Genomic DNA, 48,208 nt, shown 5'->3' on the forward strand with positions numbered 1-48,208 from the left:
CATTTAAAACAGAGCCTTATATTTAAATCTATACACTGATATATTATTTATATAACATAGACTTAGCTAGTTCTTCTACCTTATCATATCCCAATTTTTCTATTAACTTATAAGCAAATTCTATAGCTGTTGCTGGACCTCTACTCGTTATTATATTACCATCAACAACAACATTATCTTCTTTGTAGTTGCAATTTATAAGTTCATCTTGAAATCCAGGATATGAAGTTATATTTCTTTCATTTGTTAATCCTGCTTTTCCAAGTACTATAGGAGCTGCACAGATAGCACCTATTATTTTACCTTGTTTATCATGCTTGTTAACAAACTCTATAACTCTTTCATCATCTCTTAAGTTCTTTGCTCCAGGCATCCCACCTGGAAGTGCTACTAGATCATATTCCATATCAGACTTAAAGATCTTATCTGCTTTTATTGTAACTCCATGAGAAGAAGTTACACATTCTTTATTCATCGAAACTAAATCACAAACCATATCCGCTCTTCTTATAATATCAGATATAGTTAATGCCTCAACCTCTTCGAAACCTTCTGCTAATAATACACATGCCTTTTTCATAAAATTCTCCTCCTACTATTATACAATCATAACATCTTTCAATTCATCATCAATCATTAACATAACATTAGTTCCTCTTCCAGCACGATTTTGAAGCTTTATATCTTCAACAGTTATATTTAATTTCTCATTTGCCTTTGAAGCAAGCGAAATTTCTTGTGATCTAGGTGATATTATAACCATATTTCCATTAACCTCTAAGTATTTAGAAACATATGCTCCAAATATAACCTCATCTTCTTCTCTTAAACTAATACCAGTAACTCCAGATGCAACTTTTCCCATAGAATTAACATTCTCAACTGGGAATCTTATTGCCATACCCTTCTTAGTTATCATTATTAAATTTCCTAAAGTTATATTATTTATATCTACAGATATAACCTCATCATCTTCTGTCTTAAGTTTATAGAAAAATTGCTTTTGAGTATTTACTTTAAACTCATTTAATAAAGTTTTCTTTACCAATCCCTTTTTGCTAAAAGAATAAAGTGCTAAATTATCATCGTAAGAAGAAATTGAACTTATTCTTATTATCTTTTCTTTCTTTTCTAATTCTCCTGTAAATACTTCTAATTTAATATCTTCATTCATTATATTTTTCAATAAGAATCCAGGTATTTTATACATATACCCCTTATTACTAAATAGCAATAAGGTTTTTAATGAATTAATTTTTGCTCTATTCGAATCTACTTTTGATGTCTTATAAGACTTAAGTATATTTTTATCATTAATCCCTATGTTAAATTCAAAATACTCTTCTTCTTTACTTTCATTTACCTCAATAATTTCATCATCTATAGATAAATTAAATAATTGAATAGGTAAAATGTTTCTTGGCACATTTTCAAGTTCTGGTACTTCTATTGTAAACTCTAAATCTAATTTAGTTTTTATATTTAAATAATCATTATTTTCTTCTCTATCTCTTAATTTAACATTCAGTAATGCATCCTGATCTCTTAATTTTAATGCTTGAAGCTTTCCATAAGATGTTTCAAATTTATCTAGTGAACTTTCTTTTACTCCACCACTCTTAGTTATAAATCTAAAAATTTTATTTGGATTAAAGTTATCTACTGATATAACTTCAACTATTTTTTCATCTTCTAAATTTAGTGATTTTATTATAGTATCAAGTCTTTCACCTTTTTCTTTCCATTTTAATTCTGGAATATTTATTCCTTTAGCTTGATACATAAACCCCTTATCCGTAAAGATAAGAAGACTATCTCTAGTATTTGAACTTATTAGATATTCTAACTTATCCCCTTCTCTATATTCTATATCCTCAGGATTAGAATTGGATCTAATATAATTTTTAACTGGTATTCTTTTTATAAATCCATCTTTAGATAAAGTTATCATAACCTCTTCAACTATTATAAGTTCTTCAATATCTATTTTACTCTTGGCATCATCTTCTATAATTTGAGTTTTTCTTTCGTCCCCATATTTATCACTTATTTCTTTTAATTCAAATTTTATAACTTTTAATAATTCTTTTTCATTTGATAATATCTTTTCAAGTCTTTTTATTATTCTTTCAAGTTCTTTGTATTCTTTTTCAAAAACTTTTATTTCAAGACCTGTTAATCTATATAGCATTAATTCTAATATAGCTTGAGCTTGTTCTGCTGTAAAAGCAAATTTTTCAATTAAATTATTAGATGCATCTTTTTTAGATTTTGAGCTTCTTATAGTTGCAATAACTTCATCTAGCACATCTATAGCTTTAATAAAACCTTCCACTATATGGAATCTCTTTTGTGCTACCTCAAGCTCTTTTTCACTTCTTCTTGTTACTATTTCTTTTTGATGATTTACATAATGCCTTATCATATCTTTAAGGCTCATGGTTTCAGGCTTTCCGTCAGCTAAAGCAACCATATTAAAACTTATATTACATTGAAGTTCTGTCTTTTTAAATAAGTATTTTAATATCTTATTTGCACTATCCTCATCAGCAGATTTCTTTAATTCTATTACTGCTCGTATACCATTTCTATCAGACTCATCTCTAATGTCAGATATAAGCTCTAATGCCTTTGAGTGTCTTCTATCTCCTGTCATCTCAGAAATAGTTTGAAGTAATTTTGCTTTATTCCTTCTATAAGGGAACTCTGTAATAGCTATTCCAATTCTACCACTGTCTAGCTTTTCGATATTAGTTTTCGCTCTATAAGCCACTTTACCAACACCACTTTCATATGCTGATCTAAGTGAATTTTTTCCTATTAATATTCCACCTGTTGGCAAATCTGGTCCTTTAATATGTTCCATTAATTCTTTAATATCTATTTCATTATTATCTATATATGCTAATACTCCATCTGTTACTTCTTTTAAGTTATGTGGAGGAATATTAGTTGCAAGACCTACTGCAATTCCAAATGATCCATTAACTAAAAGGTTAGGATATCTACTTGGTAATACCTTAGGTTCAAATTCACTATCTGAATAGTTTGGAACCATGTCAACAGTATCCTTATCTATATCTCTCAACATTTCCATGGAAATAGGTGCAAGTCTAGCTTCTGTATAACGCATGGCTGCCGCACTATCTCCATCAATTGATCCCCAGTTTCCATGACCATCTATTAGTGGAGCTCTTGTTGAAAAATTCTGTGCCAAAATAGTCATAGCATCATACACTGATGAATCTCCATGTGGATGAAATTTACCTAATATATCTCCTACTATTCTTGCCGACTTATAATAGGGTCTATCTGGAAAAGCCTTTAGAAGATATGCTCCATAAAGTATTCTTCTGTGCACTGGTTTTAGTCCATCTCTTACATCTGGAAGTGCTCTTTCTTTGGCTACTTCAATAGCATAAGGCAAATAATTTTCAGGCATAGCTTCCTCTAATGGTACTTTAATTATATTATTATCTCTTGGTATACTTTGAACTTTTTTTGCCATAATATTTCTCCATTCTTAACTTAATTGAATTCTCCGTATTTATACATATAATTTTTTCTCGGCTCTACTACATCGCCCATAAGTAGAGATATCATTTTTTCTGCTTTTGCTGCATCATCTATTGTAACTTGTATAAGAGTTCTTGTTTCTGGATTTAAAGTAGTTTCCCATAATTGTTCTGGATTCATTTCTCCAAGTCCTTTATATCTTTGAATCAATGCGCCTTTCCCAATTTCCTTTTTAGCCTTTTCTAGCTCTTCATCACTATATGCATACTTTACAGTCTCAGAACCTTTATTAACCTTGTATACTTTGTATAAAGGTGGTTGTGCTAAATATAGATGCCCATTTGCAATTAACGATCTCATATATCTATAAATATAAGTCATCCATAATGTTCTTATGTGATATCCGTCTACATCAGCATCACTCATTATTATAACTTTATCATATTTCATATCATCTTGTTTATAATTTTCTAATGTCCCTGTTCCAATTGCCGCATTAAATATTCTTAACTCTTCTGAAGCTAAAACATTCTCAAGCTTTTGTTTTTCAGTGTTCATTATTTTACCTTTAGATGGCATTATAGTTTGGAATCTTCTATCTCTTGCTTGTTTTGCAGAACCTCCTGCTGAGTCTCCCTCAACAACTATAAATTCATTAACACTTTTATCTTTTAATGTACACACTGCAATTTTACCTGCTAAAGGTGCTGTTCCAACTCCAACCTTTTTCTTTTCAGCATCATTTATCTTTTTAATTTTTTCTCTTCTCTTTGCAGATTCTAATGCATTACTAATTAAAGTTGTTGCTAACTCCTTATTATCTTCTATCCATTCTAATAATTTAGTATATACTAAATCATTCATCATAGTATACGCTTCATTATTTCCTAGTTTAGTTTTGGTTTGTCCTTCAAAAATCGGATTGGTAATTTTAATTCTAAGTATTGCAGTCATACCTTCTCTTAAATCATTACCTTCAAACTCTTTATCCTTTTCTTTTATTAAGTTAAGCCTCTTAGCACCCTCTTTAAAAGCTCTCGTCATACCAGTCTTAAATCCAGTTTCATGAGTTCCAGCTTCAGTAGTTGGTATATTATTCACATAACTTGCTATATACTCTGTTGATGAATCTGTGAATTGTATACAGATTTCACCTTGCACTTGAAGATTATTTACTGTTCTTTCTCCCTCAAAAATAATAGGATTGTCATGAATAACTGTTTTGCTTTCATTTAAGTAATTAATAAAATCTAAAAGACCATTTTCTGAGTAATATTCTTTTTGAATCTCCTCATCTTTTCTTCTATCTATAAGTTCTAATCTTATTCCTTTGTTTTGGAATGCTAGCTCTTGCAATCTACTATCTATAACATCAAATTTAAAATCTGTAGAAGAAAATACCTCTGAATCAGGTTTAAAAGTGACTTTCGTTCCTGTTTTATCAGTCTTTCCAATTACCTGTAACTTACTCACAGGTGTACCTGGCATAGATCTTTTTAACTCCTTATCAAAAGCATATTCAAATCTTTGTCTATAAATATTACTGTTTTGATACACTTCTACTTCAACCCATTTTGATAAAGCATTCACTACAGCTGCTCCAACTCCATGAAGTCCTCCAGAAGTTTTATAATTTTTATTATCAAACTTACCTCCAGTATGAAGTTCTGTAAATACCATTTCAACACCTGATTTTTTCTTTAAAGGATGTATTCCTGTTGGTATTCCTCTACCATTATCATAAATTGTAGCACTTTTATCTTCATTTAAAATAATAGTTACCTTATCTCCATATCCATTTGTAATCTCATCTATAGCATTGTCTAATATTTCCCATATACAATGATGTAATCCCTTAGTTCCTGTAGACCCTATATACATACCAGGTCTAATTCTTACTGGTTCCAACTTCTCTAAAGATGTTAAATCAGTAACATCATAATTATTATTTTTTAATTCCATAAGGCCCTCCTAAAACTATACTTAAATCTATTATCTTTTTTAAGTAAGTACTAATATTTTAACTCTCACTATTCTATATTATATTTTCCCTGTTTACTATAGCTATTATTTATAGTAAATTTACTTTTAGTACAGACATGCGAACTTATGTACTATTATACTATAAAAATATACTTTATTTTACATCTCATGTCAAAAAATAAAATATTTAATTTTAATTTACCATATTCCATATATCCCATACGCGAAAGAAGAGTGCTTTATTTAGTTATGTAATAAAAATTTTAAGCTTTATTACACCTTTTAAGCACTCTTTAAATCTAATTCTATATAACAAATTTAAACATCACATATTTCAATATTTCTAATGTGTTTAGTATGATTCCACTCTTTATTATTTTTATTCCATATTCCTTGAATAGTAATAGGAACCCAAGTTATAGTATATAATCCATATAATAAGAATCTGAAAAATAATACTAAATTACTCTTTCCTAATAATAAGAAGACTGCTAATAAGAATAATACATTAAATCCTAAAGTAATTCCTAATGCTACACCATAATTTTTTGTTGCATCTAATCCATAATTTTTTACTATATCTAAAATGTAAGGAATAAAAAATATGTTAGTTGAATACAACGCTGTCATTACAAAGAAACCCTTAGATATCTTTCTTTCAACTGCTAATATTAATGGAGTAATTATAAATTGTATTAAAGCAAATACCTTAATTCCTATACCAACCCAAACATTTCCTTGGAATACTTGACTCAAAACAAATATATCATGTCCTGATGTATCTAATTGTATTATTGTTAAAATTGCTGATGCAGCTAACATCAAAGTAATGAATGGTTGTAATACATATAATGCACAATCAAATATATACCATTTTCTTTCTTTAATTGACTTTTTAGTTAATTTCCAAAAATATCTTGATGCTACATCTGTAAATCCTTGCATCCATCTTTTTCTTTGAGTCCATGATTGAGATAATTTTAGTGGTTTCTCATCATAAATTATAGCATCATGAGCCCATCCTACTCTTTCTCCATTTAGCACAAGCTTACATGTAAATTCTAAGTCCTCAGTCAAGCAAGTTGCTCCCCAACCTAATTCTTTTAAAGTTTCAGTTTCTATTGCAAAACCTGTTCCACCTATTTGATTAGAAAATCCTACATTTTCTCTAGCTAATTGGAACATTCTATTTTGAGTCCAAAAAGCTATTGAATATGAAGTTGCTATCCATGAATCTTCAGGATTTTTACTATCAATATAGCCTTGTACAACTTTATATCCATCATTCATTTTAGAATTGATTTCTTGTAAAAAATCCTTATGAACTAGATTGTCAGCATCAAATATAGCTACTGCATCATATTGTTTTTTCATTTTAGATAAGTTATCAAACATCCATTCTAAAGCATAACCTTTGCCACGTTTATCTTTATTAAATCTTTCACACACATTAACACCATATTTTTTTGATATTTTAGCAGTATTGTCAGTACAATTATCTGCTATAACAAAAACATCATACATATCTTTGGGATAATTAAGATTTAACATACTTTCAATTAATTTACCAATAACTACTTCTTCATTATGTGCTGCAATTAATAACGCAAATTTCTTATTAGGAGTATAATTTTTCTTTTCCTTTTTCCTAATAAGACCAAAAAAACCTAACACCATATAATATAAAGTTAATATAATTACAAATATTTGAAATATCGTTGTTGTTATGGTAAAAATATTTTTTCCCATTACATTCACTCCTAATGTTAAATGAAGCTAATTCTTCACTTATTATTTTATCTACACATTTTAATTACACCTTTATTTAATATATTTCAATATAAATAAAAAATCAAGTATGTTTTTCTTAAGATAAAATTAAGATTGTTTTATTTGCGTTTTTTGTAATCATTTACCATGAGTTTTCTTAGTTTCTTTATCATTTATTTAATAATGCATATTTCTTTTTGGTAAATTAATAAATATTATAAATCATACTTTAATTCTATATCTTTATAATTTGCATATATTCGAATATTTATTAATGTAATTTTTGTAATTAAAAAATCCTTTTTATCTTAATTTTACTTTTTCAAAAATCTAAAATTAAGATAAATTTTTTCTATAAAAATAACAAGTCCATTTACCAGTCTATTTTTCATCATGCTACGTAGTCAGATTGACCTAATAGGAACGCTATGAGTTCAATTCATCTTCTTGCCTGATGAAAAATATCCATTGCAACTTTGGACTTGTTATTTATTTTCATTTACCTAAAGTTAATTTTTATAAATTTATAAATGCTTTATTGATATAAAAGTAAAAAAATTATATAATTCCCTGACTTATCATAGCTTCTGCTACTTTCATAAATCCAGCTATGTTAGCTCCAGCTACAATATTTCCTGAATTACCATATTCTCCTGCTGCATTTTTAGAGTTGTTATATATATTTTTCATTATATCTTTAAGTTTTTCATCTACTTCTTCAAATGTCCATGATAATCTCAAACTATTTTGTGACATTTCAAGAGCCGAACAAGCAACGCCTCCAGCATTAGCCGCTTTTGCTGGTCCAAATAACACATTATTATTTTGGAATATATCTATTGCATCTAAAGTTGATGGCATATTAGCACCCTCTGCTACTGCTTGAACTCCATTATTCACTAATATTTTTGCACTTTCCGAGTCAATTTCTCCTTGAGTTGCACAAGGTAATGCTATATCACATTTAATTTTCCAAATACCATTGCATCCATCTTCATACTTAGCACTTGGTACATAAATTAAATAATCCTTTATTCTGCCTCTCTTTACTTCTTTAATTTCTTTTATAACTTTTAAATCTATTCCATTTTCATCATATATATATCCATTAGAATCACTTAAAGCTACAACTGTTGCACCTAATTCTTGTGCCTTTTGAGTAGCATAAATAGCTACATTTCCGGATCCAGAAATAACTACTCTTTTACCTTCAAATGTCATATTATTATCTTTTAACATTTCATTTGTAAAGTATACTAAACCATATCCAGTAGCTTCTGTTCTAGCTAAGCTACCTCCAAAAGTTAATCCTTTTCCAGTTAAAACCCCTTGTTCACTAGCATTTCTTAATTTTTTATAGTAACCATAAAGATATCCAATTTCTCTTCCACCTACACCAATGTCTCCTGCTGGAACATCTATATTAGGTCCAATGTGTTTGTATAATTCAGCCATAAAACTTTGACAGAACCTCATTATTTCATTATTTGATTTTCCTTTTGGATCAAAATCTGAACCACCTTTTCCCCCACCAATTGGTAATCCAGTTAAAGAATTTTTAAATATTTGTTCAAAACCCAAGAATTTTATTATACTTAAATTTACTGATGGATGAAATCTTAATCCACCCTTGTATGGTCCTATGGCATTATTAAATTGTACCCTAAATCCTCTATTTACCTTTACTTCCCCATTATCATTTACCCAAGGTACTCTAAAGATGATTTGTCTATCTGGCTCAACTATTCTCTCAAGTAAAGCCGCATCTATAAATTCTGGATGCTTTGCAAATACTGGTACTAAAGAATTTAATACTTCAGTAACCGCATCTATAAATTCTGTTTCTTCCTTATTAACCTCTTTAACCCTTTTTAATACCCCATCAACATATTCCATTGCTTTTGCTTCCATTAAACTCATCTCCTTAAAATTTTACAATCAATTATTTTAGTTTAAATGATTTTGTTTATATAATACACCTTGAGGTATTATTTTGCTATAATATTATTAAAATAATATAAAAATTCACATTATATCATATAAAGTTACTATTTATTATTAATTTACCAATTGTAATTTTAGGGTTATTTTATAATTTCACTAATTAATCTTTTAAAAAATCGTATATTTTTGCCTTTAATACAACTATATTCCATAGGTAATATTGTTAAAGATCCCAATGTTCCTATTATTATATCTAGCATAGTATCAATCAAACTATTATTTTGAGAATTTAAACCAAATAATCTATCAGTAGAGAACTCCCATATCTCCCAAACGCCAGCCATTGCTATTGAAAAACTTAATATAAAAATTAGTGAAAATAGTGGATTTAATTTATCACTAACTTTATGTGTATAATTCACATATATAGAAAATCCTATAACACTAATTATGATTCCAGATACAAAATGAAGTATTTTATCATAACAATATATATATGTATATATATCAAATACATTGCCTACATACATAGCCATAATTATGAAAGTTAAAATTAACAAGTAAATCATTTTACAATGTTTAATAAAAGTAACAGAAAAAACAAACTTTGCAATAAAAATAGTAATAATAAGTAATACAATTCTAAAGACATTATCACCTGACTGAAATAATATATTAAATAGTAAGTGAATTACTAATATTGCACTCACTATTATTGTTATTATTTCATCATATGTTAATTTTCTTCTCAAAATTTATTCCTCCTCAATTTATATATCTTCTTAAACTATATTTTTTTAAACAATATTAACTGTAATTTGTTTTAAAATTAAAGCCTCTATATTTTTCTAATCATTAAAATGCGAGTAATAATTGCACCACCAATAAAACCTCCTATATGCCCTAAATTATCTATACCTTTAATGGTAAATCCAGACATTAAAGTTAAAATTATTATTCCTACTAAATTTAATATATACCCCTTTTTTAATCTATGTCTTTCTTTTATACTAAATACTAGTATTGCTCCAAGTAAGCCAAATATAGCTCCAGATGCTCCTACCGATACTGAATTTTCATTCAATAATATGCTTAATAAACTTGAAGTTATAGCTGATGTAAAATATATACATAAATATTTGTTAATACCAAAAATTCTTTCTACTTGTGGTCCTAAAATATATAATGCATACATATTAGATAACAGATGAGTTATACCTCCATGTAAAAATGCACAAGTTATTAATCTCCAAATCTCACCTTGATATATTAAATAATTATATTTAGCTCCAAAATCTATTAATACATTTATATCTATGTATAATATGCTTTTAGATGCAAATACTGTTAATAAGAATATAATCAGATTTATTGCAATTAAAATTAAAGTGCTCTTCTTATTTCTTGAAAATTTATTCAACTTAAATTCAGAGCTTTTATTTATATTAATAATTATATTTTTCAAAGGTTCACATGATTTATCACATAAAACTATGTTATTGTTTTTTTTATTTATAACTAATTTATTTATATTTTCCTGTTTACTTCCTAAATATTCTCCATTTGAAAATACCACTATATTTAAAGCAAAATTTTTTCCTAATGTTTTTAAATATGTTACAACTTCATCTACGTTTATGTCTTCATGTTCTTCACTTGTAACTAGTACACAATAGCTACCATATGGTAATTCCTTTATTGCAATATAATTTAATTTATCATAAAACTTACTATAATATTCTTTAATATAAAAATTATCATTTTTTATTAAGAAATTAAATAATTTTTGTTCTAAATATTTCATTCTTAAGTCCATCCCTTTTATTATCTATTTATATTTTTCAGGCTATATTTTAAAACATATATTCCTATGATTTTTTATCACATAAGTAATACAAATGCTGCCTTAAAAATTAAGACAGCATTATATAATATATTTTTATTAGCTATGTTTTAGATATATCAACACATTGCTTAAACATATCCTTATTCTTTAAAAATCAATCATATCTAATAATTCATTAAATCTTTTTATCGTTGCTTCTAAAGGTTCATCAGTAGTCATATCAACACCTGCATTTCTTAGTATATCTATTGGATAATCACTTCCTCCAGATTTTAAGAAGCCTTTATATTTTTCAACCGCATTTTCCTTTTTCTCTAAAATAGCTTTAGAAAATGCTGAAGCTGCTGCATAACCTGTAGCATATTGATAAACATAAAAATCTGAATAGAAATGAGGTATTCTTGACCATTCAACATCTATTTCTTTATCTACAACCATATCTGGTCCAAAATATTTTACATTTAATTCATGCCATTTAGTATTGTAATCTTCAGAAGTTAAAGGTATTCCTTTTTCTAAAGTCTCATGGGTATATAATTCAAATTCTGCAAACATTAACTGTCTAAATACAGTAGTTCTTATTTGCTCTAATTCTTGATTTATCAAATAAAGCTTTTTATTTTCATCTTTTTCTTTATCTATTAAATAATGAATAAGTATTGATTCATTTGTAGTAGATGCAACTTCTGCACAGAATAAAGTATATCCTGCATAATAGTATGGTTGTTCTTTTCTTGAATAATATGAATGAATTGAATGGCCCATTTCATGTGCTAATGTAGATACATCACCAAGTTCATTATTATAATTTAATAATACATAAGGCATTGTATCATATCCACCCCATGAATATGCTCCACCTTTTTTACCTTTATTTTCATATATATCTATCCAACCATCCTCTATACCACTCTTAAATATACTTAAATATTCATCACCTAATGGCTTTAGTGCATCCAATACTATATCTACACCATCATTAAACTCTATCTTTTCTTTTGGAGTTTCAATAACTGGAACATATAAGTCATACATATGAATTTCATCTAAACCTAAAAGTTTCTTTTTCACTTTTACATATCTGTGAAGAGAATCTAAATTATCATTTATAACTTTTACAGCATTTTTATATACTTCTAAAGGTATATTGTTAGGTTTAAGTGACGCTTCTAAGGCACAATTATATTTTCTTATTTTGCTGCTAAAATTAAAGTTTTTAATTGAGCAAGTTAAAGAAGTGGCTAATGTATTTTGAAGTTTCTCATATTCACCAAATAACTGTTCAAATGCTCTTTTTCTAAGTTCCCTATTTTTACTTCTTATAAAAGAAGAATAATTGCCCTCTGTTAATTCTATATCTTTTCCATCTTCATTTTTTATTTTTCCGAATGTCATATCTGCATTAGTTAAAATATTATGGATAGCTGATGGTGCATCTAAACAATCAGAAGCTTGAGCTAAAAGCTCCTCCATTTCTTTTGACAATACATGTGGTTTTTCTTTTAATATGTCTTCAAATAAAAATTTATATAGTTTTAATTCATCTAATCTTTCTATTTCTTTTTCTATAAAACCATCTTCTAAACTCAATATTTCTGGAACAAAATAAGCTGTATAACTTGCAAACTCAGCCATATATATATCAATTTTGCTCATTAAACTTTGATATGTTGCATTTGAAGTATCTTCATCAGACTTTAAATGAGCATATATATATAACTTTTCTGCTTTTCTTGATATTTCTTCACTTAACTTTAAATACTCTAATATACTTTCTCCACAATTTAATTTACCTGAAAAATCTTTTAAGCTATGAGCTTCATTTTTTAAATCATTAAATTCTTTTTCCCACTCATCAATATTTTCATATATTTTTTCTACTTTCCATTTAAATTTGGATTCAATTTCTTCTCTCTTTTTCAATTCTTCCATTAATTTACCTCCTATTTAAATTACAATAGTACATACTTTAAGATTTTAAATATATTCTTCCTTCTTATCTTTGATATTTTCCCATACATTATTCATTTCTTCTTGTATTAATGTTGTACATTCGCGTATTTTTTCTTTAATAAAATCAAAATCATCTTCATATTTAAATTTTATAACATATGTTGGATCATATTCATCTAAGTCTTCCTCTATTTCATATCCTTTTTCAGTGAATCTTTCTGTATTAAATAAATCATATATAGCTGAATATTCCCATTCTTCTACATTTTTATTAGTATCAAAATACATATGTACGATTCCATCTAATACATAAAACTTTTTAACAAATAATCCACCTTCACTTACTTCAAAACTTCCTAACTCTTTCTTTATAAATCCTGTTTCACTATCTTTCTCTATTAAAACTAAACTTGAAAATTCCATAATTCAGCACCATCCTTTTAAATATTTGTTCATTTATAATAAGGCACATGAAAATAAATAATAAGTTCAAAGTTGCAATGAATATTTTTCATCAAGCAAGAAGATGAATTGACCTCCTAGCGTGCCTATTAGGTCAATTTGACGACGCAGCATGATGAAAAATAGGCTGGCAAATGGACTTGTTATTTTTTTGATTGTGCCTAAATACATTATAAGTATATTTTATCTTAATAAGCAATAGAATTGCTTTTATTTATTATATTTTTCCATTTTATGTATAAAAAACATTTAAATATTTGTAAATATATGGTAATATTTTCTTACAACATTTTATATTATGTTAACCTTTAGTTTTGTATTATTAGAATTTTTTTTAATTTCCAAAACATATTAAAAACATTACAGGAGGTGTTTATGGAGAGGCAGGAGTTTTATAGTAGAAATATAAAAAAAAATAATACAATTGATTTAAATCGATATAAGAAACAAAAGGTAAAGAAAAAACAAAAAAGAACTATTTTAAAACGTTATATCTGCACATTTTTAATTTTAATTACTTTAGTTCTTTCTTCTTTTATTATTACAAAAGAAATATATATTCAAAAAAGATGTGCTGATTTAGCTTATTCTGTTGAACATTATTTTACTAACGGCTTTGATAAAAAGGATAAGCTTCTTAGAGTTCAAGAAATGTCATTAATTTATTCTGATGGAGAAAATGCTCTTGTAGAAGCTTCCGGATTATCAAAAGAAGAACCTCATAAAAAAACAATTTTAAAAGGAAATTTTAAAAAAGATAAAAGTAATTTTTGGGTACTAGATGAAGTATATAATTAGTAATAGTTGCAAACAATTTGCAACTAAGTATATAATATATTTAGGTGTTATATAATATAATGCCTAAATATATTATTTTTAAGGAGTTGATTACTTTTTGATAAAAATAAAAGATTTATCATTTTCATATACAAACAAATCTGAACTTTTATTAGAGAATATTACACTTGATATACCTGGTGGTGTTTACTTATCAATACTAGGTGAAAATGGTAGTTGTAAAAGTACATTTATAAAATTGGTACTTGGATTATTAAAACCAACATCAGGTTCAATAACTTTAGATTTCAATAAAATTTCTTATGTACCTCAAAGATTAGATAATTTTAATTCTCAATTTCCTATAACAGTAAAAGAACTGTTAACAATGCATGCAAAAACCATGGGAATTAAAAAAACTACTGAAATAGATGACGTATTAAATAAAGTTAATATGAAAAACTTCAAAAATTCATTAATTGGAAATTTATCTGGAGGGCAACAACAAAGAATATTTATTGCAAAAGCCCTTATAGGAAATCCTGATTTAATAATATTAGATGAACCATCAACTGGAGTTGATGAAAAAAGTCAGAATGAAATCTATCCTTTATTAAAAAGTTTAAATGAAGATTTAAACAAAACAATTATATCTGTTGAACATAATACAGATGTTGCACTTAAGTATTCTACTCATATTTTAAAAGTTAATAGTGGCATTCTTACTTTATATACTAAAAAAGAATTTATTAATTATCTTGAATGTGAACATCATAAGTCTTGCGCAATGTAACTATTTTATTAATTTTAGAAAGGTAATTATATATGTTTGAATTAAGTTTTATGCAAAATGCCTTTATGGCTGGAATTATAGTAGCAATACTTTGTCCATTTATTGGTCTATTTATTGTTCTTAGAAGAAATTCTATGATCGGAGATACATTATCACACTCATCCTTTGCTGGAGTAGCTATTGGCCTCGTAATAGGAACAAATCCAATAATTACTGCTTTTTTATTTACATCACTTTGTGCAATAATAATAGAATTTCTAAGAGATTATTATAAAAAATATTCTGAATTAGTTATGTCTATTGTATTGACCTTAAGTTTAGGTATTGCAATTATATTAGTAAGTAGCGGTAAAGCTGTTGCTAAAGTAGATTCTTTTTTATTTGGTAGTATATTAACTGTAACAAGAGCAGATATTTTACTAATTGCATTGATTGGTGCTGTTTGTATAATACTTTTACTTATAATTTATAATAAATTAATATATGTAACATTTGATGAAAGTGGTGCTAAAACTGTTGGAATAAATGTTAAACTTATAAATTACATATTTACATTATTAGTTGGTGCAACCATATCTCTTTCTATTCAAATAATGGGAATTTTAGTTGTTTCATCAATAATGGTAGTTCCTGTAGCAACTGCTATGCAATTAAAAAAGGGGTTTAATAAAACACTAATTTTTTCTATAATCTTTGGGTTAATAGATGTTATATTAGGTCTAGTTTTATCATATTATCTTAATAGCGCTCCTGGAGGAACAATTGCTTTAACTTCAGTAATAATGCTAATATTAACTTTAATTTTTACTTCTAACAAAAATCATTAAAACATAGGTAATAAAAAATGCTACATAAACATTTATTTTAAAAATAAATTCTTATGTAGCATTTTTTATTTAGTTCTGTTTTATTAGTATTATCAATAATTTAATATTCTTAAAGCAAAATCCTATCCTTTATCCTACATAGATATCATCTATAATTTTAATAATGGCAAAACGCTTTTAAAATAACGATTTTTTTAATTCTCAATACTTTATAAACTCAATTTGAAGTTAAGAACTCTATCTATACTTTACTTATTTTTTTTGCACTCTTGACATACACCTTTAAGAATAAGGTTATGTTCTGTTAATGTAAAACCAGTTTTGTTTTCTACAAGTTCTTGTATTTGAATCATAGGACATGGAATCTCAACTTCTTTATGACAAATATCACATTTTAAAAAATGCATATGAGTCTTTTTCTTTAATTTATAAGAAAATACTCCATCTTCAAGAACAATTTTATCAATTATATCTTTTTCTTCAAATAACTCTAATGTTCTATAAATAGTACTTAAATTAATATTTATATTATCACATCTACATATTTGATATATTTTTTCTGCACTCAAACTATTATTAGAAATTCTTAATATTTCTAATATCTCAATTCTTCCTTTGGTTACTTTTATATTCTTATTTTTTAAAAATTCTTTTAAATCCATTAGTATATCCCCTAATAAACATTCTTAAGTTTATTATAACACATGATTATTAAAGAACTATACTAAAAGAATACCATTTTTAATCCAAATAATATTAATATAACTCCTGCTAAAAAATCAGCATATTTACTTATAAAACTAATCTTTCTTATATATTTACATAAAAATAATCCACTTAAACATATTATCAATGTTATAAGCCCTATAAGCAAAGAATCTAATATAAGAAGTAAACTATTGTTTAAATTATGAAGAGTAGTAAATCCAACAACTAACGCATCTATGCTTACAGATACTCCTAGTATTATACAAGTACTACTCTTCTCTAATACATCATTTTTCTCATTATTCAATCCATCAAACATCATAAGTATACCTATAATAAAAAGTATTATACCACCTGCCAAAGAAGATATATTTACAATATAGAGATCAAATAAATATCCTATAGTACCTCCAACATAAGTAAACAAAAACTGAAAAAAAGCAAATGACAGTATAAATTTTATTTTATTTCTGTAAGTAAGTATAGAATTTAATCCTATACTCAGTGTTACGCCGAACGCATCCATAGCTAATATAATTCCTATTAATATAACTTCGCTTAAACCCATAATAATCACTTTCCTTATATCTATTAAAATTACTATCTATAATAATAATTATTATTATGAAACTGAAAATATATGCAAAAATAATTAATTAATTTAATATTTATCAAAAAAACTATTTATTTAATGTACTTTTTGTTGTATATTATTAAATAGAGTATTACTAATAAGTAAATAGTATATCACATTTATACTATTATGTTTTAAAAAGGAGCGTTTTTATGTCTAATTGTATTATTGCACAATCTGGTGGTCCAACTTCTGTTATTAATTCTAGTGTAGTAGGATTAATACACGCTAACAAGTCACTTAAAGTTTTTGATAAGGTCTATGGTGGCTTAAATGGTATTGAAGGAATTTTAAATAAAAATATAATTGATCTTACCTTAATTAATGAAGATGAATTACAAACTTTTAGATATACACCATCTTCTGGGTTAGGATCTTGTAGATATAAATTACAAAATCCCGATAATTCTTGTGATGAATATGAAAATTTAATAAAAATATTAAAAGAATATGATATAACTTCATTTTTTTATGTAGGTGGAAATGATTCAATGGATACAATTGCCAAACTTTCTGCTTATTCTAAAAAAAATAATATTGATATAAAATTTATAGGAATTCCTAAAACCATTGATAATGATTTAATGTTTACAGATCATACACCTGGTTTTGGTAGCGCAGCAAAGTTCATTACAACATCAGTATTAGAAACTTATCTAGATTCTTCAGTTTATATAAATAATGGTATATTTATATTAGAGACTATGGGACGAGACACAGGTTGGCTAGCAGCTTCAGCTTGCATAGCAAAAATAGATAACAAACCTGTTGCTGATTTCATTTATCTTCCTGAAACTGTTTTTGATAAATACCAATTTATAAATGATGTTAGAGAAAGATTTAAAAAACAAAATAAAGTTTATATTGTTGTATCAGAAGGTATTAAAGATGAAACTGGTAAATTTATCTCTGAATTCCAATGTGTTTCTAATGATAATTTTGGACATGCTCAATTAGGTGGTGTTAGTAAGTATCTAAGAAATTTACTTCTTGATGCCGGTATAACTAAAAGAGTAAAGGCTTTAGAACTAGGAATTTTACAACGTTGTGCTATGCACTTTGCATCTGATTCTGATTTAAATGAAGCTTATGATGTTGGTTATGTAGCTTTACAAAGTGCAGCAAATAATGAAAGTGGTAAAATGGTTGCTATAAAACGTGAAGATTCTAAAGACTATAAATCATCTTATTTCTTAGTAGATGCTGATAAAGTAGCTAATAATGTTAGGTACTTCCCTTCTGAATGGATTAATGAGGATGGAAACTTTTTAAAAGAAGAAGCTTGTGAGTATTTTTCACCATTAGTAAAAAATATTCCTAATTTAAAACTAGAAAATAACTTACCACAATATAAAGTTTTTAATGTCTAATTATGTTTAACTGAGTAAAAGAGTTATTAAACTCAAACTAATAACTCTCTTACTATAAAAATCTAATATAACCAAGATTTCATATTATCTAAATAATGAACTTTTAGAATATATCTAAAAGTTCATTATTTATAAAGTTAAATTTCCTCTTGCAATATCCTCTACTGTATTTAAAAAGAAATCTATTTCCTTTTCTGTATTATATACTGCAAAACTTACTCTAATCATTCCTGGCATTCTTTTTGTTTCATCATTTAAAAAAGAACTTGCTTCTTCCTCGCTTATTCCCATAAGCCTTCTACAATAAGGATGTGCACAAAACCATCCATGCCTTACTGCTATTCCACGCCTCTTAGCTAATATTTCAGCTACTTCTTTGTCATAAAATTCATTTATATTAAAAACAGCTATTCCAAGCCTATCATAAATATTAAAGGTATCACCGTAATTAATTATTTGTGGAATGCTTTCAAGGCCTTGCAACATTCTTTTTAAAAGAACTTTCTCATGTTCTTCAATAAATTGATATCCTATATCCCTTAATTCTCTTAATGAATTTATTAAAGACATTACTCCTAAAAAATTTGGAGTCCCTGCTTCATTTTTTTCTGGTGGCTTAAGATAAGTTACTTCATTATCTAAAACCAGCTCCACTGTTCCTCCACCTGAATAGTCTGGAAGAGAATTTATAAAATCTTCTTTTAATCCTATTATTACACCTATTCCAAATGGAGAATATATTTTATGAGAAGAAAATACTAAAAAGTCTATATCCTCTTCTTTTGAATTTCCGCTAATACTAATTTTTTTATGAGCTACAAGTTGAGCTGCATCTACTATTAATTTAGCACCATATTGATGAACTATTTTGGCTATTTCATGAATATTGTTTATATATCCAGTTACATTAGATGCACCAGTTAGGGATACATATTTTATTTTTCCAAGATTACTTTTTAACTTTTCTTCTAACTCTTCAATTTTTAATCTTCCTTCTTTATTAACTTCTATATAATCAACTTTTCCTCTATTTCTCCAAGGCAAATCATTTGAATGATGCTCCATTCTTGATATAAGAACAATTTCATCATCTTTTTTAATTAATGTTTTAGCAAGTTTATTTAAAGCTTCTGTTGTATTATTAACATAGATTACAACATATTTATCTCTATTTTTTATATTAAAAAAATCCATTAAAAATTTTTTTGATTCATAATATAACTCAGTAGTTATTTCTGCTTTTTGACCTGTACCTCTCCCTATAGATGCGTAAGTTTTACTGAGTTTTTTCATATATGAAAAATTAGATTTAAAAGTAGGTGTAGTTGCTGCATTATCAAAATTTATTGAATTTATGCCATGACCTCTATAATCATAAACTTTTTCATCTATTCCAAGAAATAAATCTCTAACGTTCTCCTCATTTTTTATCCTCATATACATCTCCTCCAATATATCCTATTCATATGTAGCTTTTATTGTGTCACCAAGGAATGTAGTTAATTTAAGTAATATATATGTATATAAATTCATATTATAAAGTGTAACAAATAGTCTTTTATAGTCATATAGTTATTAAGATAATATATGGAGGTATTGTAAAAAAATGAAACCTGATAAAAAATATATGAATATTAAATGTAATAATGACTTTGATTACGATTTTATGCCACTACAAAACATTTTTAATTTTCGCTGTAATCATTCATCATTAACACCCCTTTTTAAGGTTAATAATTCTCTCTTCGATAATGAACCTGATCATAATTTTAGAGGTGATATTAATTCTTCAGACTTATTTCCAGATGAAACTGTTGAATCTGAGCTATACTGTTATGTTAATGAATTAAATGAAAATTGTCACACAAAAAATGATGCTATAAAAGAAGAAAATCCCTCTGAATTGACTCCTGATAAAATATTAAGAGGTTTTGATTTAGATTTAAATGAAAATGAAGATTTAGAGCGTGCTAAGCCCGATAATCAGGTAAATAGAATTTATTTAAGAATTGAAAAAAATAATCCTAATATATTGAATACCCTTTTACGTTATGGTATTCCTTATCCAATGGCTAGGATGATTATTAAAAGAATAATAACATTGTCACTACAATATTGTGAAAAAAGGTAGGTGAAATTATATGTTTTTATTTAGAAATTCATTACCTGATATAGAATCTAATGTAAGGTTTATACATGCTATTCCTGAATCTTTAAGTGTTGATATTTATGCAAATGATAAACCACTATATTCTAATATCTCATTTGGAGAAGTTTCAAATTATATAAATATAGCTCCCGGTAAATATGATATTAAATTATATAAGGCCTATACTTATGATACTCCCCTTATATCTAAAACTATAGAAATATTACCACTCTCGTATTCAACTATAAATATAACTTATGAAAATAAAGAAGTAGCATTTTTTAAATTAGATGATGGTGAATTTGAAGCTAATCCGTTACTATCATATGTAAGATTTATTAATCTTTCACCAAACTTATCTGGTATTTCTTTATCATTACCAGATGGACCACTTTTATTTGATGAAATTCCTTACTTAGAGACAACAGATTACTATCCTGTATCTCCTGGAATATATAATTTTGTTGTATCAGATAAAAATAATTTTAGTAAATTTATAAGTAATATTAATTTAGAAAAAAATATGTTCATAACAATTTATATAGTTGGAATTTTTAATGACACTCCTAGAATAGGATATATCCTCACTAAAGATGCTTATAGACAAAAGTAATTTTATAAATAATACCTATCTTAATATATTTAATCTATATTTTAAGATAGGTATTTTAAATTTAGGTTCTGTTTTAGCAAAGTTTTAATATATGCATAAGCAAAGCTAAATGGAACTTAACTTTTAAACCTTTATCATAGCTAAAATTTTCTTAAATAAAATAGGCTTGATAGTATCTATATCAGTAGGTTCTTTAAATATTATCGTTGTAAAGCATACACTTCCTACCAATTCTATTATCATAAACAAAGTCATTTCAGCTTCTTCTTTTGACATGCCAGAATTAACTAGGTTTTTTATAAAACTATCTACCACTTTATTTACATTGTAATATTCTTCTGGCTTTAATATATTTTTTCTATATAATCCCCAAGAAATATTTTTATTTATAATTTTAAGAAGTAACTTATTATGTTTTAAATTTTCTATTATATAATCTATAAAAAATAAAACTCTTTCTGAAAAATCCTCTATTTTTTCATTAGTGGTCTCATTCATAGCCTCTTTTAATAACTTGTTGCTCTTTTTTAATATAAGTTTATTTAAAAGATCATGTTTATCATTAAAATATAAATAAAATGTACCTTTTGCTATTCCAGCTTTATTTACAATATCACTTATAGAAGTCTTCTCAATTCCTTGTGTTAAAAACAGTTCATATGCTGAATCAAATAACTGCTTTTCCTTCAATTGCTTCTTTGCACTAACCTTATCAATCTTTTCGTCATATAAGTTCATTTATAATTCCTCCAAAGATTATTCCTTAAATTGATATACCTATTATAAAATAGTATAATTATATAATATACATTTAATTATAACAATAAAACATTGGAGGATAAATAATGATTGTCTTAAGTTGTAAAGATATAAGTAAAAGTTATGGAATAGATGATATTTTAAAGGAAGTAACTTTTTCTGTTAATGATGGAGATAAGGTTGGTATAATTGGATCAAATGGAGAAGGTAAATCTACTCTATTCAAAATACTTTCTAAAGAAATCCTTCAAGATACAGGTGATATTTATATAGATAAAAATAAATCTATAGGCTATTTATCTCAACATTTAAACTTAAATTCTGAGTTTACTCTTTATGATGAAATGTTGACAGTATTTAATGAGCTTATACAACTAGAAAATAAAATTTCTAATTTACAAATAAAAATGGGTGAACCTTATGACGAGAAAAATGCTGCTTATCACGAAAAAATAATAAAAGACTATACGACCGCTCAAGATTTATATGAAAACAGAGGTGGATATACATATAAGGGTGAAATATCTCGTATAGTTAAAGGTTTAGGATTTAATGAAAATGATTTTGATAAAGTTATTTCAACACTTAGTGGTGGACAGAAGACTAGAGTAGCTTTATGTAAGCTACTGCTTTTAAAACCTGATATATTGCTACTAGATGAACCTACTAATCATTTAGATTTGGATGCAATTGAATGGCTTGAAGAATACTTAAAAAGCTATAAAGGAACTGTTCTTATAATCTCACATGATAGATATTTCTTAGATTCTGTTACTAATATAACTTTTCAAGTTATAAATGGCCATGTTAATTGCTATAATGCGTCATATACTAAATACTTAGAATTAAAAGAAAAAGATTATGAAAGTAAATTAAAAGCTTATAATCTTCAACAAGCTGAAATTAAAAGACAAGAAGCTATTATAGAAAAATTCAGATCATTCAATAGAGAAAAGAGTATTAAGGCTGCTGAAAGTAGAGAAAAAGCTCTTGATAGAATTGACTTATTGAATGCTCCTGATGTTGAAAAATCTGCTTCTAAAATAAACTTTGAAACCTCTGTAAAAAGTGGATTTGATGTATTACATATTGAAGATCTATCTAAATCTTATGGAGAAAAAAAATTATTTTCTAATCTTTCTATTGATTTAAAACGTGGAGAAAAAATTGCTTTAATAGGTGAAAATGGTCGAGGTAAAACAACTTTATTTAACATAATAATGGATAAAGTGAAAAGTGATAGTGGCGTTAAAGTTTTAGGTGCAAATGTTAATATTGGGTATTATGATCAAGAACAATCAAATCTTAATCTTGATAAAACAATAATAGATGAGCTTTGGGACGACTTTGCTGAATTAACTACTACACAAATTAGAAATGTTCTCGCTTCTTTTTTGTTTACTGGAGATGATGTTTTTAAGAAAATTGATAAACTAAGCGGTGGAGAAAAGTGTAGAATTAATTTATTAAAACTTATGTTATCTAAAGCTAATTTATTATTATTAGATGAACCTACTAACCACTTAGACATACCATCTAGAGAAGCCCTAGAAGATGCTATTTTAAGCTATGATGGTTCATTACTAGTAATATCTCATGATAGATACTTTTTAAATAAAGTTATAAATAGAATATTAGAACTAACTGAAAATGGAGTTATAAATTATTTAGGTAATTATAGCTATTATACAGAAAAGAAAAAAAATCCTTTGAGATTTGAAAATTATGATGAACAGGATTCATCAAAAACAAAGACTCAATTAAATACAGAAAAAAAGAAAAAAAAGGCTTTAGATAAAGAGGCCAAGGCCCTTCAAAATAAAATAAAATCTCTTGAAGAAACTATAAATAAAAATGAAGAAGATTTATTAATGCTTCAGGAAGAATTGTGTAAAGAAGAAATTTACTCAGTTCCATCTGAAAGTGAGAGAGTTAATAAAGAGATTAAAGCCAAAGAAAGCTTAATTGAAGAACTTTATGCACAATGGGAAGAATTAAATGAATCAAACTAAAAAGGACTATGTTTTAAAACTATATATTTCAGAAATGATATAGTAACTACAGCCTTCTAAGGCTGTAGTTACTATACTATCTTAATCCTGAAGATCCAAATCCATTTGCTTTTCTTTCAGAATCACTTAATTCATTAACTTCTTCTATTTGAACATTAAGTACAGGTTTTATAACCATTTGAGCAATTTTCATGCCCTCTTCTATTTTAAAACTTTCTTTGCTATGGTTTATTAAAATAACACCAATTTCACCTCTATAGCCTTCATCTATAGTTCCTGGTGAATTTAAAGTAGTAATTCCATGTTTTAATGCTAATCCACTTCTTGGTCTAATTTGAGCCTCTGTATTTTTAGGAAGCTCTATTTGTATTCCTGTATGAATTAAGCCCCTCTCTCCTGGTTCTAATAATAATTTCTCTACTGAATATAAATCTAATCCTGCATCTCCCTCATGAGCATAATTAGGCACTATTGCTTTTTCATTAATTTTCTTTATTTTTAATATGTACCTTTCCATATAATCACCTACTTAAAATATCTCGTGTAGCATAAGCTATACGGATTGTCTTTGCTTATATGATTATAAAATATAATTATATAAATAGCAAAAGATTGATAAGTTAAACAATCTTATCAATCTTTTAAAATATAGAAATTATCTATATCTACAATTCTTTTTTAAATTATTCATAACTAAAATTTTAGCATTAGTATTTTCTCTATTTATATTTACTTCATTCCAATTAACATACTTAGGCTTTTCAAAATAATTTTTATTAACAATCTCTATTATTCTATAACATCCTTCTGGTAAATTCTCGAATACTACTTTTCCTTGTTTATTAGTTAAACAAGATTCAATAAATACTGGACATACACCATTAAGCTTATACAAATTTATTTTAGCACCCTCTAAATATTCATTTTTACCGCCACAGTTTATAGATGATATAACTACTATTTCTCCTCTGACTTTTGGACATTGATTATTGTAATAACTAAATCCATTAAGTTCTGAATCATTTAATGTATCATGTTTTTGTATATCCGACTCACAATTTTCATAAGAAAAATTTCTACTATCAATATTGTTGTTTTCTGTTAACTCGTAATCATTTTCTTGAGAATTATAATTGTTTTTTATTGAATCCATTTCATCTTCTGTTAAATCATAATTAATTTTTAGTAAATCCTCGTTATCTCCTGTAAAATTGTAATTACCTTTCACTGCATGATTTTTCTCTTCTACTAAATCACAATCCATATCTATATTAGAAAAATCAGGATCTTCATCTGAAATTTCAAATATACATATATCATCATCAGATTCATAATACTTTATTTTTTCACCTGACGCTGATAAATTTATATGCATGTTATTCGTATCATTAGCCATAAAAACTTTCCTTTCTTATTTCTATACAATACTAGAATATGATTCAAAAATATTTTATGTGCTAATGACTTCAGATATTTAGATTTTAAGAAATTTACTTATTAAATAATTATTGTTCTTATACTAACAAAACAATGGTATCATAAGTTGGCCTAAATAATTTATTAAAGATAAGTCCTCTTGTGTATATTCCCTCTTATTCACTGAAATAGAGACATATATAATTCCTATTACTTCTCCATTATATATTATTGGTGTTATACACAGTGATTTCCAATCATGTATTCCAAAACATTTATCTACATATGAGTTATCCCAATCAATTAAATAATATCCCTTAGCATTATTAATAGCTTCCTCTATTAAAGTCATATTAAGCTTTTCTCTATCATTAATTTTATGTTCATTAATTTTATCTTCATTAATTTTATCTTCATTAATTTTATCTTCTTTAATTTTCTCGTTATAAATCTTTGCTATTTTCTTATTCTTTACAATAAATGCTGTAGCAAATTCCGAACCAGTTATTTGAATTATCTTTGAAAGAAATTTATATATTTTATCTTCTTTACTACTTTTATTGGTTAATAATTCAAGTATATCTTTTATTAGTGGAACTAACTTATTATCGTTATTATACTTAAATGGTAATATACCCTTAGATATATTTATATTATTACTTAATACTTCTATATTATCATTCCATATAGTTGTTTTATTTTTTCCTTGAGCTTTAGATGTATATAATGCTTGATCCGCCATTTTTATTAAATCTTCTGAATTTGAAGAATGTTTTAAATAAACTGATATTCCTAAACTAATAGTCACTTTTCTTTTTTCACCTAAAATCTTAGCACACTCAACTTTATTTCTTATTCCTTCTGAAAACAAATATGCATCCTCTTCACTTTTTTCAGGTAAAAGTATAATAAATTCTTCTCCTCCATATCTTACAAATACATCTTCTTTAGATAAGCATTTTTTAACTTCCTGTGTTAGTTTTATTAAAACTTCATCTCCTGTTTGATGACCATATCTGTCATTTACTCCTTTAAAATCATCTATATCAAAAATAATTAATGAAAATTCCTTTCCTTTTGAATAAGAGTCATCTATCAAATCACAAAAAGCTTTTTCAAGATATTTTCTATTATACACTCCTGTAAGTTTATCCAATGTAGAACTTATCATTAACTTATATTGATCTAATAAAAACATTACAAAAGGCATTAAATTTTTAACCTTAATTTTTGAATTAGAATTTATATTATTTATAGCATTATTGGATATTAAAATAAGTTTTCCATTAATACATTCATTGTTAGTAATAAATTTTCTTTTATTTCTAAACTTTATATACATACATGCTTGAATTCCATCTCTAAGCATTTCGTAATTCATTTTACTTTTATTATTACAATCATTAGATATAATCACTATTTCTTTGTTAGGATTTACTTTTAATGAAAAATATTTTAAAATTTCTTTTTTATCTTCTATTCTATATTCACATATAACTTCATTTTCTCCAAAATTATTTTCAATTGTAAGTAATGCCTTATCTGATAGTGTTATTCTTGCAATATATTTTAATAAATTTTCTAAATTTTTTACTATATTATTTGAAAAATTACTTAGTATTTCATATATATTACTTTCAAAATTGCAATAATAATTACTATAGTGCTTTTGCATAATATCAAAAAATTCTTTGTTTAATAACAATTTACTAATTTTTAATTCATCTAATAATTCATTTATTTTAAAATCAACATCTATACAATTTAGTTTATTTAAATTTAGTTTTATCCCCATGTTTTCCACTAATATTTTTCTAAATTTATTATAAACAACTAAAAACATACTATTATTAATATATTGTATCTTATATTTTTCAGGTAATGAATTTATTATATTTATGAATATATTAATAGATTCATAATAATAATTTATTGCCAGCTCTTGAAATCCTTTACTTTTATATTTTTCAGCTATTGAGCAATATACCATTGCTTTTACTTCTTGATTTCTACTAAACTTAATTACTTTTAAAGCATCCTTAATTAAATTATTATAATCATTATCTTTTGATAAGTATAATGCTAAAAAAATATATCCTAATTGATTATCATATTCCTTTGGGCATTCTTTTATATTAAGAAATAATTCTCTTGCTAATTCTTTATATCCTAAAAATAATATACTTACTACACTGCCTATTAACATTCCTTCTTTAGTAACAGGATTTGTTAAAGTAATCAATTCATCCTTTAATAATTGAAAAGTTCTTTTTACGTCATTTTCATTTTTACAATTAATAATGCATAATTGGTAGTATTGGCTCTTTATTTTACTAAACTCCGTCCCTTTGTAATCATTTATTATTTTATTAATTGCACTTAATTCTTTAAATGCATGTTTAAAATTATATATTCTACAATTATACAAGGCTTCTGTAGATTTAATAGTAAGCATATCTAATTCTGATACTTGTATTCCTTTTTTTAACTCAGAAATTAATTCATAGTAATTAGATGCTAATTTTGTTTTTCCTAATCTACAATATACCCAACATAGTAGAGTACAAATTCTAAGAATATATCTATCCAATCCATTTTCTCTGGCAATTTCTAATGCTATTAGCAAATTTTCACTAGCTTTATTATATTTGAATATTTCTATGTTCATTTTAGCTATGTGTATTAAACTTGAAACTTCTTTTTTATAAACCTTATATTTAGTACTTAATTTTCTAATATCTATAAGACTTTTTAAAATATCATCTATATTTTTTCCAATTTCATTATTAATAACTTCACAATTTATTTTAGTAGTTAATAATCCTGCATAATTATTTTCCATTTCAAATACATTCATAGATTCATTCAATAACTTTTTAGCTTCACTATACTTTCCTTCTGAAATAAATATACTGCTTAGTAATAATTTTGCACAAGCATATACCCCTACTGTAATATTGCTATTTTTACAAATCTCAAAAACTTTCTCTATATATTTCACTGATAAAGCTTTTTTGCTCTCTATTTTAGCTACTAATGCAAGTGCATAATAATAATATGCTTCACCTTTAGAATAATCTATGTTATTTAAAAGATTTCTTACTACTTTTAACGGATAAGTTAAATCTATAGGCTTGTATTCTTTTGAAGTTATTATTATCATCCTAAGAAGTACATACGCTTGTAGCTCTTTTTGATCATTATTCATAGCATCTATATTCGCTTTATTGAAATAATTATATGCCTCTTTATCTTTTCCTACTTTTTCATTTAACTTTCCAATACTTATTGCAATTCTTGTTTTTTCATTGCATTCCGCACAGCTTAATGCCTTTTTATAATAATATATAGATTTAAACGTATCTCCATAATCATCAAACTTTTTTCCACATTTTAAACTATATTCTATCAATTTTTCTTTTTGATTAGATTTTTCTAGTTGATTTAAATATTCATCCAAATATTCTTGGGTATTCTTTAATATTTTTTCTAAAAAATAGCAAGAATCAGTATGCATTGTTAAACTTTTTTCTTTAGGCATCTTAGAATAAATTATTTTTTTCACTAAATCATTATAAAAATCTACTCTAACCCCAGAATCACTTATTTTATCAATTAAGAATCTATTTTTCTTTAATTTATAATATATATTTTTTCTTTTATTATCTAAAATTACATATGAAAATATCAAAGTTTCAGATAATGGCATTTGAAATATTGATAACCTTTCCAATATTTCAAGTTCTTCATTATTTAAATTTAATATTTTATTTTCTAATATTTTTTCTACTCCCTTAGGAATAACAATATTATTTACATCAATCTTGCTTCTCCATCTTCCATCATCTCTAGATAAATATATAATTCCATCTTTATATAACTCTTCTATGGTTTTGCTAATAAATTGTGGCTTTCCTAAGGTTTCAGAATATATCTTCATACAAAGTTCACCTATACTCTTGTGATAATTCAACATATTCTTTACCATTTTGCTAGTATTATAATTATTAAAATAATTTACTGCAACTTCTTCATAATTTGGCAGTGATCTAATAAACTTCATATATTCTATCATTTCACAATCAAAATCTTCTTCATTAGTAGACATTATAATCATTATATTTTCTAATTTCTTTCTTAATAAGCACATATATTTAAAGAATAATTTAAATACTTCACTAGTTTTTTCAATATCATCTATTAAAATAATTAACATATTATTTAAAGTATATTCATGTAAAAGAGTACAAACTCTATTGATAATTTTAAGCGTATTTTCATCATTAATTACTTTATCTTCCAAAAGCATATCTATAAATTTTTCTAAATACGCTCCATATTTATCCTTTAAATATTTATCTAAATTGTTGTATATATTTTTAATAGTAACAATAAAATTAGTGCTAGAACATATATTATCTATTATTAAGTATGAGTTTTCTCTCTTATTACCAATATATTTACTAGATATCTTTCGTTTAATTTCCTTTAAAGTTGTAGTCTTACCATTGCCTTGTTCCCCTTTAAAACATATTATTTTATATTTAAGTTTATTTTCAGATATATGCTTAAATCCTAATTCTATCTTCTTTATCTCATCTTCCATTCCAATTATATCTAAATCTGTTTGAACTTTATCTAATGCTTCAAATATAAATATACTATAGTTCTTATTTAGTTTTTTATTTATACATTTAATAAAATCAGTTATTTTAGGAGCTTTATTGAATGATAATATTTTATCTATAGAATTGTTTCCTTTAAAATATCTCTTTAACTCAACATCATTAAATAAGTTTTTAAACAAATATAATATGTCCTTTATATTATCCTTTTGACTTGATTGATCTTCTAACTTATCAATGTTATAAGGATAAGGTAATGATTTCACTCCTAATAGATTATTTTCTCTAAATTTACTTATTTCATATTGTAATAAATTTTTTATCTTTATGCTTACTTTATTATCATCATTTGAAACTATAATTATATCCTTCATGCTTAAGTCATCAAATATATACCCTTTAATATTTAATGTATTAACCGCTGCACATAATTCCATAAAAATATCTAGTTTTTCATTAAATGAACATTTATTTAAATAAACTTCAGTATCTATTTGCGTATCTATATATTCTGTTACATATCCATAGTTTAATTTATCTAAATTTATCCCATCTATGTTTTTTATTACTTCTATATCTAATATATTAACCACATTTTTAAAGTTTAAATTTTTTATTGTCTTAAACTTACTTAATAAATATTCTCTGCAATTTTCATATTCAACATTATCTTGAAAAATATATAAATTATATATTTTATTATTACGTATATTGATAACCTTATATATATAAAAATTTTCATTAACATCTATAGATCCATTAATAGAATATTTTTTATTTAAAGTCTTCAAGTAAGTTCACCTCTTTACTGTTTTTACATATAAAACTATATATTTAATTTTATAATTTTATTTTTCATTTAATGTGTGAATATAAGAAATAAACATTATTTATATTTATCTTAAAAGACTATTTATAAAATGAGAACTTTCCCTTCTATAAATAGTCTTATCTAATAAGCAAAATCAAATATATCTCACCAAATTTATACATATATTCCATATACCTGTAATTTTATCATTTACCTAAATACAATTCAACAAAAAACATATATTTAATATTATATAAATATTTTTAATATATTAGGTAAATAATATTATTGTGAATATGTATTGAAGGTGATTTTATGAAATTTAACAAATTTAACAGATTATTTATTTTATTATTAGCATTTATTCTGATAACTAATTTAAATAGCAAAGTAGCTTATGCAGAAGATGAATCGAAAACTAATAAAGTTATATACTTAACTTTCGATGATGGACCAGCCAGTAAAGTTACAGAAGATGTTCTAGATATTTTAAAGGAAGAAAAAATACATGCAACATTTTTTTTAATAGGAGAACAAATTAAGGGTCAAGAAGATTTAGTAAAAAGAATTTATGATGAGGGACACTCTCTAGGTCTGCATAGTATGACTCATAAAAAAAATAATTTATATTCTTCTAATGAACATTTTTTAAAAGAAATGTTAGAAACTCAAGAATTAATAAATTCTATTGTTGGAATAAAACCTAATATTCTAAGATTTCCATTTGGATGTAACAATAGTAGTTATAAGTTGTGTAAATCCATGATTGATTTACTTCATGAAAATAACTTGAAAATATATGATTGGAATGTCGATAGTGGTGATGGTGCTAACCATTCAGCTGCTCCTAGTACATTTATAAAGAACTCTAGAAGTGATAAAGAGCAAGTAGTTTTATTAATGCATTGCGGATATATTAGTAAAAATTCAGTTAAAGCTTTACCAGAAGTGATTAAATATTATAAAGATAAAGGATATGAATTTAAAACTATTACAGATGAAACCCCTGAAGAATATCATCTTATTAAATAGAAATTTTTAATTTTAACTAAATCAAAATAAAAAACATCTATATTATTGATTGATTTTTCAATTGATATAGATGTTTTTTATTTATTATAATTTAAGCATACGCTTTAGTTGTTGATACAGTTCTTGCAACTATTTTATACATTACATATCCAGCAAATGCATTCAAAGCTGTTGTCGGTAATACTACTGCCATAAATAGTATCCCAAATGAAGCTCCTCCTGGTAAACCCGCTGTCAACATTAATACTGTTAAAAATATTGCTCCGCTCACTAAAGTTCCAACAGATAACAATATTATTATTTGTATATTCTTTCCAACCCTTTCTCTTAAAGGAATTAGCACTAAATACATAATATTACATGTAATAAATTTATCTGCAATATTAGGCAATTGACCTCCTGGTGTTTTACTAGTTAAAGCTGTAAATATTCCTACTATAAGCCCACAAATTATTGTAGTTTTATAATCTTTATTATAAACAATTATTATAAATAACATAGCTAATGCAAAATCTGGTTGCATTGGTAACCCTAGTGCTGGTGTAAGTTGATGTAAAATTACTCCTATTGCTATTAAAATTGCATTTGTAATCATTCTTTTTGTATTCATTTTAATTCCCCCATTTTTTATATCAATTAATATTCAAAGTCTTTAAATACAATTCCTTTCACAACATAACTACCACACCCCATACAATTTAATTTTTAAGTAGCTAGTATCTATAAGTCACATTCAAATAAATAAAAAAAACCGTCCTATATATAAATATATATAGGACGGATATTATCCGCGTTGCCACCTAAATTGCATAAATAAAAATGCCTCTCTTTTTTTGATACTAACATATCTCATTCGCTATAACGTGCGACTTACGGCTCAACTACTCTCTAAAAGATTTCATATTGCTCCTCAAAGGCCCATTCATCATTAGCATTAGTACTGAAATTTCACCATCTTCAGCTCTCTTAAACTTAGCACCTGATTACTATCCCTCTTCTTAGGATTTGTATTATTAATATATATATTATCCCCTTTTTACACATTTGTCAATTTTATTTAGAAATTTCTTTGCATATCATATTTTTAATTTTTTCAAATCTTTCTGGCTTACTATAATAGTATCCTTGTACCACATCACAAGAAATTCCCTTCAAATAATCTACTTGTTGTTTTGATTCTACGCCTTCTGCTATTACTTCTATTCCTAATTGATGTGATAAATTAATAATATTTTCTATTATGCACTTATTTTTTGAATTCTTTTCTAAGTCAACCACAAAAGTTCTATCTATTTTTAATGCATCTATAGGAAGTTTAGTTAAATAATTAAGAGATGAATATCCCGTTCCAAAATCATCTAATGCTATACTTATTCCCAAATCTCTAATTTCATTAAGAATTTTTATATTTTTATCAAATGATTTCATTAGCATACTTTCAGTAATTTCCACTTGAATGTAATTAGGATTAACTCTATATTTATATATAAATTTCTTTAAATCTGATACAATACTATCTTCTCTTAGCTGCATTTCTGATAAATTTACTGCCATCTTAAAATTTAAGTAACCTTCATTTATTAATATTCTTACCTTTTTAAAAACTTCTTCTAATACAAAACTTCCAATTGGAATAATCATTTTAGTATTTTCTGCTATTGGTATAAATTCATCTGGACTAACAACTCCCATATCATTACTATTCCATCTTACCAAAGCCTCAAAACTTCGTACTAAAAAATCATCCAAAGTAACCTTAGGTTGAAATACTATAAATATCTCTTTATTATCTAATGCATATCTTAATCCCTTTTGTAATGAATATACTCTATTTAATTCAAGTGATATTTTATCATTAAAAAAATTATATTCATTTTTTCCATTTCCTTTTGCTACATACATAGCAGCATCTGAATTTTTTAATAGTGTATCAAAATCTACACCATTATATGGATACAAAGATGCTCCTATACTCACACTAACATATACCTCTTTCTCATCTATTATTATAGATTCATCAAAAGACTTAACTATTTTTCTACATAAAATACTTACTTCATTTAAATCAATAATGTCTGGAATAAATATTAAAAAAGTATCTCCACTATATCTACATACTAGATCACGTTCTGAAACCAAAGATAATATTTTATTAGCAGCTACTTTTAATGCTACATCTCCAAATTCATGTCCAAAAGATTCGTTTACATATTTAAAATTATCTAAGTTAAGCATTAACATAGCACATTGAACTTGTTCTTCTTTACATTCTTTTAAAAATCCCATTACAGTTCGTTTAAAATAATAACAATTAGGAAGTTCTGTTGTTCTATCACATTCAATTAATGATGTTATTTTTTGATTAATGAAATACTCTTCAGATAATTCTTTATATAAAAGGTCTATCTCGGAAATCCAATAATTAGAATCCAAATTTTCAAAACAATAATGTATTCCCATTAAAGTATACCCATCATATTTCTTAACTACCTTCCCCACAAAGATGAAATATAGAATATTATTATTTTTTTTTATTCTATAATGAGTTACTAGATGCTTTTTAGAATCATAAATTTTTTTTAAGTCTTCTTTGAATATATCTTTTATTTTATTTAAATCTTCTAGATATATATAATTTAAAAATTGATTAATTTTCTTATTGTCTATTTCATAATCCTCTAAAAAATCAACTATTTTATAGTCAAATGTCAATTCATCCTTTAATGGATTCCAGAACATAGTTATTCCATTAATATCTAAGTGATTAAATAAATCCTTGTAATTAAAATTTAATTTTTCTATATTCATAATTAACATTCCCTCATCAAATAATTATTTTAATTACTTGTCATCATCTGCCCTGCTGTCTTTTTTATCATTTACTAAAGATAAAACTAAAGCTGTAGTAGCTGCAAGAACACCCATAATTTTTCCGTATTTTTTTAAGTTCATTATTCTTTCCTCCTACTCTTTTTATTTTATTATACCTAATTTTTAACTAAAATGCTTTAAATTGATTATGTAATTTATTATATTCATATCCGATACTTTTACATCTATGTACTATATCTTCTTCTTTTAAATCCAAATCATAACAAAGTGATTGTAATGAATCATAATTATCTCTTAATTTCATATTCATAATACTAACCAATAAATTAGCATCCATACTTATTACATCTTCTCTATTCATCTTCATCATTCCTTTATAGATATTTTATTTTTATTTATAATATACTTTTTATTCTATTATTTTATATAATTACTTTCAATTACTCCGCCCACTTTACTTATGCATATGTCAACACCCTGCTAAAACAGATCCTATATTAAAAAGGTTGTCAAAATTAAGACAACCTCTATTTATTCTTCATCATATACATCTAAAAATGAATATTTTTTATTTCCTTTTTGCCATCCTAGTATTGAATCCATACTAACATTTTCAGCAGATTTAAATATAGACTTATCTACACCATCAAAATTTTGTTTTAATTGTGCAATTAGATCCTTTATTTCATATCTCTTATTGCCTGTTCTTTCTGCTGCTACCATGCATGCACAATTTAACGGAGCAATTCCAGTACTTTTAATAAATTTCTTTATGTATTCTTCTTCAATATAATACATTGGTCTTATTAATTCTAAATTTTCAAAATTTGCTGATTTAAGCTTTGGTAGCATTGTTTTAAAATTACCACCATATAATATATTTAATAAAGTTGTTTCTATAACATCATTATAATGATGTCCTAATGCTAACTTATTGCATCCAAGCTCTTGAGCTTTATTATAAAGAGAACCCCTTCTCATTCTAGCACATAAATAACATGGGTAATCCTTAGCCATTTTATCAACTACATCAAAAATTCCTGATTCATAAATAGTTATTGGAATATTTAAATATTCACAGTTATCTAATAACAATTGTCTTATATGTGGATGATATCCTGGATCCATAGCTATAAATTCTACTTCAAAATTCATTTGACCATGTTTTTGAAGTTCTTGAAATAATTTTGCCATAAGAATACTATCTTTTCCTCCTGATATGGCTACTCCAATTTTATCTCCTTCTTGAATAAGTTCGTAATTCTTAATTGCTTTTACAAACTTAGACCAAACATGTTTTCTATATGTTTTTACTATACTTCTTTCAATATCTTTTAATGGCTTTTTTTCTTCATCCGGTATAATAGTCGGACAACCTTTACCTGCTATACTATTCATAATATACACCTCATTTTTTCATAGTAATTATAACATCATTTATATAAATTTAAAAATAATTATTTTTACAAACCTTTATAATTATCGACTAATTAATCAACAAATTTTTAACATTATTCATTATTTAATTAACAATGAAAATTACTACAATTAGTATAATTTTTGCATTATTAGGATGAAACTATACTAATTTTGATGCTTATTTTCTTAATAACCTTTTAATTTTTATGTAAAAGTTTAAACTTAGATAAATTTTTAACAATTTCTTATTGAATATTTTTGGAAACATGATAAAATTACATTGTCGGTATTCTTAATAAAGAAACTGAACAGAAAAACTAATAATTAAATTTTTCTGAATTATATCCTTATTAAATATGGGAATAAGAACGGAGGCATTTTATGGAAAGAATTAATGTAAAAACAAAATTTTCAACTAGAAAAATGGCTATGGTAGGTATGCTATCTGCTATCTCTATTTTTTTAGGCTTAACAGGATTAGGATTTATTCCAATACCACCTGTTAAAGCTACTATCATGCATATACCTGTTATCATAGGTGCAATTATTGAAGGACCTGTTGTTGGTGCTTTAGTTGGTGGAGTGTTTGGATTATTTTCAATGTACCAAGCGTTTACAGCTCCAATGCCAACATCATTTATATTTTGGAATCCTATAATTGCAATATTACCTAGAGTTCTAATTGGGATAGTATCATACTATGTTTATACATTCTTAAAAAATAAAATTAAAAATAAAAGTATTAGTATTGGTACTGCTGCTATACTAGGAACGCTAACTAATACAATTGGTGTTATGGGCTTAACATATATTATTTATTTAGAAAAATACGCTCATGCATTAGGAATTAGTAGACAAGCTGCTACTATAGGAATTGGTAGTGTTATTACACTTAATGGTTCTATAGAAGCTATTGTAAGTGCTTTGATTTCAGTTCCAGTAATAATGACAATATTAAAAATAAATAGGAATAATTAATTTCAATATTAAATAAAAAAACAATGGTGTAAAATAACTATATCTTTTTACTATCATTGTTTTTTTGTTTATTAGAACAAAATCGCCAAGGCGACTTTAGAGCCGTGGATTTTTTTAGCCATGCACCCTTTCCAAACGCAGTGAAGGAATAATGGTGCGGCATATGCATAAGTAAAGCTGCACATGTAATTAAAATCTAGAGGAGGTATTTTTTATGAAAGAAATTAAATTTTGTGATATAGATGGTATAAAGCTAGGACATTCTGAAAATAAAGAAGGTGGAACTGGGTGTTCTGTTGTAATCTGTGAAAATGGTGCAACTGGTGGAGTTGATGTTCGTGGCGGTTCACCTGGTACAAGAGAAACCGATTTATTAAATCCAATGGAAATGGTAGATAAAATTCATGCTGTTGTGCTATCTGGTGGAAGTGCTTTTGGTCTGGATGCTTCTAGTGGTGTAATGGAATATTTAGAAAATAAAAATATTGGCTTTGATGTAACTGTTGCTAAAGTTCCAATAGTGTGTCAAGCAGTTTTATTTGATTTAGCATTTGGTGATTCTAAAGTACGTCCAAATAAAGAAATGGGAATTAAAGCTTGCTTAAATTCAGAAGAATACTACGATGATATAAACGGTAATATAGGTGCTGGATTTGGTGCAACTGTAGGAAAATTTTTAGGACCAGATTTTTCAATGAAAGGTGGTCTAGGTACATATGCTGTTAAAATTGGACCTTTAGAAGTTGGTGCAATTGTAGCTGTCAATTGTCTTGGTGACGTAATTGATCCACAAAATTTAAATATAATTTCTGGTGCATATGATCGCAAAAATAATAAATTTTTAAATACAGAAAATTTATTATTGTCTAGCTTATATAATCCTATTAATCCATTTAAAGGGAATACCACTATTGGAATAATTGTTACTAATGCAAACTTTACTAAAGCAGAAGCAAATAAAGTCGCTTCTATGGCTCACAATGGCTATGCTAGAACAATGTATCCAGCTCACACTATGTTTGATGGAGATACAATATTTACAATGGCAACAAATAAAGTTAACTCTGATGTTACTACTGTTGGAATGATAGGTGCTAAAGTAATGCAAGAAGCTATTCTAAGAGGTGTCAAATCTGCAAAATCATTATTTGGAGTACCTAGTTTTCAAGATATAAATAGATAAATTTAACATTATTATCGAATTTTATTAACGTATGTAGTTTTTTGGATTTTATAATTAATTTTTACTAATATTCCTCTCATTACATAGAGTATATTTTTTGATATGGCACAAAATAATACTGCAAAGCAGAAAAGCTTAGCAAATAAAATTATTTTATAATTAGATTAAAGGAGGAATATATTATGGCAAATTCATTAGTACCAGAAGCAAAAAACGGGTTAGCAAAATTCAAAAATGAAGTAGCAAATGAAATGGGTGTTCCATTTACTGATTACAATGGTAACCTTTCTTCTAAGCAATGTGGAAGCGTTGGTGGAGAAATGGTTAAGAGAATGGTACAACAATACGAATCTGGCATAAAATAGTATTCTGACTGTGTACCAAAAGAGGAGATAGATATACTCTAATATTAATAAATTAATATATGACTTTTCATTTTAAACATAGAATTATGAAAAACTGAAATTTTTCAGATAAAACAAATTCTCATTTAAAATAAATCATATATAAAATAATTTATTAAACATAAAAGGAGTATTCTATCTCCTTTTACATTTTATTATGAGGTTGTGTTTTAATTTTAGCAGAGTGTTGATATATGCATAAGTAAAAGTGGACAGGTAATTGAACTTTTACCTATTGCACATATCAACACTTGTTTAAAACAGAGCCCATTATAAAGTTTGTAAATATAATTTAAACAAGAAATTCTAACATCTTAAATTATATTATTAAAATATTTTTAATAACTTAACAAATTTTTATATTAAACAAAGAGGCTATTTTAAATAGCCTCTTTAATAAATAAAACTTAATTATTTACAGGTTTCAATATTATTTCTTCATTGTCTCCATCAACTATTACTTTAGATCCATAAATCAAATCTCCTTTAATTATCATTCTTGCAAGACTATTTTCCAAAGTATTTTGAATATATCTCTTAAGAGGTCTTGCCCCGTATATTGGATCATAGCCTTCTTTAACCATAATTGATTTAGCTGAATCAGTAACTTCTAATTCTATATTCTTATCTTTTAATCTATTTTTAACCTCATCTAAGAATATATCTATTATTTTCTTTATTCCACTTTCTGATAATGGTTTAAACATAATTATATCGTCAACTCTATTTAAAAATTCTGGCTTAAATCTTAATTTCAATTGATTTATTACATCTTCTTTTATATTTGGTTCAATATAATCCTCACTTTTATTCTCCAATAAATAATTACTACCTATATTAGAAGTCATTATAATTATAGTATTTTTAAAATCTACTGTTTTTCCTTTATTATCAGTTAATCTACCATCATCTAAAATTTGAAGGAATATATTAAATACATCATCATGTGCTTTTTCTATTTCATCAAAAAGTACTACACTATATGGATTTCTTCTTACTGCTTCTGTTAGTTGTCCGCCTTCATCATAACCTACATATCCTGGAGGCGCTCCAACTAATCTTGATACTGAATGTTTTTCCATGTATTCTGACATATCGATACGAATAATATTTTCTTCTGAATCAAATAAATTTCTAGCTAAAGTTTTTGCAAGTTCTGTTTTACCTACTCCTGTTGGTCCTAAAAAGATAAATGATCCTATTGGTCTATTAATATCTTTAAGCCCTGCTCTAGCTCTAAGAATTGCATTTGTAACAGACTCAATAGCTTCGTCTTGACCTATTACTCTTTTGCTCATCTGGTCTTCTAATCTTAAAAGTTTTTCTCTTTCACCTTCAAGAATATTACTTACAGGTATTCCAGTCCATTTAGATAAAATTTGTGAAACTTCCTCTTCTGTAACTTCTTCTTTTAAAAGAGCACCTTCATAATTTTCTTTAACTTCTAATTCTACATTTTTAAGCTTTTCTTCTAATGCAGGAATTTTACTGTATTGAATTTCAGCTACCTTGTTGTATTCATAATTTCTTTGAGCAGCTTCTAATTCTCCTCTAGCTTCATCTAGTTCTTCTTTAATATTTTTTAAAACAACTATATGCGCTTTTTCTTTTTCATATTTAGCTGTCATCTCATCATTTTCTTCTTTTAATCCAGCTAATTCTTTTTCTAAATCTGCTAATCTATTTTTAGACCCTTCATCTTTTTCTTTTGATAATGCTTCTTTTTCAATTTCAAGTTTAAATATTTTTCTTCTTATTACATCTAACTCTGTTGGCAGGGAATCTATTTCTGATCTTATCATGGCACCTGCTTCATCAATCAAATCAATTGCTTTATCTGGTAAATATCTATCTTGAATATATCTATCTGATAATTTTGCAGCTGATACTATTGCCGAATCATGTATTCTTATACCATGATGTATTTCAAACCTTTCTTTTAATCCCCTTAATATTGAAATTGTGTCTTCAACCGTAGGTTCTTCTATTATTACTGGTTGAAATCTTCTTTCTAGAGCTTTATCTTTTTCAATATATTGTCTATATTCATCAAATGTTGTTGCACCTATACAATGAAGTTCTCCTCTTGCAAGTAATGGCTTAATTAAGTTACCTGCATCCATAGCTCCATCAGTTTTACCTGCACCAACAATAGTATGAATTTCATCTATAAATAAAATTATTCTACCTTCACTATTTTGAACTTCCTTTAAAACAGCTTTTAATCTTTCTTCAAATTCACCTCTATATTTGGCCCCTGCTATTAATGATCCCATATCTAAAGAAAATATGATCTTTTCTTTTAGACCCTCTGGTACATCACCTCTAACTATTCTTTCAGCTAGCCCTTCAACTATTGCTGTTTTACCCACACCTGGTTCACCTATAAGAACAGGATTATTTTTTGTTCTTCTTGATAGAATTCTTATAGCTCTTCTTATTTCTTCATCTCTACCTATAACAGGATCTAATTTATGCTTTTTAGCTAACTCTACTAAATTAGTTCCATATTTAGCTAATGCATCATAAGTTCCCTCTGGGTCTTGAGTATCAACTCTTTGACTTCCTCTAACTTCTGATAAAACTTTTAAAAATTTATCCTTAGTAATGTTATATTTATTTAATAATTTAGCCACTTCTCCATTTTTATCAATATCCATTATAGATAACATTAAATGTTCAACACTTATATAAGAATCTTCGAATTTTTTTGATATTTCTTCTGCTTTAATTAAAATTTCATCTACTTTTCTTGTGATATATACTCCCGAATTTGATGCACCTTCACCTAAAACTTTAGGCATTGAATCAATTATTTTATTTAAATTATCTTTTAAAGATTTTACTTGAATACCCATCTTAGTAAAAATATTAGGTACTAAACCATCTTCTTGATTAACCAGAGCAGAAAAAACATGAATTACATCTATTTGTTGGTGATTATATTTAACTGCTATAATATTGGCATCACTTAAAGCTTGTTGTACTCTTAATGTCATTTTTTCTATATTCATTCTTCTTGCCTCCCTATTTATTTTCACTATATATTTTCTTCTTTAAATATATAATAATACAAAGGTCAAAGAAAGTCAAAGTATATTTAAAAAATAAAAAAAGTTCTATTAAATTGGATTTTTAATAGAACTTTTTTAATGACATTATCTTTTTTACGCCTCAACTTCCAATGATAAATAAGGCTTATTTCTATTTCTGGAATAAGAAAATATACTTATACAATTCTCTACATCTTCCATTCCTGTTAATGTTAATCCAAAATTTTCTTCATAATAATTAAACCACTTGTTTACCATTTCAGAAACATCTACACTTAGAAAATGCTCATCTTTATTTCCTTCAATAATTAAGAAATTATCTGTGTATTCATAACTAGGTGCGTTATTCCAATTAACTGCTAAAGGATTATATTCTTCAGTATTATTATTTAAGAAAACTTTATTTCCAGAAACCTGTCTAAAATTATATATATTTTTTTCTACACATAAATTTAATGTTGCAGATTTTATCTTATAGGTGTTTAATATTTTATCCTTTATATCAAACATCATTAGTGTCCTAAAAACGTTACCATCAGTTCCTACTACATTTCCTACTGGTAAATACTTATTTTCATAAAAATTTTCTTCATTAAATCTTCTACTAATCACAGATATAGATGAAGGGTAAACAGAAATAAATTTCATTAAACCGCTCCTTTAAAATTATCTTTCTTAATCTATATCTATGAAGATATTTAACTTTTAATTCACATTATCAAAATTATTATATATGTAAAAATAACACATTTATGTTATTTAACATAAGTGTGTTATAAAGACATAATTTTATCTATAAATTTAGTATTCATAGTGTGTTAAATTTAGCTTAATATTTAACGGCAGTGAAAGATACCCCTTAATTTTTTTATATTCTTTTATCCACAAAAAAAGCTAAATTAAAATATTTTAACGAATCAGATACAGATCCTAGTTTATAATACATATTTCCCATATCTATATATCTTTCCTTACGTTCTTCTTTAGTACCTGATTTAAATAAAGCATCTAATGCTATATTCATATATTTTTCAGCTTGTACATAATCTCCTAATTTCTGAAGTATTGTACCCTTTAAATAATATGATTTCTTTAATAAAGATATATTATCAGTAGAAATTGCAATATTTAAAGATTCATCTGCTATTTTAGATGCAATTTCAAATTCTGAATTCTTTACTAAAATTTTAGTACAAGAATTTAAAAACTCTACATATTTTTCTTTATTATGATGTGGGAATGTCTTTATTCCTTCTTCTATTTCTTTTATGGCTTTCTCTCTATCATTTATTTGAAAATAATATTTACCATAATCACCTCTAGATAATGCTAAATTTATAGGATTATGCTTTTGATATTCAAAAGCTTTAATTTTAAAGTCTTCAGCATAATCTTTATTTAACTTAATACACAAAGTCGCATATGCATGATATATTTTTCCCTTATTTAAGTCACTATTTATTTTATCAATATCTTTAATTACTATTGATAAAAGTTCATATGCTTCTTCATATTTATTTAATCTTTGATAACAAATAGCTTCATTATATAAGATTAAGCAGTACTCTTCCCGATCTATTTTTTTATTTTCTTGATTTAAAATTTCTCTTAATTTATTATAATAAGCTATTGATTCTAAATACTCTTTATTTTCATATAAGTATCTAGCCATATCTTTAAAATATACTAATGTATTTTCAACATTATTATTTTTTTGATACAAATCATAATATTGAGAAACTATTAATTGAATATTTTCAACTTTACTTTGTTCAACATAATAAGTAAATAGTATATGTATTAATTCAAAAGCTAAATCATTATATTTATATTTCAAAGCATATTCTAAATTATATTTCAGCTTATTTTCACACTCTGAATCCGAAGACAATGTCTTTTTTATTAATTCTAAGTTATTTAATATTTGATCATATACATCTTGTATTAAATAATTTAGTTCAATTCCTATTTTCTCTGATATATATTCTAATAGTTCTTTATCAGCCTTAACTTTTCCATTTTCTATACAGCTCATTTTAGAAATTGAAATTTTAGTTCCACATAAGTCTTTTAATGTAATACCTTTAAAAATTCTAGCCCTTTTTATTTTTTCCCCTGTAGATAATATTTCCACTTACATCACCCATTTATATTTATTGATTCATTATATAATATGAATTAATTTTATTTTATTAATTCTAACTCTTCAAAAAATTTAATTCCTTCATTTAAATAATTACTTGCTCTATTTTCATCTTTTTTATCCATAAAATGCTTACCTATTTTCATAGCTATTTCGCCTGCTTTTAATAAATCTTTGCTTTCTTTAGCTTTAGCATATGCTTCCATGATCATTTTTTCAGCATTTTCATATTCTTCTGATATATTAAAAATTATATATTGTATTAATTTACATTCTATTAATCTACTAAAATCATTTGGGTCTATAACTTTATCCATTTGTTCTACTATTTTTCTGCATTCTTCTATATTTTTAAGTTTTAGATGTGATTTACATATGTCTATTAAAACATCTACTTCATTTTCAAATTCATTTTGATTAATTACCTTTTTAGATACTTCATAATGCTTAAACGACTCTTCTAAATTATCTAATTCATAAAATAATTTACCTAAGTTATGTTCAATTTCTACTACACTCTTTTTGTGTTCTATTTTTCTATAGACTTCTAATGCTTTTTTAGAATATGCAGTAGCTTTCAATAAATCTCCTCGTTTATTGAATTCTTCAGCTAAAACAAGCAGTGTTTTGGCATAACCTTTATCACTATAAGTTCTTTCTAATTTCTTCTTGGCAACATTTGAATATTCTAATGCTTTATCTAAATCTTCTATATTAAAATAAGTTCGTGCCATATTATAGTATATTTCTCCTAATAAAAAGTCATCTTCTATGTTATTATCTAAATATACTTTTTCTGCTTGTCTTAAATAACTACTAGCAGAATGATATGCTCTTAAATTTATTGTTATTTTGGCTAAGTTTAAAAACGTTTTAATTATTTCTTCATAATTATTATTTTTAATAAATATAACATTAGAAGATAAGAAAAACTTTTGTGCCATTTGAAAATCTTTTTTATAAACATATATTTGTGCTGTTATAAATAATAATCTTGCTTTTCTATATTCTAAATTATATTTTTCTGAATAATATAAAGCATTTTCTATGTATTTTTGTGCAATGTCATAAATTTCTAATAATATATAAGATTCTGCAACTTGTTCATAATAGATGCTTATTTTTTCGGCTTGACTTTCTTCCGACTCCATAAGATGTTCAATACTTATATTTAATGTTGCTGCTAAGTATTCAAGCAAATCCATTGATGGATTTGATCTTCCTGATTCAATTAAACTTATTTGACCAGGAGTTATCCTATTCTTTGCTAAATCTTTTAATGTCATATTTAATTCTTTTCGTCTCGTCTTTATTTTTTCACCCAATGACAGGATTTCCACATTTTTCAACTCTTTTCTATACCAAGAATTATTATATTAATAATTATACCATAAAATCACAATAAACTACACCAAATTATTATTATTTTTCTATTATTTATGTATCTTTTACATTTTTATGCAATATTGATGTAATTACATTATATTTAATATATTTTTTTATTTAACTTTTAATAATATAAATAATATTTGAAAATTTCATTGTAAAATATGTTACCAAAATAAAAAGACAAGAAAAAACATTTATTTTTTTCTTGTCTTTTTGATAAACATATTTTTATTTCATACAACAATTCATCATATTATCATATGTATCTTCAGCCATATTTCTCATTTTTGTTCCAACTCTTCTCATTTTCTTTTGAGTTCTGCGATCTAAATTAGGCATAAATGCCATTCCTACAGCTGTACTAATTAATGCTCCTGCAACAATTCCTTTAGTAAATTTTCCCATAATAAACACCTCTTACATTTTTTTTGCTATGTTTTAGTATAATGTTTATATATTTAAAACATAGCCATTTTATTATATTAATTGTTCTATAAATAAGTTATGTATTTTTTTAAAATTTACTCCAAGAAATTATTGGTTTATTTTATAATTTACATTTATTTTCTAACAAGTATAAAATCATTTCTTCTTTTTGTTTACTTAACAATTTAGAAATTAGTTTTTTCCCTTTAATATTATTAATTTTATATTCATTAAAAATATTCTCAAATCTGTCTTCTATAACATTAACTTCACTTTTGTAATCATTAATACTACTCTCATCATTAATAACTACTACATTTTCAAAATAGTTTGATATTAATCCTTCTATATTTGATTTCAATTCTCTATTTATAACTTTTACCACATTATTTTTAATCCACTTTTCAACAACGTTATCAGACTTTATAGCCAAAGCTTCTTTACATTTTTCATCAGCAAGTTCATTGAAAAAATCTCCAGTATGGCTATCTACTTTAACAAATATAACTTCTATACCACTATTCATTAATTCCTGCATTCTTTTGTAATATTCCTTAGATGATGCTTCTTTTCTTTCCCATGCACCTGTTGCATGATAACAAATTCCTGCATAATCATGAAAAATAACCACCTTATTTTCTCCACAACTTAAAGCATACTCTACCCCTTTTATAGCACCCTTTAATTCACCTGCTATCTGTCTTATATTATTACTAGGATCACTTTCTCCAATTCCACTATCAATATACTCTACAATATTATCTTTAACTGCAACTACCCCATAAGAATATTGTGATGTGCAAATATTATAGCTACCATCAACATATATATGTAAGCAATCATCAGGGTAATTTCCATCTAACTTACTTATTAAATTGTTTCTATTATTTAAAAATTCTTTTGCTTCAGATATATCTGTAAAACTTTTATATTTAGCATTTTTTACACCTTTAACATATCTTAAGCATTCCGCCCAAGTATAAACTATTTTATCTTCTACTTTTTGATTGTTTTTAAAATCAAAGCCCTCTTTTATAGCATAAACTTTTTTTCCCACTATTCTATTCCTTCCACAAATTAAACTTTTAATATTATAATGTTGTTAATTCAGTTATTACTAAACATAATTTTTCAACATTTTTAGCACCTGTAAAGTTTATCAAATATTCTAAACCGCTTTTTAGAACTTTAATTATCTCATTATTACCCTCCCAATTTTCTATAATCACATTCATAGGGACATCATTTATAATATTGTTTAGTGCAAAGAATGCTACTCCAATATCATCTATCGCTCCTATAAATGGTATATTGTTTGGTATTATATCCGTTGGTAATGCAATATATGCAATAGAAGATGATAATATTAATTTAGTTTTTATTGAAACTCTATCATCTTTTAACAATCTATATATTAAAGATATAATATCTGGTAAAAGGAATATATATTCTTTAAACTTTTTGGTTTTTTCCGGTAACTTATCTTCTATTATTTCTCTCCCTAACGAATAATTATCTTTAATCTTATTAACAATAATCAATTCATCAGAATTTTCTAAATCATTTTCTTCAATTTCTTCTGTGATTTTTTCTTTAATTAAGTTCCCTTTTAAAGAAATATTAACCCCTTCCAAATTAACCCAAATTTCTTTATCCTTTACAAATACTTCATTTAAAGCAAAGTCAACAAATGGAATATCATATAATATCTTTTTTATATCTATTGATATTTTATCCTTTTCTGTACTTATTCCTTTATCATTGAAATCTTTAATTAATTTTTTCAAAATAAAGCTTCTAAACATTCTAAAAAGACCTAAATTCATTACCTTTAAGTTAGCCAATTTACATATAACTCTTCCATCTATTAATTCAAGTATTTCAACTTTTAAAGAAAATTCTACATTAATTCCCTTTTTAAAATTTCCTTCTACTATGATTCCATTAGATATATTAATTTTATTTATATACAATCCTTCGATCTTTACAAAGTCATTTATAATACTAAGTAAATCCTCACCTAGTAATTTTACTTTAATATTAGATATCTTCATAATATATTCTCCTTTTAAGAATATTCTTTTAAACTTACATATACAATTTTATTTTCATGTATTATTAGAATTATACTATATTTAGACAATAAGTTAAATAATATCTTATTTATCTATGTGGTAATAATAATTTATATAAATTATATTTTTCACTTAATATATTTATTAATTTTATTATATTGAATACTACTTCTAAAATAAAAAAGTTAATGTAAATAAAATATTAAATACATTAACCTTCCACTTTCTTATTAAATTTTAATAATTGGCTATGTTTTAGCAGAGTGTTGATATATGCAATAGGCAAAGTGGCATTGTAATTGGACT

38 protein-coding genes and 1 other annotated feature are annotated in these 48,208 nt (G+C 25.5%); of the genes, 11 read left to right on the forward strand and 27 right to left on the reverse strand.

Annotation, left to right across the window (positions count from 1 at the left end; translation table 11 throughout):
* Window positions 1–43: 43 nt before the first annotated feature.
* The 9 genes from NG904_RS10560 to NG904_RS10600 form a co-directional block, all read right to left on the reverse strand.
* Window positions 44–580 (reverse strand): DJ-1 family glyoxalase III, encoded by a 537-nt coding sequence (locus NG904_RS10560; protein WP_252231565.1) that lies wholly within the window; start codon window positions 578–580, stop codon window positions 44–46.
* Between the two features lie 18 nt (window positions 581–598).
* A complete protein-coding gene (locus NG904_RS10565) occupies window positions 599–3,508 on the reverse strand; it encodes a DNA topoisomerase IV subunit A (RefSeq protein WP_252231567.1) in 2,910 nt (969 codons plus the stop codon).
* 20 nt (window positions 3,509–3,528) lie between these two features.
* Entirely contained in the window at window positions 3,529–5,478 is a 1,950-nt protein-coding gene (locus NG904_RS10570) for a DNA gyrase/topoisomerase IV subunit B (protein ID WP_252231569.1), read from the reverse strand.
* Between the two features lie 339 nt (window positions 5,479–5,817).
* Window positions 5,818–7,248: a glycosyltransferase family 2 protein gene (locus tag NG904_RS10575; RefSeq protein ID WP_252231571.1), complete on the reverse strand. Its 1,431-nt coding sequence runs from the start codon at window positions 7,246–7,248 to the stop codon at window positions 5,818–5,820.
* 579 nt (window positions 7,249–7,827) lie between these two features.
* The gene (gene gdhA / locus NG904_RS10580; RefSeq protein WP_252212703.1) at window positions 7,828–9,180 is read right to left on the reverse strand and encodes an NADP-specific glutamate dehydrogenase; all 1,353 of its coding nucleotides are present in this window, start codon (window positions 9,178–9,180) and stop codon (window positions 7,828–7,830) included.
* A gap of 173 nt (window positions 9,181–9,353) precedes the next feature.
* Complete coding sequence (locus tag NG904_RS10585) at window positions 9,354–9,965, reverse strand: DUF2238 domain-containing protein (RefSeq protein ID WP_252231573.1); 612 nt, start codon at window positions 9,963–9,965, stop codon at window positions 9,354–9,356.
* Between the two features lie 86 nt (window positions 9,966–10,051).
* Window positions 10,052–11,017, reverse strand: a complete 966-nt coding sequence (locus tag NG904_RS10590) for a rhomboid family intramembrane serine protease (RefSeq protein WP_252231575.1) — start codon at window positions 11,015–11,017, stop codon at window positions 10,052–10,054.
* A 189-nt stretch (window positions 11,018–11,206) separates the two neighbouring features.
* Complete coding sequence (pepF, locus tag NG904_RS10595) at window positions 11,207–12,991, reverse strand: oligoendopeptidase F (protein WP_252231577.1); 1,785 nt, start codon at window positions 12,989–12,991, stop codon at window positions 11,207–11,209.
* 45 nt (window positions 12,992–13,036) lie between these two features.
* Entirely contained in the window at window positions 13,037–13,435 is a 399-nt protein-coding gene (locus NG904_RS10600) for a DUF6762 family protein (RefSeq protein ID WP_252231579.1), read from the reverse strand.
* Between the two features lie 414 nt (window positions 13,436–13,849).
* Here NG904_RS10600 and NG904_RS10605 point away from each other — a divergent pair, with 414 nt between their 5' ends.
* The 3 genes from NG904_RS10605 (at window position 13,850) to NG904_RS10615 (ending at window position 15,871) form a co-directional block, all read left to right on the forward strand.
* Window positions 13,850–14,272: a hypothetical protein gene (locus NG904_RS10605; protein ID WP_252212708.1), complete on the forward strand. Its 423-nt coding sequence runs from the start codon at window positions 13,850–13,852 to the stop codon at window positions 14,270–14,272.
* Between the two features lie 97 nt (window positions 14,273–14,369).
* On the forward strand, window positions 14,370–15,044 hold the full coding sequence (locus NG904_RS10610; protein ID WP_252212709.1) for a metal ABC transporter ATP-binding protein: 675 nt from the start codon (window positions 14,370–14,372) through the stop codon (window positions 15,042–15,044).
* Between the two features lie 32 nt (window positions 15,045–15,076).
* Window positions 15,077–15,871, forward strand: coding sequence for a metal ABC transporter permease (locus NG904_RS10615; RefSeq protein ID WP_252212710.1), 795 nt, complete (start codon window positions 15,077–15,079; stop codon window positions 15,869–15,871).
* Between the two features lie 248 nt (window positions 15,872–16,119).
* Here the strand turns inward: NG904_RS10615 and NG904_RS10620 are convergent, their stop codons facing one another.
* Together NG904_RS10620 and NG904_RS10625 are read right to left on the reverse strand one after the other, a co-directional pair.
* Window positions 16,120–16,533 (reverse strand): Fur family transcriptional regulator, encoded by a 414-nt coding sequence (locus NG904_RS10620; RefSeq protein WP_252212711.1) that lies wholly within the window; start codon window positions 16,531–16,533, stop codon window positions 16,120–16,122.
* 62 nt (window positions 16,534–16,595) lie between these two features.
* Window positions 16,596–17,147 carry a manganese efflux pump MntP gene (locus NG904_RS10625; RefSeq protein ID WP_252224721.1) on the reverse strand — a complete coding sequence of 184 codons (552 nt, stop codon included), beginning with the start codon at window positions 17,145–17,147 and terminating at the stop codon, window positions 16,596–16,598.
* 218 nt (window positions 17,148–17,365) lie between these two features.
* Here NG904_RS10625 and NG904_RS10630 point away from each other — a divergent pair, with 218 nt between their 5' ends.
* On the forward strand, window positions 17,366–18,583 hold the full coding sequence (locus NG904_RS10630; protein WP_252231581.1) for a 6-phosphofructokinase: 1,218 nt from the start codon (window positions 17,366–17,368) through the stop codon (window positions 18,581–18,583).
* 129 nt (window positions 18,584–18,712) lie between these two features.
* Here the strand turns inward: NG904_RS10630 and NG904_RS10635 are convergent, their stop codons facing one another.
* Window positions 18,713–20,020 carry an aminotransferase class V-fold PLP-dependent enzyme gene (locus tag NG904_RS10635; RefSeq protein ID WP_252212714.1) on the reverse strand — a complete coding sequence of 436 codons (1,308 nt, stop codon included), beginning with the start codon at window positions 20,018–20,020 and terminating at the stop codon, window positions 18,713–18,715.
* Window positions 20,021–20,189: 169 nt separating this feature from the next.
* Here NG904_RS10635 and NG904_RS10640 point away from each other — a divergent pair, with 169 nt between their 5' ends.
* Both NG904_RS10640 and NG904_RS10645 read left to right on the forward strand, forming a co-directional pair.
* A complete protein-coding gene (locus NG904_RS10640; protein WP_252231583.1) occupies window positions 20,190–20,714 on the forward strand; it encodes a hypothetical protein in 525 nt (174 codons plus the stop codon).
* 10 nt (window positions 20,715–20,724) lie between these two features.
* Window positions 20,725–21,345, forward strand: coding sequence for a DUF4397 domain-containing protein (locus tag NG904_RS10645; RefSeq protein ID WP_252212716.1), 621 nt, complete (start codon window positions 20,725–20,727; stop codon window positions 21,343–21,345).
* Between the two features lie 123 nt (window positions 21,346–21,468).
* Here NG904_RS10645 and NG904_RS10650 read toward each other — a convergent pair whose 3' ends face one another.
* Window positions 21,469–22,083, reverse strand: coding sequence for a TetR/AcrR family transcriptional regulator (locus NG904_RS10650; RefSeq protein ID WP_252231591.1), 615 nt, complete (start codon window positions 22,081–22,083; stop codon window positions 21,469–21,471).
* Between the two features lie 107 nt (window positions 22,084–22,190).
* Between NG904_RS10650 and NG904_RS10655 the strand changes: the two genes are divergently transcribed.
* Window positions 22,191–24,116: an ABC-F family ATP-binding cassette domain-containing protein gene (locus NG904_RS10655; RefSeq protein ID WP_252231593.1), complete on the forward strand. Its 1,926-nt coding sequence runs from the start codon at window positions 22,191–22,193 to the stop codon at window positions 24,114–24,116.
* Between the two features lie 76 nt (window positions 24,117–24,192).
* Here the strand turns inward: NG904_RS10655 and dut are convergent, their stop codons facing one another.
* The 3 genes from dut to NG904_RS10670 form a co-directional block, all read right to left on the reverse strand.
* Window positions 24,193–24,633 carry a dUTP diphosphatase gene (gene dut / locus NG904_RS10660; protein WP_252231595.1) on the reverse strand — a complete coding sequence of 147 codons (441 nt, stop codon included), beginning with the start codon at window positions 24,631–24,633 and terminating at the stop codon, window positions 24,193–24,195.
* 138 nt (window positions 24,634–24,771) lie between these two features.
* Window positions 24,772–25,512 (reverse strand): prealbumin-like fold domain-containing protein, encoded by a 741-nt coding sequence (locus NG904_RS10665; protein WP_252231597.1) that lies wholly within the window; start codon window positions 25,510–25,512, stop codon window positions 24,772–24,774.
* Between the two features lie 123 nt (window positions 25,513–25,635).
* Window positions 25,636–30,948 carry a diguanylate cyclase gene (locus NG904_RS10670; RefSeq protein ID WP_252231599.1) on the reverse strand — a complete coding sequence of 1,771 codons (5,313 nt, stop codon included), beginning with the start codon at window positions 30,946–30,948 and terminating at the stop codon, window positions 25,636–25,638.
* A gap of 335 nt (window positions 30,949–31,283) precedes the next feature.
* Here NG904_RS10670 and NG904_RS10675 point away from each other — a divergent pair, with 335 nt between their 5' ends.
* Window positions 31,284–32,000 (forward strand): polysaccharide deacetylase family protein, encoded by a 717-nt coding sequence (locus NG904_RS10675; protein ID WP_252231601.1) that lies wholly within the window; start codon window positions 31,284–31,286, stop codon window positions 31,998–32,000.
* 91 nt (window positions 32,001–32,091) lie between these two features.
* On the opposite strand, the gene NG904_RS10680 is transcribed toward NG904_RS10675, so the two are convergent.
* The 4 genes from NG904_RS10680 to NG904_RS10695 form a co-directional block, all read right to left on the reverse strand.
* Window positions 32,092–32,610, reverse strand: coding sequence for a tryptophan transporter (locus tag NG904_RS10680; RefSeq protein ID WP_252231602.1), 519 nt, complete (start codon window positions 32,608–32,610; stop codon window positions 32,092–32,094).
* A gap of 160 nt (window positions 32,611–32,770) precedes the next feature.
* Window positions 32,771–33,009 (reverse strand) — a binding site (T-box leader).
* Window positions 33,010–33,053: 44 nt separating this feature from the next.
* Entirely contained in the window at window positions 33,054–34,808 is a 1,755-nt protein-coding gene (locus tag NG904_RS10685) for a putative bifunctional diguanylate cyclase/phosphodiesterase (RefSeq protein WP_252231603.1), read from the reverse strand.
* Between the two features lie 190 nt (window positions 34,809–34,998).
* Complete coding sequence (locus NG904_RS10690) at window positions 34,999–35,193, reverse strand: DUF4250 domain-containing protein (protein ID WP_252212725.1); 195 nt, start codon at window positions 35,191–35,193, stop codon at window positions 34,999–35,001.
* A 170-nt stretch (window positions 35,194–35,363) separates the two neighbouring features.
* On the reverse strand, window positions 35,364–36,230 hold the full coding sequence (locus NG904_RS10695) for a tRNA 2-thiocytidine biosynthesis TtcA family protein (RefSeq protein ID WP_252212726.1): 867 nt from the start codon (window positions 36,228–36,230) through the stop codon (window positions 35,364–35,366).
* A gap of 402 nt (window positions 36,231–36,632) precedes the next feature.
* On the opposite strand from NG904_RS10695, the gene NG904_RS10700 reads away from it, so the two are divergent.
* From NG904_RS10700 to NG904_RS10710, 3 genes are all read left to right on the forward strand, one after another.
* Entirely contained in the window at window positions 36,633–37,229 is a 597-nt protein-coding gene (locus NG904_RS10700; RefSeq protein WP_252212727.1) for an ECF transporter S component, read from the forward strand.
* Between the two features lie 214 nt (window positions 37,230–37,443).
* Window positions 37,444–38,412, forward strand: a complete 969-nt coding sequence (locus NG904_RS10705) for a P1 family peptidase (protein WP_252231604.1) — start codon at window positions 37,444–37,446, stop codon at window positions 38,410–38,412.
* A 182-nt stretch (window positions 38,413–38,594) separates the two neighbouring features.
* The gene (locus tag NG904_RS10710; protein WP_012423416.1) at window positions 38,595–38,777 is read left to right on the forward strand and encodes an alpha/beta-type small acid-soluble spore protein; all 183 of its coding nucleotides are present in this window, start codon (window positions 38,595–38,597) and stop codon (window positions 38,775–38,777) included.
* Between the two features lie 446 nt (window positions 38,778–39,223).
* Here the strand turns inward: NG904_RS10710 and clpB are convergent, their stop codons facing one another.
* The 7 genes from clpB to NG904_RS10745 all read right to left on the reverse strand — a co-directional run bounded on the left by clpB (window position 39,224) and on the right by NG904_RS10745 (window position 47,881).
* On the reverse strand, window positions 39,224–41,830 hold the full coding sequence (gene clpB, locus NG904_RS10715) for an ATP-dependent chaperone ClpB (protein ID WP_252231605.1): 2,607 nt from the start codon (window positions 41,828–41,830) through the stop codon (window positions 39,224–39,226).
* A 153-nt stretch (window positions 41,831–41,983) separates the two neighbouring features.
* A complete protein-coding gene (locus tag NG904_RS10720; RefSeq protein ID WP_252231606.1) occupies window positions 41,984–42,517 on the reverse strand; it encodes a DNRLRE domain-containing protein in 534 nt (177 codons plus the stop codon).
* A 220-nt stretch (window positions 42,518–42,737) separates the two neighbouring features.
* On the reverse strand, window positions 42,738–44,003 hold the full coding sequence (locus NG904_RS10725; RefSeq protein WP_252224691.1) for a helix-turn-helix domain-containing protein: 1,266 nt from the start codon (window positions 44,001–44,003) through the stop codon (window positions 42,738–42,740).
* A gap of 50 nt (window positions 44,004–44,053) precedes the next feature.
* Window positions 44,054–45,352: a helix-turn-helix domain-containing protein gene (locus NG904_RS10730; protein WP_252231607.1), complete on the reverse strand. Its 1,299-nt coding sequence runs from the start codon at window positions 45,350–45,352 to the stop codon at window positions 44,054–44,056.
* Between the two features lie 277 nt (window positions 45,353–45,629).
* Window positions 45,630–45,806, reverse strand: coding sequence for a YtxH domain-containing protein (locus NG904_RS10735; RefSeq protein WP_252212733.1), 177 nt, complete (start codon window positions 45,804–45,806; stop codon window positions 45,630–45,632).
* A gap of 142 nt (window positions 45,807–45,948) precedes the next feature.
* A complete protein-coding gene (locus NG904_RS10740; protein WP_252231608.1) occupies window positions 45,949–46,884 on the reverse strand; it encodes a ribonuclease H family protein in 936 nt (311 codons plus the stop codon).
* A 34-nt stretch (window positions 46,885–46,918) separates the two neighbouring features.
* Window positions 46,919–47,881, reverse strand: coding sequence for a YkvA family protein (locus NG904_RS10745; protein ID WP_252231609.1), 963 nt, complete (start codon window positions 47,879–47,881; stop codon window positions 46,919–46,921).
* Between the last annotated feature and the right edge of the window lie 327 nt (window positions 47,882–48,208).

The organism is Clostridium sp. ZBS15 (assembly GCF_023845705.1).
Lineage (GTDB): Bacteria > Bacillota > Clostridia > Clostridiales > Clostridiaceae > Clostridium > Clostridium aquiflavi.

What these genes read in the sequence shown, in the direction of transcription:
- NG904_RS10650 (WP_252231591.1), bottom strand. Translation starts at nt 22,083, where the DNA reads ATGAACTTATATGACGAAAAGATTGATAAGGTTAGTGCAAAGAAGCAA.
- NG904_RS10680 (WP_252231602.1), bottom strand. Translation starts at nt 32,610, where the DNA reads ATGAATACAAAAAGAATGATTACAAATGCAATTTTAATAGCAATAGGA.
- NG904_RS10630 (WP_252231581.1), top strand. Translation starts at nt 17,366, where the DNA reads ATGTCTAATTGTATTATTGCACAATCTGGTGGTCCAACTTCTGTTATT.
- NG904_RS10675 (WP_252231601.1), top strand. Translation starts at nt 31,284, where the DNA reads ATGAAATTTAACAAATTTAACAGATTATTTATTTTATTATTAGCATTT.
- NG904_RS10640 (WP_252231583.1), top strand. Translation starts at nt 20,190, where the DNA reads ATGAAACCTGATAAAAAATATATGAATATTAAATGTAATAATGACTTT.
- NG904_RS10720 (WP_252231606.1), bottom strand. Translation starts at nt 42,517, where the DNA reads ATGAAATTTATTTCTGTTTACCCTTCATCTATATCTGTGATTAGTAGA.
- NG904_RS10590 (WP_252231575.1), bottom strand. Translation starts at nt 11,017, where the DNA reads ATGAAATATTTAGAACAAAAATTATTTAATTTCTTAATAAAAAATGAT.
- NG904_RS10635 (WP_252212714.1), bottom strand. Translation starts at nt 20,020, where the DNA reads ATGAGGATAAAAAATGAGGAGAACGTTAGAGATTTATTTCTTGGAATA.
- NG904_RS10565 (WP_252231567.1), bottom strand. Translation starts at nt 3,508, where the DNA reads ATGGCAAAAAAAGTTCAAAGTATACCAAGAGATAATAATATAATTAAA.
- NG904_RS10575 (WP_252231571.1), bottom strand. Translation starts at nt 7,248, where the DNA reads ATGGGAAAAAATATTTTTACCATAACAACAACGATATTTCAAATATTT.
- NG904_RS10615 (WP_252212710.1), top strand. Translation starts at nt 15,077, where the DNA reads ATGTTTGAATTAAGTTTTATGCAAAATGCCTTTATGGCTGGAATTATA.
- NG904_RS10620 (WP_252212711.1), bottom strand. Translation starts at nt 16,533, where the DNA reads ATGGATTTAAAAGAATTTTTAAAAAATAAGAATATAAAAGTAACCAAA.
- NG904_RS10705 (WP_252231604.1), top strand. Translation starts at nt 37,444, where the DNA reads ATGAAAGAAATTAAATTTTGTGATATAGATGGTATAAAGCTAGGACAT.
- gdhA (WP_252212703.1), bottom strand. Translation starts at nt 9,180, where the DNA reads ATGGAAGCAAAAGCAATGGAATATGTTGATGGGGTATTAAAAAGGGTT.
- NG904_RS10745 (WP_252231609.1), bottom strand. Translation starts at nt 47,881, where the DNA reads ATGAAGATATCTAATATTAAAGTAAAATTACTAGGTGAGGATTTACTT.
- NG904_RS10685 (WP_252231603.1), bottom strand. Translation starts at nt 34,808, where the DNA reads ATGAATATAGAAAAATTAAATTTTAATTACAAGGATTTATTTAATCAC.
- NG904_RS10605 (WP_252212708.1), top strand. Translation starts at nt 13,850, where the DNA reads ATGGAGAGGCAGGAGTTTTATAGTAGAAATATAAAAAAAAATAATACA.
- NG904_RS10560 (WP_252231565.1), bottom strand. Translation starts at nt 580, where the DNA reads ATGAAAAAGGCATGTGTATTATTAGCAGAAGGTTTCGAAGAGGTTGAG.
- NG904_RS10625 (WP_252224721.1), bottom strand. Translation starts at nt 17,147, where the DNA reads ATGGGTTTAAGCGAAGTTATATTAATAGGAATTATATTAGCTATGGAT.
- clpB (WP_252231605.1), bottom strand. Translation starts at nt 41,830, where the DNA reads ATGAATATAGAAAAAATGACATTAAGAGTACAACAAGCTTTAAGTGAT.
- NG904_RS10690 (WP_252212725.1), bottom strand. Translation starts at nt 35,193, where the DNA reads ATGAATAGAGAAGATGTAATAAGTATGGATGCTAATTTATTGGTTAGT.
- dut (WP_252231595.1), bottom strand. Translation starts at nt 24,633, where the DNA reads ATGGAAAGGTACATATTAAAAATAAAGAAAATTAATGAAAAAGCAATA.
- NG904_RS10665 (WP_252231597.1), bottom strand. Translation starts at nt 25,512, where the DNA reads ATGGCTAATGATACGAATAACATGCATATAAATTTATCAGCGTCAGGT.
- NG904_RS10655 (WP_252231593.1), top strand. Translation starts at nt 22,191, where the DNA reads ATGATTGTCTTAAGTTGTAAAGATATAAGTAAAAGTTATGGAATAGAT.
- pepF (WP_252231577.1), bottom strand. Translation starts at nt 12,991, where the DNA reads ATGGAAGAATTGAAAAAGAGAGAAGAAATTGAATCCAAATTTAAATGG.
- NG904_RS10600 (WP_252231579.1), bottom strand. Translation starts at nt 13,435, where the DNA reads ATGGAATTTTCAAGTTTAGTTTTAATAGAGAAAGATAGTGAAACAGGA.
- NG904_RS10700 (WP_252212727.1), top strand. Translation starts at nt 36,633, where the DNA reads ATGGAAAGAATTAATGTAAAAACAAAATTTTCAACTAGAAAAATGGCT.
- NG904_RS10645 (WP_252212716.1), top strand. Translation starts at nt 20,725, where the DNA reads ATGTTTTTATTTAGAAATTCATTACCTGATATAGAATCTAATGTAAGG.
- NG904_RS10735 (WP_252212733.1), bottom strand. Translation starts at nt 45,806, where the DNA reads ATGGGAAAATTTACTAAAGGAATTGTTGCAGGAGCATTAATTAGTACA.
- NG904_RS10570 (WP_252231569.1), bottom strand. Translation starts at nt 5,478, where the DNA reads ATGGAATTAAAAAATAATAATTATGATGTTACTGATTTAACATCTTTA.
- NG904_RS10710 (WP_012423416.1), top strand. Translation starts at nt 38,595, where the DNA reads ATGGCAAATTCATTAGTACCAGAAGCAAAAAACGGGTTAGCAAAATTC.
- NG904_RS10695 (WP_252212726.1), bottom strand. Translation starts at nt 36,230, where the DNA reads ATGAATAGTATAGCAGGTAAAGGTTGTCCGACTATTATACCGGATGAA.